The sequence below is a fragment of the Nocardia sp. NPDC004654 genome (assembly GCF_040609595.1).
Lineage (GTDB): Bacteria > Actinomycetota > Actinomycetes > Mycobacteriales > Mycobacteriaceae > Nocardia.
In genome coordinates this window covers 229,261-284,607 of record NZ_JBEXKI010000010.1, presented here as the reverse complement: position 1 = coordinate 284,607, position 55,347 = coordinate 229,261, and the positions used below count along the sequence as shown (strand labels likewise).

At 69.0% G+C, this 55,347-nt stretch carries 58 protein-coding genes and 3 pseudogenes (2 of these 61 cut by a window edge); 25 read left to right on the top strand and 36 right to left on the bottom strand.

Going from position 1 to position 55,347, the window contains the following annotated elements; translation table 11 throughout:
• Positions 1-944, top strand: the 3' portion of a protein-coding gene (locus tag ABZV58_RS30800; protein ID WP_355003689.1) for a saccharopine dehydrogenase. The gene continues 139 nt to the left of window position 1, outside the view; 944 of the gene's 1,083 nt are visible here — the last part of the coding sequence; its start codon lies off the left edge, out of view; the stop codon is at positions 942-944.
• Complete coding sequence (locus ABZV58_RS30795) at positions 941-1,534, top strand: TetR/AcrR family transcriptional regulator (RefSeq protein ID WP_355003688.1); 594 nt, start codon at positions 941-943, stop codon at positions 1,532-1,534. The genes ABZV58_RS30800 and ABZV58_RS30795 overlap by 4 nt, the downstream gene beginning before the upstream one ends.
• Positions 1,535-1,587: 53 nt before the next feature.
• On the opposite strand, the gene ABZV58_RS30790 is transcribed toward ABZV58_RS30795, so the two are convergent.
• The 7 genes from ABZV58_RS30790 to ABZV58_RS30760 form a co-directional block, all read right to left on the bottom strand.
• Positions 1,588-2,784 carry an FAD-dependent monooxygenase gene (locus ABZV58_RS30790; RefSeq protein ID WP_355003687.1) on the bottom strand — a complete coding sequence of 399 codons (1,197 nt, stop codon included), beginning with the start codon at positions 2,782-2,784 and terminating at the stop codon, positions 1,588-1,590.
• Between the two features lie 169 nt (positions 2,785-2,953).
• Positions 2,954-3,262, bottom strand: a complete 309-nt coding sequence (locus ABZV58_RS30785) for a hypothetical protein (RefSeq protein WP_355003686.1) — start codon at positions 3,260-3,262, stop codon at positions 2,954-2,956.
• Positions 3,263-3,419: 157 nt separating this feature from the next.
• Positions 3,420-3,767, bottom strand: a complete 348-nt coding sequence (locus tag ABZV58_RS30780) for a hypothetical protein (RefSeq protein ID WP_355003685.1) — start codon at positions 3,765-3,767, stop codon at positions 3,420-3,422.
• 73 nt (positions 3,768-3,840) lie between these two features.
• Entirely contained in the window at positions 3,841-5,082 is a 1,242-nt protein-coding gene (locus ABZV58_RS30775; protein ID WP_355003684.1) for an oxygenase MpaB family protein, read from the bottom strand.
• A 553-nt stretch (positions 5,083-5,635) separates the two neighbouring features.
• On the bottom strand, positions 5,636-6,607 hold the full coding sequence (locus ABZV58_RS30770) for an NAD(P)-dependent alcohol dehydrogenase (RefSeq protein WP_355003683.1): 972 nt from the start codon (positions 6,605-6,607) through the stop codon (positions 5,636-5,638).
• A gap of 299 nt (positions 6,608-6,906) precedes the next feature.
• Positions 6,907-7,689, bottom strand: a complete 783-nt coding sequence (locus tag ABZV58_RS30765) for a glucose 1-dehydrogenase (protein WP_355003682.1) — start codon at positions 7,687-7,689, stop codon at positions 6,907-6,909.
• A 76-nt stretch (positions 7,690-7,765) separates the two neighbouring features.
• The gene (locus ABZV58_RS30760) at positions 7,766-8,620 is read right to left on the bottom strand and encodes a helix-turn-helix transcriptional regulator (RefSeq protein WP_355003681.1); all 855 of its coding nucleotides are present in this window, start codon (positions 8,618-8,620) and stop codon (positions 7,766-7,768) included.
• Between the two features lie 527 nt (positions 8,621-9,147).
• Here ABZV58_RS30760 and ABZV58_RS30755 point away from each other — a divergent pair.
• Positions 9,148-9,768, top strand: coding sequence for a maleylpyruvate isomerase family mycothiol-dependent enzyme (locus tag ABZV58_RS30755; RefSeq protein WP_355003680.1), 621 nt, complete (start codon positions 9,148-9,150; stop codon positions 9,766-9,768).
• Positions 9,769-9,889: 121 nt separating this feature from the next.
• On the opposite strand, the gene ABZV58_RS30750 is transcribed toward ABZV58_RS30755, so the two are convergent.
• From ABZV58_RS30750 to ABZV58_RS30740, 3 genes and pseudogenes are all read right to left on the bottom strand, one after another.
• Positions 9,890-10,492: a hypothetical protein gene (locus ABZV58_RS30750; RefSeq protein ID WP_355003679.1), complete on the bottom strand. Its 603-nt coding sequence runs from the start codon at positions 10,490-10,492 to the stop codon at positions 9,890-9,892.
• 444 nt (positions 10,493-10,936) lie between these two features.
• Positions 10,937-11,356: pseudogene (locus ABZV58_RS30745) on the bottom strand (DDE-type integrase/transposase/recombinase); the annotation flags it as partial.
• A 245-nt stretch (positions 11,357-11,601) separates the two neighbouring features.
• Positions 11,602-11,778: a hypothetical protein gene (locus tag ABZV58_RS30740; RefSeq protein ID WP_355003739.1), complete on the bottom strand. Its 177-nt coding sequence runs from the start codon at positions 11,776-11,778 to the stop codon at positions 11,602-11,604.
• A 593-nt stretch (positions 11,779-12,371) separates the two neighbouring features.
• Between ABZV58_RS30740 and ABZV58_RS30735 the strand changes: the two genes are divergently transcribed.
• Positions 12,372-13,358 carry an ATP-binding cassette domain-containing protein gene (locus ABZV58_RS30735; protein WP_355003735.1) on the top strand — a complete coding sequence of 329 codons (987 nt, stop codon included), beginning with the start codon at positions 12,372-12,374 and terminating at the stop codon, positions 13,356-13,358.
• Positions 13,355-14,206 carry an ABC transporter permease gene (locus ABZV58_RS30730; RefSeq protein WP_355003678.1) on the top strand — a complete coding sequence of 284 codons (852 nt, stop codon included), beginning with the start codon at positions 13,355-13,357 and terminating at the stop codon, positions 14,204-14,206. The genes ABZV58_RS30735 and ABZV58_RS30730 overlap by 4 nt, the downstream gene beginning before the upstream one ends.
• 171 nt (positions 14,207-14,377) lie before the next feature.
• Here ABZV58_RS30730 and ABZV58_RS30725 read toward each other — a convergent pair.
• From ABZV58_RS30725 to ABZV58_RS30670, 12 genes and pseudogenes are all read right to left on the bottom strand, one after another.
• Positions 14,378-14,995 (bottom strand): annotated as a pseudogene (locus tag ABZV58_RS30725) (3-methyladenine DNA glycosylase); the annotation flags it as partial.
• Between the two features lie 417 nt (positions 14,996-15,412).
• Positions 15,413-15,655: pseudogene (locus ABZV58_RS30720) on the bottom strand (3-methyladenine DNA glycosylase); the annotation flags it as partial.
• Positions 15,656-15,959: 304 nt separating this feature from the next.
• A complete protein-coding gene (locus ABZV58_RS30715) occupies positions 15,960-17,024 on the bottom strand; it encodes a hemolysin family protein (protein WP_355003677.1) in 1,065 nt (354 codons plus the stop codon).
• Positions 17,017-18,405 carry a hemolysin family protein gene (locus ABZV58_RS30710; RefSeq protein ID WP_355003676.1) on the bottom strand — a complete coding sequence of 463 codons (1,389 nt, stop codon included), beginning with the start codon at positions 18,403-18,405 and terminating at the stop codon, positions 17,017-17,019. The genes ABZV58_RS30715 and ABZV58_RS30710 overlap by 8 nt, the downstream gene beginning before the upstream one ends.
• Positions 18,406-18,669: 264 nt before the next feature.
• A complete protein-coding gene (locus tag ABZV58_RS30705) occupies positions 18,670-20,106 on the bottom strand; it encodes a GuaB1 family IMP dehydrogenase-related protein (RefSeq protein ID WP_355003675.1) in 1,437 nt (478 codons plus the stop codon).
• Between the two features lie 168 nt (positions 20,107-20,274).
• Entirely contained in the window at positions 20,275-21,120 is an 846-nt protein-coding gene (locus ABZV58_RS30700; RefSeq protein ID WP_355003674.1) for a DMT family transporter, read from the bottom strand.
• A gap of 208 nt (positions 21,121-21,328) precedes the next feature.
• Positions 21,329-23,035: a DEAD/DEAH box helicase gene (locus tag ABZV58_RS30695; RefSeq protein ID WP_355003673.1), complete on the bottom strand. Its 1,707-nt coding sequence runs from the start codon at positions 23,033-23,035 to the stop codon at positions 21,329-21,331.
• A gap of 125 nt (positions 23,036-23,160) precedes the next feature.
• On the bottom strand, positions 23,161-24,099 hold the full coding sequence (locus ABZV58_RS30690) for a M56 family metallopeptidase (RefSeq protein ID WP_355003672.1): 939 nt from the start codon (positions 24,097-24,099) through the stop codon (positions 23,161-23,163).
• 77 nt (positions 24,100-24,176) lie between these two features.
• Positions 24,177-24,569, bottom strand: coding sequence for a BlaI/MecI/CopY family transcriptional regulator (locus tag ABZV58_RS30685; protein WP_355003671.1), 393 nt, complete (start codon positions 24,567-24,569; stop codon positions 24,177-24,179).
• Between the two features lie 100 nt (positions 24,570-24,669).
• Complete coding sequence (locus ABZV58_RS30680; RefSeq protein ID WP_355003670.1) at positions 24,670-25,503, bottom strand: ABC transporter ATP-binding protein; 834 nt, start codon at positions 25,501-25,503, stop codon at positions 24,670-24,672.
• A complete protein-coding gene (locus ABZV58_RS30675) occupies positions 25,500-26,609 on the bottom strand; it encodes an iron chelate uptake ABC transporter family permease subunit (protein WP_355003669.1) in 1,110 nt (369 codons plus the stop codon). Before ABZV58_RS30675 ends, ABZV58_RS30680 begins: the two co-directional genes overlap by 4 nt.
• Before the next feature lie 52 nt (positions 26,610-26,661).
• Positions 26,662-27,708 carry an iron ABC transporter permease gene (locus ABZV58_RS30670; protein ID WP_355003668.1) on the bottom strand — a complete coding sequence of 349 codons (1,047 nt, stop codon included), beginning with the start codon at positions 27,706-27,708 and terminating at the stop codon, positions 26,662-26,664.
• Between the two features lie 126 nt (positions 27,709-27,834).
• On the opposite strand from ABZV58_RS30670, the gene ABZV58_RS30665 reads away from it, so the two are divergent.
• The 4 genes from ABZV58_RS30665 to ABZV58_RS30650 all read left to right on the top strand — a co-directional run bounded on the left by ABZV58_RS30665 (position 27,835) and on the right by ABZV58_RS30650 (position 31,248).
• On the top strand, positions 27,835-28,545 hold the full coding sequence (locus tag ABZV58_RS30665) for a hypothetical protein (protein WP_355003667.1): 711 nt from the start codon (positions 27,835-27,837) through the stop codon (positions 28,543-28,545).
• 135 nt (positions 28,546-28,680) lie between these two features.
• Positions 28,681-29,385, top strand: coding sequence for a response regulator transcription factor (locus tag ABZV58_RS30660; protein ID WP_355003666.1), 705 nt, complete (start codon positions 28,681-28,683; stop codon positions 29,383-29,385).
• Complete coding sequence (locus ABZV58_RS30655; RefSeq protein WP_355003665.1) at positions 29,372-30,760, top strand: ATP-binding protein; 1,389 nt, start codon at positions 29,372-29,374, stop codon at positions 30,758-30,760. The genes ABZV58_RS30660 and ABZV58_RS30655 overlap by 14 nt, the downstream gene beginning before the upstream one ends.
• A gap of 284 nt (positions 30,761-31,044) precedes the next feature.
• Complete coding sequence (locus ABZV58_RS30650; RefSeq protein WP_355003664.1) at positions 31,045-31,248, top strand: hypothetical protein; 204 nt, start codon at positions 31,045-31,047, stop codon at positions 31,246-31,248.
• 118 nt (positions 31,249-31,366) lie between these two features.
• On the opposite strand, the gene ABZV58_RS30645 is transcribed toward ABZV58_RS30650, so the two are convergent.
• Both ABZV58_RS30645 and ABZV58_RS30640 read right to left on the bottom strand, forming a co-directional pair.
• Positions 31,367-32,041 (bottom strand): MspA family porin, encoded by a 675-nt coding sequence (locus ABZV58_RS30645; protein ID WP_355003663.1) that lies wholly within the window; start codon positions 32,039-32,041, stop codon positions 31,367-31,369.
• Positions 32,042-32,108: 67 nt separating this feature from the next.
• A complete protein-coding gene (locus ABZV58_RS30640; RefSeq protein WP_355003662.1) occupies positions 32,109-32,783 on the bottom strand; it encodes an MspA family porin in 675 nt (224 codons plus the stop codon).
• Between the two features lie 657 nt (positions 32,784-33,440).
• Here ABZV58_RS30640 and ABZV58_RS30635 point away from each other — a divergent pair.
• The 5 genes from ABZV58_RS30635 (at position 33,441) to ABZV58_RS30615 (ending at position 37,159) form a co-directional block, all read left to right on the top strand.
• Entirely contained in the window at positions 33,441-34,211 is a 771-nt protein-coding gene (locus tag ABZV58_RS30635) for a carbonic anhydrase family protein (RefSeq protein ID WP_355003661.1), read from the top strand.
• Between the two features lie 43 nt (positions 34,212-34,254).
• Complete coding sequence (locus ABZV58_RS30630) at positions 34,255-34,701, top strand: PaaI family thioesterase (protein ID WP_355003660.1); 447 nt, start codon at positions 34,255-34,257, stop codon at positions 34,699-34,701.
• A 92-nt stretch (positions 34,702-34,793) separates the two neighbouring features.
• A complete protein-coding gene (locus tag ABZV58_RS30625; protein WP_355003659.1) occupies positions 34,794-35,096 on the top strand; it encodes an urease subunit gamma in 303 nt (100 codons plus the stop codon).
• 9 nt (positions 35,097-35,105) lie between these two features.
• Positions 35,106-35,441, top strand: coding sequence for an urease subunit beta (locus ABZV58_RS30620; RefSeq protein ID WP_355003658.1), 336 nt, complete (start codon positions 35,106-35,108; stop codon positions 35,439-35,441).
• Entirely contained in the window at positions 35,438-37,159 is a 1,722-nt protein-coding gene (locus ABZV58_RS30615; protein WP_355003657.1) for an urease subunit alpha, read from the top strand. The genes ABZV58_RS30620 and ABZV58_RS30615 overlap by 4 nt, the downstream gene beginning before the upstream one ends.
• A 19-nt stretch (positions 37,160-37,178) precedes the next feature.
• Here ABZV58_RS30615 and ABZV58_RS30610 read toward each other — a convergent pair whose 3' ends face one another.
• Positions 37,179-37,958 carry a VOC family protein gene (locus ABZV58_RS30610; protein WP_355003656.1) on the bottom strand — a complete coding sequence of 260 codons (780 nt, stop codon included), beginning with the start codon at positions 37,956-37,958 and terminating at the stop codon, positions 37,179-37,181.
• A gap of 185 nt (positions 37,959-38,143) precedes the next feature.
• Here ABZV58_RS30610 and ABZV58_RS30605 point away from each other — a divergent pair, with 185 nt between their 5' ends.
• A complete protein-coding gene (locus ABZV58_RS30605) occupies positions 38,144-38,674 on the top strand; it encodes a YbaB/EbfC family nucleoid-associated protein (RefSeq protein WP_355003655.1) in 531 nt (176 codons plus the stop codon).
• A 133-nt stretch (positions 38,675-38,807) separates the two neighbouring features.
• Positions 38,808-39,389, top strand: coding sequence for a hypothetical protein (locus ABZV58_RS30600; RefSeq protein ID WP_355003654.1), 582 nt, complete (start codon positions 38,808-38,810; stop codon positions 39,387-39,389).
• A 13-nt stretch (positions 39,390-39,402) separates the two neighbouring features.
• On the opposite strand, the gene ABZV58_RS30595 is transcribed toward ABZV58_RS30600, so the two are convergent.
• Positions 39,403-40,260 carry an SGNH/GDSL hydrolase family protein gene (locus ABZV58_RS30595; RefSeq protein ID WP_355003653.1) on the bottom strand — a complete coding sequence of 286 codons (858 nt, stop codon included), beginning with the start codon at positions 40,258-40,260 and terminating at the stop codon, positions 39,403-39,405.
• Positions 40,261-40,389: 129 nt separating this feature from the next.
• Between ABZV58_RS30595 and ABZV58_RS30590 the strand changes: the two genes are divergently transcribed.
• A complete protein-coding gene (locus ABZV58_RS30590; RefSeq protein ID WP_355003652.1) occupies positions 40,390-41,055 on the top strand; it encodes an O-methyltransferase in 666 nt (221 codons plus the stop codon).
• Between the two features lie 7 nt (positions 41,056-41,062).
• Here ABZV58_RS30590 and ABZV58_RS30585 read toward each other — a convergent pair whose 3' ends face one another.
• Positions 41,063-41,506, bottom strand: coding sequence for a MarR family transcriptional regulator (locus ABZV58_RS30585; RefSeq protein ID WP_355003651.1), 444 nt, complete (start codon positions 41,504-41,506; stop codon positions 41,063-41,065).
• A gap of 66 nt (positions 41,507-41,572) precedes the next feature.
• Here ABZV58_RS30585 and ABZV58_RS30580 point away from each other — a divergent pair, with 66 nt between their 5' ends.
• Entirely contained in the window at positions 41,573-42,493 is a 921-nt protein-coding gene (locus ABZV58_RS30580; RefSeq protein WP_355003650.1) for a PHB depolymerase family esterase, read from the top strand.
• 137 nt (positions 42,494-42,630) lie between these two features.
• On the opposite strand, the gene ABZV58_RS30575 is transcribed toward ABZV58_RS30580, so the two are convergent.
• A complete protein-coding gene (locus tag ABZV58_RS30575; RefSeq protein ID WP_355003649.1) occupies positions 42,631-43,206 on the bottom strand; it encodes a 3'-5' exonuclease in 576 nt (191 codons plus the stop codon).
• 64 nt (positions 43,207-43,270) lie between these two features.
• Positions 43,271-44,023: a TetR/AcrR family transcriptional regulator gene (locus tag ABZV58_RS30570; protein WP_355003648.1), complete on the bottom strand. Its 753-nt coding sequence runs from the start codon at positions 44,021-44,023 to the stop codon at positions 43,271-43,273.
• A 109-nt stretch (positions 44,024-44,132) separates the two neighbouring features.
• Between ABZV58_RS30570 and ABZV58_RS30565 the strand changes: the two genes are divergently transcribed.
• Entirely contained in the window at positions 44,133-45,077 is a 945-nt protein-coding gene (locus ABZV58_RS30565; RefSeq protein WP_355003647.1) for an ATP-binding cassette domain-containing protein, read from the top strand.
• Positions 45,074-45,919, top strand: a complete 846-nt coding sequence (locus ABZV58_RS30560) for an ABC transporter permease (RefSeq protein WP_355003646.1) — start codon at positions 45,074-45,076, stop codon at positions 45,917-45,919. Before ABZV58_RS30565 ends, ABZV58_RS30560 begins: the two co-directional genes overlap by 4 nt.
• 67 nt (positions 45,920-45,986) lie before the next feature.
• On the opposite strand, the gene ABZV58_RS30555 is transcribed toward ABZV58_RS30560, so the two are convergent.
• The 4 genes from ABZV58_RS30555 to ABZV58_RS30540 form a co-directional block, all read right to left on the bottom strand.
• A complete protein-coding gene (locus tag ABZV58_RS30555; RefSeq protein ID WP_355003645.1) occupies positions 45,987-46,295 on the bottom strand; it encodes a CopG family transcriptional regulator in 309 nt (102 codons plus the stop codon).
• Positions 46,292-46,576, bottom strand: coding sequence for a hypothetical protein (locus tag ABZV58_RS30550; protein ID WP_355003644.1), 285 nt, complete (start codon positions 46,574-46,576; stop codon positions 46,292-46,294). Before ABZV58_RS30550 ends, ABZV58_RS30555 begins: the two co-directional genes overlap by 4 nt.
• 143 nt (positions 46,577-46,719) lie before the next feature.
• Positions 46,720-47,715, bottom strand: coding sequence for a zinc-binding dehydrogenase (locus ABZV58_RS30545; RefSeq protein WP_355003734.1), 996 nt, complete (start codon positions 47,713-47,715; stop codon positions 46,720-46,722).
• 34 nt (positions 47,716-47,749) lie between these two features.
• Positions 47,750-48,424, bottom strand: a complete 675-nt coding sequence (locus ABZV58_RS30540) for a helix-turn-helix domain-containing protein (protein ID WP_355003643.1) — start codon at positions 48,422-48,424, stop codon at positions 47,750-47,752.
• A gap of 91 nt (positions 48,425-48,515) precedes the next feature.
• On the opposite strand from ABZV58_RS30540, the gene ABZV58_RS30535 reads away from it, so the two are divergent.
• Positions 48,516-50,003 (top strand): MFS transporter, encoded by a 1,488-nt coding sequence (locus tag ABZV58_RS30535; protein WP_355003642.1) that lies wholly within the window; start codon positions 48,516-48,518, stop codon positions 50,001-50,003.
• A gap of 202 nt (positions 50,004-50,205) precedes the next feature.
• Here ABZV58_RS30535 and ABZV58_RS30530 read toward each other — a convergent pair whose 3' ends face one another.
• Complete coding sequence (locus ABZV58_RS30530) at positions 50,206-50,937, bottom strand: hypothetical protein (protein ID WP_355003641.1); 732 nt, start codon at positions 50,935-50,937, stop codon at positions 50,206-50,208.
• Between the two features lie 93 nt (positions 50,938-51,030).
• Here ABZV58_RS30530 and ABZV58_RS30525 point away from each other — a divergent pair, with 93 nt between their 5' ends.
• From ABZV58_RS30525 to ABZV58_RS30510, 4 genes are all read left to right on the top strand, one after another.
• Positions 51,031-51,906: an SDR family NAD(P)-dependent oxidoreductase gene (locus tag ABZV58_RS30525; RefSeq protein WP_355003640.1), complete on the top strand. Its 876-nt coding sequence runs from the start codon at positions 51,031-51,033 to the stop codon at positions 51,904-51,906.
• Between the two features lie 119 nt (positions 51,907-52,025).
• Positions 52,026-52,676 carry an urease accessory UreF family protein gene (locus ABZV58_RS30520; protein WP_355003639.1) on the top strand — a complete coding sequence of 217 codons (651 nt, stop codon included), beginning with the start codon at positions 52,026-52,028 and terminating at the stop codon, positions 52,674-52,676.
• Positions 52,677-52,705: 29 nt separating this feature from the next.
• The gene (gene ureG / locus ABZV58_RS30515) at positions 52,706-53,446 is read left to right on the top strand and encodes an urease accessory protein UreG (protein WP_355003638.1); all 741 of its coding nucleotides are present in this window, start codon (positions 52,706-52,708) and stop codon (positions 53,444-53,446) included.
• Positions 53,436-54,140, top strand: coding sequence for an urease accessory protein UreD (locus tag ABZV58_RS30510; protein ID WP_355003637.1), 705 nt, complete (start codon positions 53,436-53,438; stop codon positions 54,138-54,140). The genes ureG and ABZV58_RS30510 overlap by 11 nt, the downstream gene beginning before the upstream one ends.
• A gap of 161 nt (positions 54,141-54,301) precedes the next feature.
• On the opposite strand, the gene ABZV58_RS30505 is transcribed toward ABZV58_RS30510, so the two are convergent.
• Complete coding sequence (locus ABZV58_RS30505; protein ID WP_355003733.1) at positions 54,302-55,075, bottom strand: hypothetical protein; 774 nt, start codon at positions 55,073-55,075, stop codon at positions 54,302-54,304.
• 196 nt (positions 55,076-55,271) lie between these two features.
• Positions 55,272-55,347, bottom strand: partial view of an NAD(P)/FAD-dependent oxidoreductase gene (locus ABZV58_RS30500; RefSeq protein ID WP_355003636.1) — the final stretch only. The gene runs 1,358 nt beyond the window's last position; the window shows 76 of its 1,434 coding nt (coding positions 1,359-1,434); its start codon lies beyond the right edge, outside the window — the gene reads right to left on this strand; the stop codon is at positions 55,272-55,274.

The window sequence follows — 55,347 nt, the reverse complement described above, 5'->3', positions numbered from 1 at the left end:
GGGAAGTGGCCGCGGAAACTGGTGCCGCGCTGGAGGTGTGGGATCTGGCCGATCCGGTGCCATTCCGAGCCGATGTGCGAGCGGTGGTGGGCCTGGTCAACGATCCCGACGACCGTATTCTGCGGGCGGCGATCGCGGGTGGGGTGCCGTTCGTCGACATCACCCGGTGGACCGCCCGGTTGCAACGAGCCGCCACCGTGGCCGCGATGCTCGCCCCGGCCGCGCCTGTGCTGCTGTCCTCGGCATGGATGGGCGGTGTCACCAGTCTTGTCGCCGCCTGTCTCGCCCATGAGCTCGGCGGCGCCGACACGGTCGAGGTGGCGATCCGCTGGGATCTGCGAGATCGAGCGGGTGCGGACTCGATCGATTTCATGGACCGCTTCGGCTTGGACTACGAGGTGATCGAAAACGGGAAGCGGCGAAACGTCATGCCGCTGAGCGATACTCGCCGAATCCGCATGGGCGGCACGATCACCCGAGTCGCGCGCATCGACACTCCCGAACAGTTCACCCTGCCCTTGACGCTCGGCACAAGGACCGCGGCTACTCGCATCGGATTCGATTCGGCCGCGTCGACTTCGGCGTTGCTCGCTCTCGAGCGGCTTGGTTTCTTCCGCTGGGGCCGCGGCGACAACTTCACCGGTCTGCGACGGGCAATCCTGCGCGCGGGAGGAGAGGGCGGCATTGCGCGACTGCGCGTCGATGTCACGCACGGCGGGCTCGCTCGCAGTGCTGTGGTGACCGACCCGGCCGGGCAGGCTCACCTGACAGCGGTGGGCGCACTGCTCGGGCTTCAGCGGGTTCTCGGTCTGGACGGCGCACCGGTCTCCGCGGGCGTGACCTTCCCCGAACAGACACCCCTGCCTGCTGAGATTCCCGCGATGCTGGCTGCGCACGGCGTCGCTGTGGAGATCGAGTCCGCCACCACCGGCGTAGCCGCATGACCGGCCACCGTCCGCCGCGCACCGGCAAGGGAACGCAACGCCGCGCCGAACTCCTCGACATCGCCGAACGAATCCTCATCGAGTCAGGGCACGGGGAGCTCACTATGCGCGCGGTCGCCGCGGCGGCCGAGGTCCGGCTGGGCCACCTGCAGTACTACTTTCCGAACCGCGGCCAACTGATCGCCGCGGTCCTGCGCCGTACCCTCGAACGAACCCTGCAACGGCTCGCCCCACTGCTGGCCTCCGCCGATTCGACCGAGCCGGTCGCCGATATGGTCCGAATGCTACTGGTGGAGCAGGACGACTTCTGTCTTGTCCGCGTATACACCGAAATCTGGGCGCTGGCCGCGCGTGACGAGTCGACAGCCGAAGCGGTGCGCGACTTCTACCGCACCTACCAGGACCACGTCGTCGGCCTCATCCGGGCGCGCAATCCCGAAGCGCCCGAGGGCATCTGCCGAATACGCGCCCGCGTCTTCACCATGCTCATCGAAGGCGCGGCGTTGTTTCGCTCCGGGATCGCCGACCGAGCCGACTCGGCGACGGACGACACGCTGATCGCGACAGCTACAGCGCTGCTGGCCGTGTAAGTCGTCGCGTGTGGTGCGCTGCCCTGTGTCCCGGTGCCCGGCTCGGGCGGGGATCAGAAGATCGGCTGATCGGTCGGGATCGGTTCCGGTGGTCGTCGTGGTGAAGGCAGTGCCATCGCGATCTCCCCTCGTCGGGCGGCCCGCCACCGCCGCTGTCCGGAGTCGATGGCGCGCCGGATCTTGCGCACGGTGGATACCTGTGTGAGCAGGTGTTGCTGATATCGCCACGGCATTTGCAGCCCGTGCCGAGCCGCCATCGCATAGGCGAACTGCACGGCGCTGCGGTCGAGGTATCGGTCGGCGTGTTCGAACCAGATCATGCTGGCACGGGCGGAGGCCTGGATCGGGCGCAGCGCAGCGCGCCGCTGCGCATCGTAGTTCTTCAGCGCGTCGGCGACTTCGGCATGCTCGTACAGGTTTTGTGCCAGCACGACGGCGTCGACGATGGCCAGCCGGGTGCCCGAACCGATGGTGAAGTGCGTCGTGTGCGCCGCGTCGCCGAGCAGCACCACGTTGTCGTGATACCAACTCTTGTTGGTTACTTCGGGAAAACGGCTCCACTTCGCGAACTCGCCTCGTGTCTTGCTGATCAACGAGTGACCGTCGAGATGGCGCGCGAAGATGTTCTCCAGAGCGCGCAAGTTCTCCTGGTTGTCCAGGGAATCGAAGCCCAGTCCATGCCAAGTCCGCGGTTGGCACTCGACGATGCAGGTGCTGATTTTGTCGGCGACCGACGGGTAGGCGTGGAACCAGATCCATCCGGCCGAGGTGTGTTCGAAGGCGAAGGTGAATCGGGTGAAGACCTTGTCCGTGCCGAGCCAGACATACGGATTCTCGCCGAGTGCGACGGACGTGCCGAAACGATGATCGGCCAGTTGCCGTACTTGGCTGTTCGCGCCGTCGGAGGCGACGATGAGATCGGTGTCGTCGAAGCCCGACAGATCGTGGACCTCTCGCCCGTGCTGGACATCGACGCCCACGTCGCTCGCCCGTCGGGACAGCACATCGAGAAATGCCGCGCGCCCCATGCTGAACCCGTACCCCCCGAAATGCGCGGTTTCGTCGCGCACATGGATCGCCTGTTCCCGCCATAGGACCGACCCGGCACGCACCGCCTGGGCGCTGTCGGGGTCGTTCCGATACAGAATGTCGAGCAGGTCGTCCCAGTACACGACGCCCCAGCCATAGGTGGACCCCGGAGGATCGCGGTCGATCACCGTGATGTCATGGGCCGGGTCGCGCCGCTTCATCGAAATAGCGAAATACAACCCGGCAGGCCCGCCACCGATACACACGATCTTCATTCGTCACCAGCTCCAGCCTGGTCTGAATCCGGGCTTCACGGCATCGGTTACTCGATGCGGCTGAGCCCGGCACGCTGCGCGTGTCCGGGCTCAGTCACCGGCACTACAAGTCGACTCAGCGACCCCAGCTCCCCCAGCCGCCCCAACCCCAGCCGCCCCAGCCCCAACCCCAGCCGCCCCAGCCCCAACCCCAGCCGCCCCAACCCCAGCCGCGGCCCCAACCCCAGCCCCAACCAGGGCCGTGACCCCAACCGTGGCCACCGCCCCAACCAGGACTTTCGACGAATTGAGTTGCCGACGTGGGCGTTGCGTTCGCGGTAGGCGCTTGCGTGGCGGCGACGACCGGAATCGCGGCGACTGCGGCTATGCCGACGGCGGTCGCCAATCGAGCGAGCTTCGCGTGTGAATTCTTTCTCGTGATCATGATAGGACTCCGAAAATGCTGTCCCGACCTGCTGGAATTCTACGCGTTTTCGTCGGGCTCCAGAAGTCGCCGCGTCGACCAATTTAATAATGCCCGTCATTGCCCAATCCCGGGGATGCTCGCGTACCCGTGGCCGAGGGAGTCGTGAGCCGTGGTCCTAATTCGAGACAGGACTCGTCGCCGGGTATCGGGGAATCCCCGGTCTGCACGGATTCGGGAGTGCCGACAGCGTGGCCAGATCGCAGATGCCGCCGGTCAGCATCTGGAAGGGGGTGACGCCGAGCAGGACGATGATTCCGATGATGTCGCCGTGCTGGAGGAAATCGACGGCCGAGCGGGCCGCCGCCGATCCGGAGTCGACCGCTGACGAGCCGGTTCCGGGTTCGGGGGCGGCGACCGGCGCGAAGGCCGGGGCGGGGTTGGGTTCGGCTGTCGCACCCGCCGCGGTGCCGACGAGGCTCGCCGCCGCGACCGAGGCGGCGGCGAGGCGAAGGGTGGTACGCATCATCGCGCTCCTTTGTCAGTGAATGGGCTCGAAAGAAGAGACGGCAGAAGTCGTTTCAAAATCTGACCGTGATTCAGCGCGGCGGCACGCTCATATCGCGGTTCATCGTCGGGAGTTCGATGCTGATCGGCATCCGCAATTCGGCCAGATAGATCAGGGCGGCTTTGCGGAGAAATTCGTCGAGGAGCCAGTAGGCGTCCGCCGCGGGCGGGACAGCGGTGAGCAGGCCCTCGCGCACGGCGATGAAAGGGCCCCAGCTGAATCGGAGCAGCGGATCCCACACCGGTTCCCTCGGGATGGACAGTCCGTCGGCGATCTTGTCGCCGAGCAAGAAGCGGGTGAACGCGCCGAGTACCGGTTTGCTGAGGATCGCGAAGTCGATGTTGGCGCCCAGCCCGAGGAGCCGGTCGGCCAGCCTGGCGCCCTCGGGCGTCGCCGCGATGATGGGGTCGAGGACCTGCGCCGCTTGGGAATTGGCTTCGGCCCACGAATTGGGGATGTACTCGTCGCGGACGCCGAGCATGTGCGCGGCCACCTGCCAGGAGTGCAGGAATGCCTCCGATTCGTGCGGCGGGATCGGCACTTTCCAGGCGGTCAGGTGCTTCATGACGGTCGTGGGCAGGCTGTGCCAGGTGACCATGATGTCGTTCTGGCTGATCGGAACGTCTTCCTCGGCGGAGTGCACCCAATGCGGTGACTGCGGCAGCAGATGTCGCACCGCCGCGTGGACCAGCCGGGTTTTGACGCAGGTGACGACCATCTCCCCGTCGGGGCCGTAGGCATTGTTGCTGCCGATGTCGTACCCGAGTTTGGCGGTCTTGGAGATGCGGTCCTTGAGGTCTTGACCGCCTTTGGAGTAGTAGACCGCCCGCGCCTCCTTGGGAATGACGGTACTCATCATGCCGCTGGCGAAACCGTAGAGCACACCGAGATACAGTCCGCGCTTCTTGTTGAACTCGATCGCGGTACCCAGCTTGGCCCGATCGGTCCACTGCGGCAGCTGACGCGCGTACTCCATGAAATCGCGCAGCTCCGAGGGCAATCCGCCGGGTAGGGGTTGACCGTTCCTGGTCCAGGTCCGCAACAACTCGTTGACCCGGGGGACTTCGCCTCTATCGATCAATCCGGCGACCAACTGGTCGGCCTCGGGATCCCACACCGTCATCGGGTCGGCGCCGGAACCGGATCCGGCCACCGAGCCCTGCGGTGACCAGGTCCACGGCTCCGCCCGCGCGGGCGAAACGATCGCCAAGGCGCCGAGCGCCCCGAGGATCCCGCTGGCCTTCAACGCATCACGTCTGTTGAGTCCATCCATGACGTCACTCCTCATTGAGTACGAGCAGACCTCGATCCGGCGGCGAGCAACCCATGTCTACCGTCATGAATCGAGGAATAGTTATTAACTTAACAGCTCGCTGGAGTGCTGTCCGCGTTTTGCTCGACCCGGGTTTCGTGCGTTCCCGTTCGGTCCGTGGGGGATGCGCGACTGCCTTCGAGTCGCTGTTAGAGCAAGACCACGTGCATCTTTCGCGACCTTGCCGTGCCTCATGTCGACCCGACCGTGTCGCGAGTCGACGAACGGGGGCGGGTGTGCATCAGGGGTGTTGGTGGGTAATATCGAGTAACTTATTGCGACGAACCGGCAAGATTCAAGTGTGCGTAGCCGGTTTGCGGCGGCGTCGCGCCGAGATGGCTGTGTCACAGTGGCCCACAAGGAAATTCACTGATCGGAGCATCGGCGAGGTGTTTGTGGAGGTCCTCTGGAACCAGCGGACGACCGGCTGGTAAAGCGCACCTGCCGGGCTTGCTCGCCGACGCCCCGGGTGCCGTTACCGCTCGGCGCGTGCCTGCCGCGGCGGTCGTTGTCGTCAGACCGTGATGACGACCTTCGCGCGCGCGTGCTCGGTCTCCAGGTAGTGGATGGCCGAGGCGGCCTCGCCGAGCGGGTAGGTCCGGTCGATCACCGGTGTGAGTTTCCCGGCTTCGACCAGCTCGGCGAGCGCGGTCAGATTGTCGGCGCGCTGCTCCACCTGGAGGACGTCCACCCAGCGGGCGAAGCGCGCCAGCGCCATTCCCGTCACCATGAGCGCCATCGGTCCGACGATCGAGCCGCCCCGGTACACGCCGCCGCCGGACAGGACGAGCTTGCCGGCCGGTGTCAGTGCTCGCCGCGATTCGGACAGCGAGCGGTTGCCGACGAGATCGAAGATCAGGTCGTATCGCGTTGTTCCGGTGGCGAAGTCGTCCTTGGTGTAGTCGATGACGCGGTCCGCGCCGAGTGCCAGTGCCTGCTCGATCTTCTTGGTACTGCACACGCCGGTCACGTCCGCGCCGAAGGCCTTGGCGATCTGCACCGCGAACGTGCCGACGCCGCCAGACGCGCCGTTGATCAGAACTCGATGGCCCGGCTGGACCTGCCCGAGGTCCCGCAGCCCCATGAGTGCGGTGTTGCCCGCCAGCGGAATCGCGGCCGCCTGCTCGAATGTCAGGCGAGCCGGTTTGTGCGCGACCACTCCTTCCGGAGCGGCCACGTACTCGGCGAAGGCGCCGTCGGCCTCGCCGAACACCTCGTCACCGGCCTTCAACCGCGTCACGTTGCGCCCGACGGACTCGACCCGGCCCGAGAAATCGCGGCCGCGGATCTTCGCCCGCGGCCCGCGCAGACCCATCATCGGCCGGGCCAGGTACGGATCCCCGCGCATCACATGCCAATCCAGGGCGTTGACCGCGGCGGCGTGCACCCGGACGAGCACCTCGTCGTCGCCGGGAAGCGGTGGGTCGACGTCCCCGAACTCGAGGGTCTCCGGTGATCCGTACCGGTCTTGCATGATCGCCTTCATTAGGTTCTCCGTTCGTGCTACCCGCTATCGCCGAAACGGTAGATCGCCACCCCAGGGCCGGACATCGGGGAAACCCCTGAGACCAGCACTGATTCGAGTGTCACAGGGTTTCGGACAGCGTTTCGGTGGAGGATTCATGCTGACTTGTCCGGAATGGTTCGCGCGGCGCCGTGGGCGAATGCCGTCGAAGGCGGTTCGGAGTAACGCGGTGATCCGTTCGGGTTCGGCGTCGCGCAAGCCGTCCAGCCGGAGCAGGTGGCGCCCGATGACCGTGCCGATGGTGAGACTCGCTGCCGAGCTCAAAGGAGCTTGCCCGGGATCGAGGCGACCAGACCGCCGTCGATGATCAGATCCTGTCCGTTGACGTACGACGCCTCCGCGGACGCGAGGAACGCGACGGCGTCGGCGACGTCCTCGGCGGTGCCGACGCGTCCGGCGACCACCTCGCCGACGACGGCGGTCTGCGCCTCCGGGGACACTTCGGCGTGGAACATCGGGGTCTCGATATAGCCGGGGCTCACCGAGTTGACGCGGATTCGCCGCCGCGGGCCCAGCTCCGCGGCGAGGGTGTGCGCGAGGTTGTGCACCGCCGCCTTGGTCGCCGCATAGAGCGAAGCGCCCGGCATGCCGCGGTGCAGGGTCCACGAGGCGTTGACGACGATCGCGGCGCCGTCGGACAGCAGCGGAAGGGTCTTCTGGATCGTGAAGAACACGCCCTTGAAGTTGATGTCGACCACGCGGTCGAACTCGGCCTCGGTGACGTCGGCGTGCGGTTGGAACGAAGCGACACCGGCATTGGCGAAGACCACGTCCAGGTGTCCGAAGCGTTCCCGGATCGCGTCGGCCAATGCGTCGAGATCGGCGAGGCTGGACGCGTCACCGGGCATCGCGAGCAGGCGGTCACCGCCGCCGAGTTCCTGGACCGCGGCATCGAGCCGGGTCTTGTCCCGGCCGGTGATCACCACGGAGGCGCCCTCGGCCAGCAGTCGTCGCGCGGTCGCCAGGCCCATCCCGCTCGAGCCGCCGGTGACGAGCGCGATCTTGTCCTGGAATCGGAATGTGCCGGAAGTGTTGTGCGTCATGGCATTCAGCCTGCCGAGCCCGACGCGTGGCGAACAGTGCGTGGTCGACATGGGTCCGGCAACACCACCCTGGTGATCAGACCGAGGCGGCTACCGGGCTCCGCAAGAGCTGGGCGACCCGCTCCTCGGTCGCGGTGCCCGGCCGCGGGTGGTACAGCTCGAGGTGGTGATCGGGGCGGTCCGCGACCACCAAGGTCGTCACATCGAAGAACAGCTCGCCCGCCGCCGGATGGCGCACCGCTTTCACGCCCTGCGCGGGGACGCCGACGTCGTGCCGGGCCCACAACTCGGCGAATTCGGTACTCACCGCGGCGAGTTCGTCGATGACGCGGCGGAACTCCGGATCGTCGGGGGCTTGGTCGGCATCGGCGCGGAAGGCGGCGACGACCGCGGGCGCGATGGACGTCCACGGGTCGTGCATGCCGCGGTAGCGGGCGTTGGTGAAGAACGAGACGATGCAGTTGCGGTCGGTGTCGTCATAGCCGAAGACGATGCGCGTCGCCTCGTTGACGGCGAGCAGATTCCAATAGCGGTCGCGCAGGATCGCCGGACGCGGCGCCCACGCGTCGACCACCTGCCGAAGCTGCGGCGAGACCTCGGTGTCGCGCGCCGCACCCGCGCGGGGCGGATTGAGCCCGGCCAGCACGTAGAGGTGCGCGCGCTCGGGCTCGGTCAGGCGCAGTGCGCGGCCGACCGCGTCGAGCACCTCGGCCGACACGTTGATGTCGCGTCCCTGCTCGAGCCACGTGTACCAGGAGACGCCGACCCCGGCCAGCATCGCGACCTCCTCCCTGCGCAGCCCCGGCGTGCGCCGCTTGCCCGCGGCGATCAGGCCGACGTCACCGGGGGTGAGCCGGGCGCGGCGGGTGCGCAGGAAATCGCGGAGCTGCTCGCGGCGCAGGGTCGCCGCCACGGGGGATTCGCTGGGCATATTTCACGGTAACAACTGGGTCTGTGGCTCCAGTTGTGTCGTCACGACGAATCGCGATGCTGTGCTGTCGGGTCGGTGCCGAGCGTCGCGTTGTGCGCTGAGCCGTCGCGCTCCTACCTGGCGGCGTGGCGTAGTGCGGATAGGCACAGCTCGAAAGGGGTGACATGTTGGTTACACACTCCTCCTGCGCCGATGTAGGTTCCGGGCATCACCTGTCATTGCCGGGCGATTCGCTAACTCGTTGAACGGACAAGCCGACGTTTTCGATCCGTGTCAGAGGTTGACAGTGGACCTCGGCCACCGGTGACGAGTCGGCCTCAGGCTCCGCACTGCCCGTGTCTTGTGCCGGGTCTGTTCGAGAAAGACATCCGGATGCCGCATGTCGCGCTGACCGAACCGGCCAGCGCACCATCTCGGAAGATCAACGGGGCCAGGGCTTCTGACGCTGACCGAACGCACCATCATGCCGATGACCGTGCGTTGGTTGATTCTTCTCAGGGCATGACGGCGGTGGTGTACTGACCGGCATGAACATCAAAGGTCTGGCGAGGGCCGAGCGAGTCGAACTGGCGGAACTGGTCACTGGCTTGTCGGCCGAGCAGTGGGACGCCCCCAGCTTGTGCGCGACGTGGCGGGTGCGTGACGTCGCAGCACATGTTCACGCCTACGGGCAGTTGACGCCTGCACGCTTCGCAGCGCACGTCGCCCGTGGAGAACTTTTGGAGGATATCAACCGGATTGGTGTGGCCACGTACGCGGATCACCCGTCGTGGCAGCTGGCCGATCTGCTGCGTGCTCATTCCGAGCCAACGGGGCTGACCGCATGGTTCGGCGGGCGGGTTGCGCTGGTGGAAGCCATGATTCATCAGCAGGACATTCGGCGGGCTCTCGACCTGCCGCGGACGATCCCGGAGGACCGGTTGCGCATTGCTCTGGACTTCACCCGCTACGCGCCGCTGATTCGCGGCGCCTGGCGTACACGCGGCGTGCGTTTGGCCGCAACCGATTTCACCTGGGTGCACGGTTCCGGGCCGTTGGTCAATGGTCCCGGGGAAGCGCTGCTGATGGCGATGGCCGGACGTGCGGCAAGCCTTGCTGATCTGTCGGGTCCGGGATCGACCAAACTTTCCACCCGTATCACCTTCTAACGCGCGGTAATGCCGCGACCCGGGCGTTCTGCGCTGGCAACCGCACCCACGGCCGGACGCCCGCACATGCCGAGTTGAGTGTGTTCAGTTCGATCGGCCATCGGGTGGCCTTGGTAGTGCCTCAAAGCTTCCAGATGTAGGTGTCGGGTGCTGGTTCGACATGTTGCAACAGACCCCAATCGAAATGTGCCCAGTAGACACGATTGCGGCCGGAGTCGGGATCGATCGCCCGGAGGGCTACGACGTCTCCGATCCCGCCGAATCCATCGACAAAGTCCGTCGGTCCCAGGGTTGCATCGTGGAACTCGTTCCAGGTGCATGACCAGGGTGTCAGGTCTGCGATAGATTCCAACCGCGGCCGTGGACAGTCGGCGTGCCGGAGAAGCTGCCTGAACAGGCTGGGGTGATGCGGAATCTCCATCCATTCGATCTGCAGGCCGGGCCAGAACGGCAGATCCCACCCCGCATACCGAACCTCGCTATCGCCGTGGCGTTCAATCCGCTCTGAAGATGGTGCACCCCAAGCTGTTACGTACTCAGCGATCGACCTGAGGTTGTTCGTCGCAGCAGCGAAGAACCACCGCTCCTCGGCGATCGCGGTGTCGGCGCGAGATGCACCGATTCGATCGAGCAGATCCGCGGCCTGCGCAGGGGCGCTCTTGCACATCGGGTGAAGCATCGCCAATTGGTAGTCATACAGCGTCGTCACAGGTTCGCCGGTCATCCGTCCCTCCCCGTCGGCGAAATCCATATCGAACGTACCAGCGTGGCCGGAATACACTGACATGCCGCCTATGCGCGGTCGGACAGCCTGTCTGGCACTCGAAATGCCTCCTGGGCGCTGAATGGAATCGGCCGACCCGGTTGGTGGTGGAACTGTGAGAGGAATTCTGAGCTGTTCTTCGCGCTGCTCAGGCGACATGGAGTACGTAGTGCTCACATCTGGCCGGCGTGACATCTTCGTTACGCACTCTCTTGTGCGCCTATGTCAGCTTCCATGGAGCAGAGTTGCAGGATGTGGGGAAGCCGAATCCGGCACGATGAGAACCACCACCGGTGAAAACCCCCGGTGCCTGAGGGACTGACGCCGGGGGTTTGGCGGTTGCCGAAGATGTCACCGTCGATCACGTGATGGTGGGACTGCTGCACGGTCAGGTGACAGCTTTGGTCACGCGGCCTGACTGGCCGGTGAGGTCATGATTGTCTCGTATTCGACCGGCGTCAACCGGCCGAGGGCGGTCTGCCGCCGCCGACGGTGGTAGGTCCGCTCGATCCAGGTGACGATCGCGATGCGCAATTCCTCACGGCCGCATCAGGATCGGCGGTCGAGAACATTCCTTTGCAGCAGCGCGAAGAAACTCTCCATGGCGGCGTTGTCACCGGCCGCGCCGACTCGGCCCATCGACCCGACCATGCCGTGACGAGTCGAGGCGCGCACGAACTTTCGGCTTCGAAATTGCGACCCACGGTCGGTGTGCAGAATGCAGCCGGCCACGTCCCCGCGGCGAGCCACCGCGTTGTTGAGCGCGCGCACGGCCAGCGCGGACTTCATCCGCGAGTCGATGGAATAGCCCACGATCCGGTTGGAGCCACGAGGGCCGCTTCACATTCGGGTTCCATGCCGATCGCCCGTCATCGACATGCACCTCTCCCACGGTCGCGCCCAGGTCCTGGACCCGCGCCGTGCAGTCATCGACCTGCCCACCGGTGGGCCGGTGCCGCTCATCACCCACCCGCGACACCCGCGCATAGATATCCAACTCCGACGAGGAACCGGCCGAAACCTGCGGTTTCGCCATGGCAATCACTCCCAAACGGGTAGGGGGCCACCAATCACATGCTAGCCCCGGCCAGCATCGCGACCTCCTCCCTGCGCGGCCCCGGTGTGCGCCGCTTGCCCGCGGCGATCAGGCCGACGTCACCGGGGGTGAGCCGGGCGCGGCGGGTGCGAAGGAAGTCGCGGAGCTGCTCGCGACGCAGAGTCGCCGCTACCGGGGATTCGCTGGGCATATTTCACGGTAACAATCCGGCGCGGTGGGCCGAGGATGTTGGCTGCTGGATCTCGCCGACTTCGCGGTGCCGCATGTCACGGTCGAGTTGTGCGGGATCTACCTGGCGAGGTGATCAGCACTCGCCGCGAGCAGGTGTTCGCAGGCGTCGAGCAAGGTCGACCTGGGGCACGCCGTGCAGTTTCTGTCCTACGCGAGCAGATCCAGCGGGTACTGGCTGAGCCGTCGTTCACCGAAAGCGCGGAACGTATCCGCCAGGAAATGCTGGCCGAGTCGACTCCCAACGAGCTCGTTCCGTTGCTGGTGCAGCTGACAAACAAGCATCGGTCGGCTATATCCACAGTCGAATAGCGCTATTAAACAGACCTATTAGTCGGATAATATTGCAATAGGGGCTGCCGCTATAGGGCGCGTATTCCAGCGCAGCTCAGAGGCTGTTTGTTATAAGTTCGTGACACTCATAGGCGGTCGGAAAGCATCTCGTGTAGCCTCCTGATCGGGGCAGCGCGCTCCACCCGATCCGTGGGCCCGATCAATGGATTCAACGGTAAGAACGCATTCGTCCACGGAGTGGGTCAACTATTCTCTGGGGAGCTGAAAGTGAATTCCTCTCTTGCCTTGGAGGCCAATGGCCTCGTCAAGGTTTTCGGAGAAACTCGTGCGGTGGACGGTCTCGAACTTGCCGTGCAGAGCGGACATGTTTACGGCGTTCTCGGCCCAAACGGGGCCGGGAAGACCACCGCGCTCAGGATGTTCGCCACGCTGCTACAACCGGACGGCGGTACGGCACGGGTTTTCGGTCACGATGTCGTGGCCGAAGCCGAGTCGGTGCGCAAACTGGTCAGTCTGACGGGCCAGTTCGCTTCCGTCGACGAGGATCTCACCGGCCGCCAGAACTTGGTGCTCCTGGCGAGATTGCTCGGGTACCCGCGCGCCACGGCCAAACAGAAGGCCGACGACCTCTTGGACGCGTTCGGCCTCGCCGATGCGGCCGACCGAAAGGCCTCGACCTACTCCGGCGGCATGCGCCGCAGGCTGGACATCGCGGCGAGCGTCGTCAGCACCCCACGGCTCATCTTCCTCGACGAGCCGACCACCGGTCTGGATCCGCGCAGCCGCAACCAGGTCTGGGATCTCGTCCGCGGGGTGGTCGCCCGGGGGACCACGGTGGTGCTCACTACCCAATACCTCGACGAGGCCGACCAACTCGCCGACCGAATCGCGGTGATCGACCACGGCAAGGTCGTCGCCGAGGGCACCCCCAGCGAGCTCAAGGCTTCTGTCGGCTCGGGCGCGCTGCACGTCCGGGTGCGCGACCCGCAGCAGCGGGGCGAAGCCGAATCCATTCTGGCCGAGTTGCTCGGCGTCTCGGTGCACCTCGGATCCGATCCGGCCACGCTCTCGGCCGCCGTCTCCGATACCGGACGGGTCGCGCACGCGCTCGGCGTGCTCGCACAGTCCGGGGTCGACATCGTCAGTTACGCGCTCGGCCAGCCGAGCCTCGATGAGGTGTTCCTGGAACTGACCGGTCATCCCGCCGAAGACAACACCGCCATCGAGAACGAGGAGGATGCGGCGTGAGCACCCCGAACATGACAGTTTCCCCGCGAGCGGGCATCGACGACCACCTGGATTCGGTGCTGCTGGCCAACGAGTCACCGCCGCGGTCCAATCCCTTCACGGCCACGTTCGCCCTGGCTGAGCGGGCGCTGCTGAAAATGAAGAACTCGGCGGTCGAAGTCCTCTTCGACATCATGCTGATGCCGATCATCTTCCTGCTGGTATTCCAATACTTGTTCGGCGGTGCGTTCGCCGGATCGACGGACGACTACCTGCAGTACTTTCTGCCGGGCGTGCTGGTCGTCGGCGCGGTGACGCAGACGGCGAGCACCGGCATCGCGGTGAATTCCGACATCGTCAAGGGCATCTTCGACCGGTTCCGGACCATGCCGTTCTGGCAGCCGGCCGTTCTGGTCGGCACCATGGTCGCCGACTTGGGCCGGTACCTGTTCGCGCTGGTGTTCACCGCCGGTCTCGGGATGCTGCTCGGCTACCGGCCGGAGGCGGGCGCGATCGGTCTGATCCTCGCCATCCTGCTGCTGCTGGTGTTCTCGTTCTCGTTCGCGTGGATCTTCACCGTGATCGGCGTGCTCGCCAAGAAGACGGAAACACTGCTCACCTGCAGCATGTTGTTGATGGTGCTGGCCTTCCTCAGCAACGTCTTCGTCGACTCGGCGACCATGCCCCGCTGGATGCAGTTCATCGTCGACATCAATCCGGTCAGTCACGCGGCGACTGCCGCCCGTGGCCTGATGAAGGGTGACGTGACCGCGGGGCAGTTGCTGCTCGTGCTGTTGTCCTCGGCCGTGCTCGTGGTGATCTTCTTCCCGTTGACCATGTACTTCTACAACAAGCGCAGGCGCGGCTAGGTCCGCGTAGGCAACCCGGGGGTGGCATCGCTGCGCGGTGCCACCCCCAGCCCACCTCTCAGCTCAGGCGGACTTGCCGGAATGTGAAGGCGAATGGGGACCGGTGAAATGACCTGGGTCCGGGGTCTGCGGCGCGCCGGTTGAGACTTCTCGATGCTTTCGGCGGCCTGATCACCTGGCGACGTGATCGGCACTCGCCGCGAGCAGGTGTTCGCAGGCGTCGAGCAAGGTAGTGCGCAAGGTTGCGGCTCGCTCGGCGATCTCGGCCTGGCGGCGGACGTACTCCGCACGCCCGGACGGGGTTTCGATGGGGATCGGGGTGTAGCCGAAGTCGGTGAGGTCGTAGGGGCTGGCGCGCATATCGAGTTCGCGTGCGTCGCAGGCCAATTCGAAGCAGTCCAAGACCAGCCGGGAGGGGACCAGCGGAACGAGTTTGAAGCTCCACTTGTAGAGATCCATGTTCGCGTGCAGGCAACCCGGTTGTTCCCTGGCGACCTGGTCGGCGCGGGTGAGCGGCTGGGCGTTGCGGCCGACGGCCTCCGGCGTGAAGAAGCGGAACGCGTCGAAGTGGGTGCAGCGCAACGACATCGCTTCGACCACCGCATCAGTGCCCACGGATCCCAGCCGCAGTGGCACCTGCCGGTGGCGGACGTCGTCGGTGCGGTAGACCATCGCCCACTCGTGCAGTCCGAAACAGGACAGCTGCGCGGGCCGGGAGGCCGTGGCGCGCAACAGGTTCGCGACGAATTCGAGGGTGTCGCGGCGGCGCGCGAGATATGCGGGATCCGCCGCGTACACGACCCCCGGGCCCCGCCCGGCCGTGCGTTCGCCGGTCAGCTCGTCCGCTGCTACCCGGCCGGTTCCGTCGGGCAGCGCGGCCGGGCCGGTCTGCTCGCTCGCTGCGACTTGGTTGGAGTACTCGGGTGCCGCGGTACGGCCGGATCGCTTGGAGGCCGCGGCCGGGCCGGTCTGCTCGCTCGCTGCGACCTGGTTGGAGAACTCGGGTGCCGCGGTGCGGCCGGATCGCTCGGGTGCCGCGGCCGGGCTGGACTGCTCCGGCGCCGCGGCGAGGTCTGGCCGCTCGCGTATCGCGACTTGGTGGCGGCGCTCAGCAGCACCCGCCGGGCCGGACCGCTCGGCTGTGGCGACTTGCGGGGACAGCTCGTGCGCCCCGAGCTGGCCGGACCACTCGGCCTCCGAGACCCGGCGGTAGCCCCGGGCCCCTTCGTACTCGCGTGCCCCGGCCAACGCGACACCGAACCCGGGATGCCACCGGCGCAACTGGGCGGGCTTGTTGCCGTAATAGGTGAACAAGAAGTCGACCACCGGATGCGTGTTACCGGCGGCCCGTCGCTCCAGATACGGTCCGACGAGCTCGTCCAACCGCGCCCGATACGCGGCGGCGCGCTCGCGCCACTCCGATTCCGCCAGCACCCTGTCGACCGTCACGCCGACTCCTTGCGCGACTCGTGACGATCGGGCGAGATACGCAGGCCGTCCGCGAACCGCCGCCGTACCAACGACGCCGTCACCGAGCGTCGCGCGGGCTGGACGAGTGAAGGCGATCCGGGTGCGAAGTCCGCCGGGCGGAGTGCGGGTGAGCCACCCGGCGCGCATTCGCGGGCGATGACCAGCGGCAGTACCCCACCGTCGCCCATGACGACGGGCGCTGCCGAACCGCCAATCGGGAACCCGCACGGCGCCACCGCGCGGCGCGGTTGGATACCGCGCCGGACCACGGTGACGCCCCACATCATTCGGCGATCCGGTGGGTGGTGTCGCGAACCGTGCCGACGAACTCCTCGACCAGATCCTCCAGCGCGACGATGCCCACGGTGTTGCCGCGGGTGTCGACGACGCGACCCAAGTGGCTGCTGGTGCGGCGCAGACGGGCCAGTGCCTCGAAGAGCGTGGTGCCCGTGCCGACCGTCGGCAGCGGGCGGATGTCGGTGCGCGGGATCGGAGTGTTCGGGCCCGCCGACTCGTCGGCGACCTTGTCCAGCACGTCCTTCACGTGCAGGTAGCCGACCAGCGAACCGTCGCTCGCGCGCACTGGGTAGCGGGAGAAGCCGGTCTCCGTGACCGCGGTCTCGATGTCGCCGAGCGTGGTTCCGTTGCCGCGCAACGGCACCGACCGGGTCGTGGCCAGCGGCACCATCACGTCGGCGACGATCCGATCGGACGTGCCGAGCGCCTGGGTCAGGCGGCGGTGCTCCTCCTCGTCGAGCAGACCCTCCGAACGGGACTCGCCGATCATCTCGGCGAGTTCCACGCTGGACACGGTGGCCTCGAGCTCGTCCTTGGGCTCGATGCGCAGCAGCCGCAGCGAGAGATTCGCCGCCAGGTTGTAGATCGCGATCAGCGGACGAGCGATCCGCAACCACACCAGGTGCATCGGAACGAGCAGCAGCGCACTGCGTTCCGGTCCGGCCAGCGCGATGTTCTTCGGGATCATCTCGCCGAAGAGGATGTGCAGGATCACCACGATGGTCAGCGCGATGGCGAAGGCCACCGGATGCAGCAGCTGGTCGGGCAGGCCGAGCAGCTCGAACGGCCCCTCCAGCAGGTGCGCGACGGCCGGTTCGCCGACGCGGCCGAGCAGGATCGAACAGATCGTGATGCCGAGTTGCGCGGCGGCCAGCATCATCGACAGGTTCTCACCGGCCCGAATGACCGTGGTGGCGTTGCGCTTGCCCTGGGCGGCCAGCGCCTCGAGGCGGTCCCGCCTCGCGGAGATCAGCGCGAATTCGGCGGCGACGAAGAAGGCGTTGCCCGCGAGCAGCACCACCGTGAGCAGGACACCGAACAGATCACCCATGGCTGTGCTCCTGCGACGTGTGGGCGATCAGCGCCTCCGGCGTGACGGGGATCAGGCGGACGCGGTCGATGCGGCGGCCGTCCATGCGTTCGACCTTGGCGATCCAGCCGCCCTGGTCGGTTTCGTACGAGTGTCGGTGGTTGGCGTTCGAATTCGGCAGCACCACCTCGTCGCCGACTACGGGGATGCGGCCGAGACCGGTCAGCACCAGGCCTCCGAGTGTTTCGTATTCGCCCTCGGGCGCGTCGTAGCCGGTGGCGCGGGAGACCTCGTCGATGCGCAGCAGGCCCGAGCAGTCCCAGCCGTCGGAGACCCGCCGCACGTCGCGCTCCTCTTCGTCGTGCTCGTCGCGCACGTCGCCGAGGATCTCCTCGATCAGGTCTTCCATGGTGACCATGCCCGCGGTGCCGCCGTACTCGTCGACGACCAGCGCGACCTGCATGCCGTCGGCGCGGACGCGTTCGAGCACCTCGTCACCGTCGAGGCTGGCGGGCACCACCGGAACGGGACGCGCCAGCAGCTGCAGCGGGATGGTGCGCCGCGCGTTCGCGGGATGGGTGAACGCCTGCTTGACGTGCACCACGCCGAGGGTGTTGTCGAGATCGCCGTCGATCACCGGGAACCGCGAGTAGCCGGTGCGGCTGGCGGCGGCGATCAGGTCGGCGATGGTGTCGGACTTGTCCAGCGACTCCACCTTCACCCGCGGCGTCATCAGCTCCTCGGCGCTGCGCTCGCCGAACTGCAGCGAGCGGTCCATCACCAGCGCGGTGCGTTGATCGAGCGCGCCGCGCTGCGCCGAGGTGCGCACCAGCGAGCCGAGCTCCTGCGGCGAACGCGCCGAGCGCAACTCCTCCGCGGGCTCCACGCCGAGGCGGCGCACCACCCAGTTCGCGGTGCTGTTCAGGAAGTGGATCATCCACTTGAACACCACCGAGAAGCCGACCATCGGGCCCGCGGTCATCCGCGCGGTCGCCATCGGCTTGGCGATGGCGATGTTCTTGGGCACCAGCTCGCCGTAGATCATCGACAGCGAGGTGGCCAGCACCAGGGCGAGCGCTAGTGAGACGCCGTTGGCCGCACTCGAGTTCAAGCCGATCGTGGTGAACACCGGCGCGAGCAGTCGCGCGATCACCGGCTCGGCGATGTAACCCGTGATCAGCGTGGTGATGGTGATGCCGAGCTGGGCGCCGGACAGCTGGAACGACAGCGTGCGGTGCGCCTGCCGGACCATCCGCGAGCGCACGTCACCGGTGCGGGCGTGCGCCTCGACGGTGCTGCGTTCCAGGGCGGTGAGAGAGAATTCGGCCGCGACGAACAGCGCGGTGCCTGCGGTGAGTGCGACGAACCCGACCAGGCTGAGAATCGTGAGGACGGTGGACACGATCAACACCGCCCGCGGAGCGCGGAATCACGGGACGCGCGGGGACGAGCTGGTTCGGGCTGGCTTGCTGCGAGAAGGAGAGCGCCGGGTTTGTCACCCGGCTCGGTAGAGGAGCCCTCCTGTGCGGCGCCCTCGGACGCGGGTGACAACTTGTTCCTTTCGGCATGCGGAATCGTGGCGCCGGGCGGACCCGGCAACCACCATGTTACCGGCCGACGCGGTGAAGCGCGTCGGCCGGTAACGGCGCTGTTCGCGTGTCGGTGCTCACCATCCGCTGGGCAGCGGACGTCCTTCCGCGAAACCCGCCGCGGACTGCACGCCGAGCACGGCCTTGTCGTGGAACTCGGTGAGGGTGCGGGCGCCCGCGTAGGTGCAGGCGCTGCGCACGCCGGAGCAGATGTGGTCGATCAGGTCCTCCACGCCGGGGCGCTCGGGGTCCAGTCGCATACGCGAGCTGGAGATGCCCTCCTCGAACAGTGCCTTGCGCGCCCGATCGAAGCCGCTGTCGGTGGCGGTGCGCGCGGCGACGGCGCGCTTGGAGGCCATGCCGAAGCTCTCCTTGTAGGCGTTGCCGTCGCGGTCCACCCGGAGATCGCCGGGGGACTCGTAGGTGCCCGCGAACCAGGAACCGATCATCACGTTGGACGCGCCCGCGGCCAGCGCCAGCGCCACGTCGCGCGGGTGCCGGACACCGCCGTCGGCCCAGATGTGCACGCCGAGTTCCTTTGCGGCGGTGGCGCATTCGGCCACGGCCGAGAACTGCGGGCGACCAACGCCGGTCATCATCCTCGTGGTGCACATGGCGCCGGGTCCGACACCGACCTTGACGATGTCCGCGCCCGCCGCGGCGAGATCGCGGGTGCCCTCCGCCGAGACCACATTGCCCGCGACCAGCGGCACGCCGAGGCCGAGATCGGCGACTGCGCGCAACGTTTCGAGCATCTTCGCTTGGTGGCCGTGCGCGGTGTCGATGACGAGCAGGTCGGCGCCCGAGTCGACCAGCGCCTTGGCCTTCGCGGCCACGTCGCCGTTGATGCCGACCGCGGCCGCGACGCGCAGCTGGTCGTTGCCGTCGACGTTGGGCTGGTAGATGCCCGCGCGGATGGCGCCGGTGCGGGTCATCACGCCGGTCAGCGAGCCGTCCTCGGCGGTGAGCACGGCAAGGTGCGCGTGCTCGGACTCGAGCAGGTCGAACAGTTCGCGAGGGGAGGTGCTGGCGGGCGCTTGCACGAAATCGGTGACGGCCACCTCGCGCAGCCGGGCGAAACGGTCCACATCGGTGCAGGAGCCCTCGGTGACCACGCCGACCGGCTTGCCGCCCTCGACCACGACCAAAGCTCCGTGCGCACGCTTGTGCATCAGCGCCACGGCCTCGGAGACCGACCGATCCGGGTCCAGCGTGACCGGGGTGTCGGCGGTGAGCGAGCGGCTCTTGACGAACGCGATGGTGTCGGCGGCCGCGCTGATCGGCAGGTCCTGCGGTAGGACGACGATGCCGCCGCGCCGCGCGACCGTCTCGGCCATGCGGCGGCCCGCGACCGCGGTCATGTTCGCCACGACGATGGGGATGGTGGTGCCGGAACCGTCGACGGTCGACAGGTCCACGTCGAATCGGGACGCGACGTCGGTCCGGTTCGGGACGAGGAAGATGTCGTCGTAGGTGAGGTCGTACGGCGGCTGGTGTCCAGGGAGAAACTGCACTTGACCCATACTAACCGTGAGCTCGGGGTTGCGCGGCGATTCTCCGGCGCACCGGGGCGCCGGTCCCAACTGGCGGGACTGGGCGTCCGTGTGTCGGACTCGTCGCCGGTGCTTCGAGCGGACAACGCCGCCAGGGGATCGGCACCGGCCCGTGTGCGACTCGAGTCGTCAGGCGGCGGCTTGTGCGCGGGAGAGTTGGATTGTGGTGGCGCACATGACGACTACGGCGAGCGCGGTGATCAGCACTCCGAAATCGTTGGTGCGCAGGTTTTCGTCGAGCACGGTGAGGCCGAGGAAGGCGGCGGCCAGCGGTTCGGCGATGGTGACGGCGGGGAGGGACGCGGTGAGCGAACCGGCTTGGAACGCGCGCTGTTGGAAGTAGACGCCGACCAGGCCGGAGGCGACCAGCGCCCACGTCTGCCAGCTGCCGAGGACGTGGCCGATGCCGTGCTCGAACAGATCGGTGACGTAGGAGGTCAGCGCGGCGGCCAGCCCGTACAGCGCGCCGCCCGCCGCGCCGAACAGCAACGCGCGGCGGCCGCGGTCGGCACTGCCGAGCGCGACGGCGACCGCGGCGGCGATCGCGCCGAGCAGGATCGTCAGCGGGATGACCCAATCCCGTAGTGGCGCAGTCGAATCGCCTTCGGAAGGATTGCCGACGAGGAGGAAGCAGGCCAGCGCCGCGACGAGCGCCGACGCGGCCGCCCAGTTGCGCGCCCCGACCCGCCGTCGATTGAGCCGCGCCGACAGCGGCAGCGCGAACACCAGCGAACTGACCAGAATCGGCTGCACCAGCAGCACCGGCCCCAGCGCGAGCGCCGCGACCTGCATCCCGTACCCGCCCACGTCCCCGCCGACACCGGCCCACCACCGCGGACTGCGCACGAGCGCCCCGACCAGCGACTGCTCCTCCGGCACCGCCGCCGCGGCCCGCTGCTGCGCCACCGCCGCCACCGCGAACAACAACGCGGCGACGAGCGCGCAAACCACGGCCCCCAACGGATGATGCGGCACCAAAGCAGTTTGCCCCGAATTAGCGGACCTGCCGATACGCGGGCACCCATTCGGCGCGTCGCCCATGCATCCCGGGCGTGTCGCGCCTGCCATCCACCAGCTACCGGCCGAACAGCCGCAGTGCTCGCGCGAGGCGTGCGAGAGGTGTGCGGGACACGCCGAGCCGGGACCGTGTGTCGGTGAGCGAGACCCAGTGCGCGCGAGGTGGTCAGCTGCTGCGGCGGCGCTGGCCGCCGGTGCCGCGGCGACGGGGCTGGCCCGTGGTGTCGCGGGTCGGCGTGGGGTCGGCGGAGCGGCGGCCGGAGCGAGTGCGGGGGGCCGGAGCGGAGCCGTCGGAGCGGGGCGCGATGCGGTCGCGGGTGTCGGTGCGGCGGCGGTTCGGAGCCGACGTGCCGTCCGCGGTCGATCGGCGCGCGGGTTCGACTGCGTGGCCGCGGCTTTCGGTCGAACGAACACCGTCGGCACGTACAGCAGCGGTGCGTCCATCGGACTTCGTCGCCACGGCGGCTCGAGGTCCGCCGAGCTTCGCGCCTGCGGCAGCCCCACGGCGGCTGGACTTTCCGCCTGTGGCAGCCCGGTTCCCGGTGGTATCCGCACCCGCGGCAGTCCGGTTCCTGGTGGACTTCGCACTCGAGGACGCCCGGCGTCCGTTGGACTTCGCTGCCCCGCGTTCGCCTGCCCCTTCGGACTTCACCACTGCGGCGCCGGGCAGGATGATCGGAACTCCCGACGGCCTCCGCGCACCCGTGATCGCGGCCAGCTGGCGATCCCCGGGTGCGACCTCGAGACCCTCGATATCCACCCCCGCCTTGCGGGTCATCTTCTCCACGTCGGTCCGCTCCACCTCGGTGACCAAGGTGACGACGACGCCGTCCTCGCCGGCGCGGGCAGTGCGGCCCGCCCGGTGCAGATAGGCCTTGGGCTCAGCGGGCGGGTCGACGTGCACGACGAGGGAGATACCGTCGACGTGGATGCCGCGCGCGGCGACGTCGGTGGTGACGAGCACCGGGACGCTGCCGTCGGCGAAGGCCGCGAGCGTCCGCGTCCGGTTGTTCTGCGCCTTGCCGCCGTGCAACGCGCCCGCCGCCACACCGGCCGCGCGCAGCTGCTTGGCCAGCCGGTCCGCCCCGTGCTTGGTGCGCACGAACAGGATGGTGAGCCCGTCGCGGGACGCGATCTCGGCGACGACGTCGCGTTTGTCGTTCTTGCGCACGTACAGCAGGTGGTGCGACATGGTGGCGACAGCGGCCGACGGCGGCGCGGTGGAGTGCGTCACCGGCGAGCGCAGGTATCGCTTGACCAGCTTGTCGACCTCGCCGTCCAGGGTCGCGGAGAACAGCAGGCGCTGACCGTCCTTCGGCGTCCGGTCGAGCAACTTGGTGACCTGCGGAAGGAAGCCCATGTCGGCCATGTGGTCGGCCTCGTCCAGCGCGGTGATCAGCACGTCGGACAGGTCGGCCGAGCCTTGCAGGATCAGGTCCTGCAACCGGCCGGGGGTGGCGATGAGCAGGTCGACGCCGCGCGCCAACCGATCGGCCTGGCGCTTGATCGGCGAGCCGCCCACCACCGAGGCGATGCGCAGGCCGAGCGCGAGCGCGGGCTCGTCGAGCGCGCGCTCGATCTGCGCGGCCAGCTCCCTGGTCGGCACCAGCACCAGTCCCCGCGGCCGTCCCGGTTTGGCGGCGCCGCCCGCGAGCCGCGCCAGCATGGGTAGCCCGAAGGCGAGGGTCTTGCCGGATCCGGTCGGGCCGCGGCCGAGGACGTCCTTGCCCGCCAGCGTGTCCGGGACCGTCGCGGCCTGGATGGGGAAGGGCGCCTCGATGCCGTCGCGGCGTAGCGCCTGGACGAGCGGAACGGGCAGGCCCAGATCAGCGAAGGTGACGCTGGGCGCCGCGGCGGCGGGCGAGGGAGTCAAAGGGTGGGGGCCTTTCGTGTTTCGACGTGCGCGGCGACTGCTCGGCACGCGAACGGGCGCGGCGGACCGCGACGTCCTGAACGGGGTGAAGCGAGGCGACCGGCGCGACCGCCGGATCGAGGAGGTCAGTGGCGGAACAACCGACTGAGTTCGACCAGCCAGGGTACCGCGACGGCCAACGTGGGAACGACGAGGATGGCGACCGAGCCGAGATACGCGGCCGAGGCGATCCGGAAATCGCCGATCCGCCCGCTCAGCCGCTGGATGCGGATCAGCGTGGTCGGACCGCCCGCGGCGAGCGCGCCCTGCGGCGCGGTCGACTTCGCGCACGCCACCAGTGCCCGCGCGAGCGGTTTGGGACCGGTGACCTTGACGGCGGAGTCGTCGGCGAGCAACTCGATGAGCAGCTTGACCGAGCCGAGCGCGGCCTTGCTGCGCACCACTCGCGGAAACGCCTCGTGCACCGCGGTGAACGCCTCGAGCACCAGATCGTGCCTGGCCCGCAGGTGCGAGCGCTCGTGGCTGACGATCGCCTTGACCTCGGAGTGATCCAGGTTGGTCAGCGTGCCCGCGCTGAGCACGACCCGCTGGCGCAGACCGGGCAGGCAGTAGGCGATGGGTTCGGGCGCGGCGAGCACCCGGATGTCGTGCGCGGGCCGGTGTGGACCGCTCTGGTCGAGCAGGTCGACCAGCATCCGGTGCCGTGCCCGGCGCCTGCGGGTGTGCACCCCGACGCGGATCACCGAGAAGATCAGCCGCGCGCCGATCAACAGGGTCAGCGCGAAGACGGTGACGTAGGCCAGCCACAGTGGCAGGCCCAGCGCGTCGATCTCGCGGGTGGGGGAGGTGGTGGGCCGTCCGTCGGGACCGGGCACCAGCAGTTCGGCGGCGATGGCGAGACCGGAACCGAAGGCGCTGAGCACGGCGGCGAGCGCGATGGCCTGCCACAACACCAGTGCCGCGCGGGGTGTCCGATACGGCCAGGTCGCGCGGCTGAGCAGCGCAGGGGCGGGCCCCGCGAGAAGCAAGGCGAGACCGGCGAAGACCGGCGCGGTTGCGTTCATCGACTCAGCTCACTGCGTTGTGGGGCCTGGCGCTCACGGCTTTGTGAGGCCCGGGGGCCGTGCGGCCATCCCCGATACTACTTGGGCGGTGGTTGGTTGCCGTCGGATGCTTCGAGCTTAGCGAGTGCCTCGCGGAGCGCATCCGCTTCGTCACGTCCGACCTGCTCCACGAAATGCACCAGCGCGGCGGCGCGGCTGCCCGCGGCGTCGGCCTGTTGCAGCGCGTCCACCATGAGCGAGGCGACCAGTTCGTCGCGGGTGTGCACGGGCGCGTACCGATGCGCGCGGTCGTCACGCCGCTGGACCACCAAGTTCTTCTTGGCGAGTCGCTGCAACACGGTCATCACCGTGGTGTACGCGAGTTCGCGGCGCGCGGCCAGTGCCTCGTGCACCTGCCGGACGGTCTGCGGTTCGTCGCTCGACCACAACTGGTCCATGACCGCTTTCTCGAGTTCACCGAGTCCTGCCATTCCCCAAGTTTACGGACCCAACGACACGAATGCGTACTACACCCTGTCGTAACTGTCCGGTAGCTGTGTGGTATTGGTCATACCTCGCGAATCGGCTGGATCAATCCGCGGTCGCGCTGGGCAGCACGTGCCGGGTGCCGATCGGGACGATCATCGGCCTGCCGGACACCGGGTCCTCGAGCACCGAGGCGTCCAACCCGAAGACCTCTTTCAGCAGTGCGGCGGTGACGATGTCGCCGGGGGCGCCCTGCGCGACGATCCGTCCGGCGTGCATGACGACGAGCTGATCGCTGTACCGGATGGCCAGGTTCAGGTCGTGCAGCACCATCACCACGGTGCGGCCGAGATCGTCGTGCAGCCGGTCGACCAGATCGAGGACCTCGAGCGAATGCGCGAGATCGAGGTAGGTCGTCGGCTCGTCGAGCAACAGGATGTCGGTGCCCTGCGCCAGCGCCATGGAGATCCAGGCGCGCTGGCGCTGGCCGCCGGAGAGCTCGTCGAGCGCGCGGTCGGCCAGGTCGGCGATGCCGGTCTGCTCGAGCGCGGTCATCACCTCCGTCTCGTCGGCCGCCGACCACTGCCGGATCCAGGACTGGTGCGGATGACGCCCGCGCGCGACCAGGTCGGCGACCGTCAATCCCTCCGGCGCGACCGGCGTCTGCGGCAGCATGCCGACCACCCGCGCGACGTCCTTGGTCTTCATCGAGGAAATGGCCTTGCCGTCCAACAGGATCCGGCCCTCGCGCGGCCGCAGCAACCGGCCGAGCGAGCGCAGCAGGGTGGACTTGCCGCAGCCGTTGGGGCCGATGACGGTGGTGATCACGCCTGGGGTGATGTCGAGGGTGAGTCCGTCGACGATGACGCGGTCGCCGTAGCCGAGGCTGATGTCCGCTGCGGCCAGCTGGTGTGCGGTGGCGGTGGTGGTGACGGTCATGACAGGGTCGCCTTCCGGTTCAGACGCACGAGCAGGTACAGCAGGAACGGTCCGCCGAACCCGGCGGTCACGATGCCGACGGGCAGGTCGATCGGGAACAGCGTGCGCGCGGCCGCGTCCGCTCCGACCACCAGGATCGCACCGATCAGCGCCGAACCGATCAACGGTTCGCCGGGCGTGCGCAGCAGCCGCCGCGCGATCTGTGGCCCGGCCAGCGCGACGAACGCGATCGGACCGGCGGCCGCGGTCGCGACCGAGGCGGCCACCACCGACGAGCCGATCAGGATGGCCTGCTGGGTCTGAATTCGCACACCGAGCGCACGGGTGGTCTCGGTGCCGAGCCGCAGCGCCGCCAGCGTGCGCGCCGAACCCACGGCGACGAGCGCGACGAAAGCCAGCGCCAGCGTCGCGGGCACCAGCTGGTTCGTGGTGGAACCGTTGAGCGATCCGGTCAGCCACAGCTGTGCGCGGGAGGCGTCCTGCCAGGTCCCTAGGGTGAGCACCCAGCTGATGCCCGCCATGAGCAGCGCGTTGACGCCGATGCCGATGAGCACCAGCCGCAGACCGGTCGCGCCGAATTCGCCGGTAGCCGTACGCCCGAGCGCGAGCGCGTAGATCACGGCGGCGGTGAGCAATCCGCCGAGCAGCGCGGCCAGCGGCGCGCCGAGGGTGGCCGCGAAACCTGTCGTGGCGCCGCCGGTGGCGACGAGCACCGACACCGCGCCGAGACTGGCGCCGGTGGTGATGCCGAGCATGTCCGGGCTGGCCAGCGGATTGTGCAGGATCGATTGCGTGATCGCGCCCGCCAGCCCGAGCGCCGCGCCCACGACCAGGGCGGTGAGTGCCCGCGGCAGCCGCGAGTCCAGCACGATGTAGCGCTGCGATCGGCTGCCGCCGCCGGAGAGCACGTCGAGCACCCGCCCGATCGGAATGTGCGTGTCGCCCACGGCGATGTCCACGCAGAACAGCGCGAAGGCGAGCGCGGCGAGCGCCAGCACGGTCGCGACCATCACCGGTCGCAGCACCAGTGAGACCGGACCGATCCGCAAGGCGGGCCGCACCTTCCGCAGGCCTGCCGAATCGGGCTGCGCGTCCGTGGTTCTCACGTCGACGTTCACCGTGTCCTCCCGGTGGTCGCGGTGCCGGAGCGTTCGAGTCTCACAGGTTCACCAGCTTTCGGCGGCGCACGAGCGCGATGAAGAACGGCGCGCCGACGAGGGCGAGCATCACACCGGCCTGAAGCTCGCCGGGCCGCGCGACGAGCCTGCCCGCGACGTCGGCGACCAGCAGCAGCAGCGCGCCGAGCAAGCCCGAATAGGGGATGAGCCAGCGGAAGTCGGGTCCGGTGAACATCCGCGCGGCGTGCGGGACGATGAGTCCGAGAAAGGCGATCGGCCCGACGGCCGCGGTCGCGCCGCCGCACAGCAGCACCACCGCGGTGAGCCCGAGCGCGCGGCTGCGGCCGACGTGCACGCCGAGTCCGCGCGCGACCTCGTCGCCGAGGGTGAGCAGATTGAGACCGGGCGCTGCCACGACGGCGAGCACCAAACCTATTGCCAAGAAAGGCAGCACCTGCCAGAACACCTCCGCGTCCCGCCCAGCGACCGCGCCGACCACCCAGAAGCGATAGGTGTCCAGCGCCGCGGGGTCCAGCAGCACAATGGCGTTCGTCATGGCCTGTAGGAACGCGGTGAGCGCGGCGCCCGCGAGCACGAGGCTGAGCGGGCTGGCCTTGCCGCCGCCGATGGACGAGAAACCGAAGACGGCGAGTCCGGTCAGCAGTGCTCCGGCGAACGCGAACCAGATGTACTGCTCCGGCATGGTGAAGCCGAATACGTACATGCTCAGCGCGGCGAGAAACGCGGCGCCGGAATTCAATCCGAGCAGGCTCGCGTCCGCCAGCGGGTTGCGGGTGTAGCCCTGGACCAGCGCGCCGGTGACGCCGAGCGCGATGCCGGCGAGCACCGCGAGCGCCGTGCGCGGCAACCGCAGCGACCGCACGATCTGGTCCTCGGCGGTCTGCGCCGGGCAGCTGAAGGGGCCGCCCGGGCAGGTCAACGCGTCGCGCACGGTGTCGAAGACGGTGCCGGGCGCGAGCGAGCGGGAACCGAGCGCGATGCTGGCCACCGCGGCCAGGAACAACAGCGCGAACAGGAGGACAAGGCCGGTCAGGCGACGCCGCCTCACGGTGCCAAGGGGTGTCACGGCGACGTAGTGCTCCTGACTCGTTGTGGTGCTGAACCGATGTTGTGCCCCGGGGTTGCCAGGTTGGGTAAGCCTAACCTATCTTCCGAACTCGACTCTATGAGGAGCCGATCCCGAGGAGGTTCGATGCTCGAGCCAATGACAACCCGTCAGGTCCGCGACGCCGAGGTGGCGTTCGGTCGTGCCTGCACCCGGCTGCGGGCCTTGCAACCGGAGCATCCGCGAGTGTATGCCGTTGCCGCCATGGGTGATCAGGGCAAACGCCGGTGGTGGAAGCTTTCCGAAGGCCTGCGCGAAGGTCGCATCGAGCTGATGTACCGCCGCCACGCCGCCGAGATGATCAGCGCCGACACCGCCGCCGAAGTGGTCGCGACCGCGCTGATCCACGCGGTGATCGGGCGGGTTGCCGCGCTGCTCGTCGCCGAGGGCAAAGCATGGGATCCCGGCCTGGAGAACCTCTGGGTGCACCACGACAACGACGGCGGCATCGACTGGGCGGGTGTGGAGGACATCACCATTCGCGCGATCGACGGCGAACGATCCAGCGGGGAGCCCGGTGTGGTGACGCTGCCCTGCGAGCGCGCCATGTTCGTTTGGCTGGCGCATCGCTGCGAACCGTCGCTGACCCTGATCCAGCACGGCCTCGCCCGTTGTGCCGGTCTGAGCGCGCGGCGGTTCTGGTCGCTGGTCGGCGAATCCCTCGTCGGCGCCGCGACTTACGTGCCGGATCTGGCCCGCACGAACGCCGAGGACGGCGCCCGGCGCGGACAAGGACTGCTGCTCGCGCTGGAGGAGCGCGGACTGCCGGTCCGCCGCGCCGCCTGCCTGGTTCGCTGAGTTCACCCGCGTTCGCCGCGGAGGCGTTTCGCCGTCATCTGGGTTGGGTATTCTGCGCGCCGGTGAACCGCGGCCGATGCTGACGCGGCGCGTCGGTGTCTCGGGAGGCTCTGATTGTCAGCGCGAGGAGTGGCGATGAGTACGCAGCTGATGATTGTCGAGGACGACGACCGGGTACGGACCGCGTTGCGGCTGGCGATGGAGGACGAGGGCTACGACGTCGCCGAGGCCGAAGCGGCCGAGACAGCGCTGGATCATCTGCGCGACAACGGCGCACCGGACGTGATGATCATCGATCTGATGCTCGGCGGCATGGACGGGTTCACCTGCATCCGGGAGATCCGGCGCGAGCACCAGGTGCCGATCATCGTGGTCAGCGCCCGCGACGACACCCACGACGTCGTGGCCGCCCTGGAGGCGGGTGCGGACGATTTCGTCACCAAGCCGTTCGAGGTCAAGGAGATCACCGCCCGCATGCGTGCGCTGCGCAGGCGCGCGGGTCTGACCGCCGAACGCGACGCGCCCCAGGACATCGTGCTGGACGGCGCTCGCCGCCTTGTGCTTTCGCCGCAGCGCGGCACGGTTCGCTGCGGCGGGGACGACCTGCACCTCACGCTCACCGAATTCCGGCTGCTGTGTGAACTGGCCGAGAACCCCGGCTTCGTGTTGAGTCGTCCCGTGCTGCTGGACCGGGTCTGGGACCGCGGCTTCTTCGGTGACGAACGGATCGTCGACGTGCACCTGCGGCGGCTGCGCACCAAGATCGAGCGCGACCCGTCCGATCCTCGCCTCATCGTCACCGTGCGCGGCCTCGGCTATCGCCTCGATGTCCAGGACTGACCGCCGCTGCGCGCTGGTTCCGCTGCGGAGTCTGCGCGGGCGTGTGGTCTTCGCCTTCGCGTCCAGCGCGAGCCTGGTGGCGTTGGTTCTCGTCGCGTCCGTCTTCATGATCGGCCGCGATTACATGGAATCCCAGCGCGTCCGGGTGGTGGAGCGGGGTGCGGAGGCGCACGCCGAAATGCTGCGCGCCCTGCTCGACGACCCCGGCGCGAGCGGCGCCACCGCGCTGAGCGCGTTGAACCCGCCGCCCGACACCGTGCTGCTGCTGCGGTGGAACTCCGAATGGTTCAGCAGCGACCCGGATTTCGATTCCGATCCCGCGGTCGTGCTGCCGCAGGGCCACGGCAGGCGCGGGCCGGGACCTACCGAACGCGTCACCCTCGACGGGCAGTCGTTCCTGCGGACCGGGGTCGTACTGGGCGAAAAGGGCGGTGTGCTCTACGAATTCGCGCCGTTGACCGAACTGGAGGCCACCCTGCGCATGCTGCGCAACGTGCTGATCGTCTGCGGACTCGCCGCGGTCGCGATCGGCGCGGCGCTCGGCGTGTGGGCGAGCCACCACGCGCTGAAGCCGCTGCGCCAAGTCGCCAGGACCGCCGCCCGAATCGCCGCGGGGGAGCACGAGATCCGGCTGCCGATCTCCCGCGACCGGGACCTCTCGACCACGGTGGACGCGTTCAACGCGATGGTCGACGCGCTGCAGCGGCGCATCGAGCGCGAGCGCAGGCTGGTCTCCGACATCGGCCACGAGCTGCGCACCCCGCTGACGACGCTGACCACCGGCGTCGCCGTGATGAACAGGCACACCGAGGAACTGCCCGAGCGGCCGCGCCAGGCACTCGGCCTGGTGAACGCCGAACTCGACCACCTGCGCCGCCTGCTGGAGGATCTGCTCGCGCTGGCCAGGGCGGAGGCGGGCATCCACCGCTCGGATCTGGAGCCGCTCTCGCTCGGCGAGCTGCTGGCCAACACCCTCGCGGCGCGCAACTACGACACCGCGCTGCTGAACGTCGAGGCGGACGTCGTCGTCGAGGGCCGCAAGATCGAGCTGGAGCGCGCGGTGGCGAACCTGCTGGAGAACGCCGACCGGCACGGGGACGGCGTCGTGGGGGTGCGGGTCGGCAGGGAAGGACAGCGCGCCGTGCTGGCCGTCGACGACGCGGGTCCCGGCGTCCCGGAGCCCGACCGCGAGCGCATCTTCGAGCGTTTCGCGACGGTCCGCACGAGCAGGAGGTCCACGGCGGGCACCGGCATCGGACTCGCCCTCGTCGCGGAGACGGTGGCCGCGCACCGCGGCGCCATCGCATGCGTCGAACGGCCCGGGGGCGGTGCGCGTTTCGTGGTGGTCCTGCCCGCGGTCGCGGGTTCGTCATGAGATCGCAAACTGATCGATCGAATCGTCGCAATGAAGCTCGGTCACCATGATCACCGTGAGGCAGCCCCGGTCGTGGAGTCGTGCGCGGTTCCCGCGATCGCAGTGTTGCGCACCCAACCGGACACCGGAATCCCCGGCCGGACACCGTAGTTCGTCACGGAGGAGGACGCAGTGCCTCGGCGGATCGACCGCCCGATGAGCCGAGCGCGCGACCGGCGAACCCAGCGGTGTGCCACCGGAGGTTCCGGTGCCCCAACGGGCGTGCGCGCCCGTCGAGCGGGGTCATGACGGCCGACGAGTCCGCGGACGAGGTCCGCGTGCGGCTGCGTTTCCCCGAGGGGGGAGCCGTCCTCGAATATCGCGCCTCCGCGGCCGTAGCGCACAGGTTGTCCGTCGAACTGGGCCGCTACGGGGTGAGCGTCACCGTCGACGACCAGGTGCACGCGGAGCTGGCCTCGCTGCCGAACACCGAACTCTGGTCCCGCTGAGCGCCTTTCGGCTACGAGCCGAGTCCGTTTCGGAACGCCTGGCAGCGCGGGTGTTTCGATGGAAAACGACCGGGGCCCGGCGTGTCGACGCCGGGCCCCGATGACTCTGGTGGCGAGATCAGCCGATGCTGAAGGGCTTGCCCCACAGCGTGATCACCGACATCACGTTGGTGGTCTCGACTTTCACCTTGACGAACGAGCGCGCCTGCGCGTACCCACCGCAGCCGGACAGGCCGATGGTGGTGTCGGCCCAGGTGACGCTGCCGCTGGTGCCCTTGAACTTGTTGCGCTTCTCGTGCGACTCGTTGCCGAAGTCGTCGGCCTCCTCGATGTCGAGGACGTAGAACGACTTGGCCTGGCCGGGGCCGAGCGACAGCTCGCCGCCGCTCTCGGCGCCGACGTTCGGCTCCACCTGGTCTCCGCTCCAGTCCAGCTCGCCGCTGACGCCGCCCTCGACGCCGCCGCCGTCGATGTTGACCTGGCAGCCGACGACGTAACCCGGGTAGATCTTGCCGCCCTTGGCGTTCGGACCGGACAGCTCGACCTGCGCGCTGGCCGATACCCAGGCGTTGCGGTGCACCGGGGTCGAACCGAGCGACGGGCTGATGGTGGCGGACTCGCCGACCAGGCGCACCGTGACGACGGTGCCGTCGGACAGGGTCTTGGTGATCTCGCCGCCGGGCAGCGGGACGAAGGTGTCGGCGTGCGCGGCGCCGGTGGAGAACAGGCCCACCGCGACGGTGGCCGCGGCGCCGAGCCCCGCCGCCCGTGCGATGCTCTTGCGATCGATCATGGTTGTATTGCCCCTCGAGGGTTGAAGTCGCTTCAGCGCGAGTGTGTTTCGTGGACCACTGACGACGTCAGCCGATGCTGAACGGCGCGCCGTAGAGGGTGGTCTTGGAGTAGTGGTCGCCGATGATCTCGACGACGGTGTAGGCGCGCGCCTGGGCGTAGCCCGCGCAGCCCTGGATCTCGATCTCCACGTCCTGGTACTCGACCGAGTACACACCCGGCTTCAGGATGTCCTTGTAGTCGATCTGGACGAACTTGACCTGGCCGGGGCCGAGCTCGAGGCCGATCGAGCCGCCGATGCTGCCGCCGCTGAGGTCGATGCCGCCGGAGAGGCCCGCGCTGATCGCGTCGTCGCCGATGCTCACCTGGCAGCCGACGATGTAGCCGGTGTTCAGCTGGGAGGCGCCGTGCGTCGAGGAGTTGTTGGTGCCCGCTCCGTTGGCGGGGCCGTTGTTGGGGCCGACCTCGCCCTCCGGGGTGACCGTGACGTCGGCGACGACGGTACCCGAGACCCAGGCGACGCGGCCCGCGCCGTTGGCGGCCAGCGAGGGCGAGATCACCGCGCGCTCACCGGTCCTGGCGATCGTGACGCCCGGTCCGACCCGCTCCCCGTTCGGCAGTGGCACAAAGGTGTCCGCGTCGGCCGCGCCGGTGGACAGCAGGCCCATGGCAACGGCCGCGGCGGCGCCGACGCCCGCGACGCGGCCGCCGCTTCGCAGACCGCTGGAGCGATTCATGCTCATACTTCCCCTCATCAGGTTGGAACGTTGCGCCTCGCGGGTGGAGACGGAAAGCCTCCGCGAGGCGCACCCGAGCTTGATCACTCGCGTTGTCCACCCGATGAACCGCCGTCGCCCGCGGCGATGAACGCTCCGGGACGGTCGTGTGTCCAGTTCTTTGCGATCGTGTGTCGACGGCCGACACGAACTCGACATGTACTGTCGCGGTGCGATGTTCGCGCGCGCGAGGAAGCTGGAAACAAGGCGTCGAAAGTAAGAGCGGCGGGCCCCACGTGGTGACGTGGAGCCCGCCGCGGCAGTGGATCGGGGTCACCGCAGCCCTCGGGACTCTCTCGATCCTGACGCCGAGATGAGTATAGGTCAGGCTTACCTAACTTGGCAACAAGTCGTTTCTCGGCGCCTGTCGTGTGACATTTTTCGCCGCCCGCGCCCCTGGCGTGTCGCGCCGGAGCGGTCCTACTCTGTCGGCCGACACGAACCGCGAGATCCCCTGACTCAAAGGGATTTTCGCCGCAAACCGTACAGACCGGCGCGTCGACCACCGCCGAGTACCGGCCCGTTCGGGGCACGTGTCGGGACCCCGTGTGCCGATGCCGAGGAGCTGTATCCGCTTTGTCCGTTAGAGCGTTTCGTTCGCGTCCGCTTGCCGCCCTGCTGGCCGTGACCGCAGTGTTCGCCGCGATCTCGTGCGGCGCGGAACAGTCGACCTCGAGCGACCACGTCGAGAGTCCGCCCGCGCACATGCCCGCGCACTGGGACTACGACGCCGAGGGGCCCGACCACTGGGCCGACCTGGACCGCGACTTCCTGACCTGCCGCAGCGGCCACGAACAGTCGCCGATCGACCTGTCCGGATCTGCCCGGCTCGACCCCGCCGACCACATCGACGTCGACTACCGGCCGATCCCAGGGGTCCGGTTGGTCAACAACGGCCACACCGTTCAGGCCGAGGTGCCCGCGGGCAGCGGCAACCGCATCCTCGTCGCGGGCGAACCCTACGAGCTGCTCCAGTTCCACTTCCATCTGCCCAGCGAGCACACCGTCGACGGGCACGGCGCCGCGATGGAGTTGCACCTCGTGCACAAGAACGCCGACGGGCGAGTCGCCGTGCTCGGGGTGCTGATGGAGGCAGGCCAGGGCTCCTCGGTGTTCGGACCGGTGCTGGCCGCCGCGCCGAGAACCGCGGAAGCGGCGGTCGCCTTCGACGGACCGCTGGATCCGTCGGCGTTCCTGCCCGCGGTGCGCGATCAGTTCCGCTACCGCGGTTCGCTCACGACGCCGCCGTGCAGCGAGGGCGTGTCCTGGACGGTGTTGAGCGAACCGGTCGCGGTCGCGCCGGAGGAGATCGAGCTGTACCACTCGCTGTTCGCGCACAGCAACCGGCCGACCCAGCCGCTCAACGGCCGGACCATCACCCTGGCCGGGAACTGAACCCGCCGCGTTCGACGGTTTCGTGTGGTGTAAAGCTGGGTTCATGACGCAACAGGAGTTCGGGGCCGTTCGCTCGCTGGCCGATGTCACGCCGGAGCTGATGAACAAGGTCAGCGAGGGCACCTTCGCGGACCTGATCGGTCTGCGCTACACCGAGCTGCGGCCGGACCTGGTGCGCGGCGAGTGGGTCGTCAAGCCGCACCTCTACCAACCCGCGGGCATCCAGAACGGTGGCGTGTACTGCACCGTCATCGAGACGCTCGCCAGCATCGGCGGCGGCGTCTGGTACGGCGAGCGCGGCACCGTCGTCGGCGTCAACAACAACACCGACTTCCTGCGCGCCGTACGCGAGGGCACTCTCTACGGCGAGGCGACCCCGCTGCACCAGGGTCGCACCCAGCAGTTGTGGCAGGTCGTGATCACCGACGAGGAACAGCGCGTGGTGGCCCGCGGTCAGGTCCGGCTGCAGAACCTGCCCAAGCGCGACTGACCCGAGCGTCGACTGCGCGCCGTCGACCGGCGCGACGGGAACGGGCGTGCCAGAATGACCGTCACCCGTCCGTCGACCGGTGAGGAGTCCGGATGCGACTGTCGCCGCACGAGCAGGAGCGCCTGCTGCTGAGCTACGCCGCCGAGCTGGCCCGGCGCAGACAGGCCCGCGGACTGAAGCTCAACCATCCGGAGGCGGTCGCCCTCATCACCGATCACGTGCTCGAGGGCGCGCGCGACGGGCGCACCGTCGCCGAGCTGATGTCGTCCGGGCGTACCGTGCTCGCGCGCGGCGACGTGATGGCGGGCGTGCCCGAGATGATCCACGACGTCCAGGTGGAGGCGACCTTCCCGGACGGCACCAAACTCGTCACGGTCCACCATCCGATCGCCTAGGGCGTACACATGATTCCTGGCGAATACTTCTGCGCCGAGGGCGTGATCGAGCTGAACGCGGGTCGCGATCGCGTCGAGCTGGACGTGGTGAACACCGGCGACCGTCCCGTGCAGGTCGGCAGCCACGTGCACTTCCCGCAGGCCAACCCCGCGCTCGACTTCGATCGCGCCGCCGCGCACGGACGTCGGCTCGATATACCGGCGGGTACCGCGGTGCGATTCGAACCCGGCCTCGGCCAACGGGTTTCGCTGGTGCCGCTGGCCGGGACCCGCGAGGTGCACGGCATCGGCCTGTCGCCGCCCGGAACGCTGGACGCGCCACGGACCGCGGAAGGGCAGCGATGACCGAACTGAGCAGGGCCCGCTACGCCGAACTGTTCGGGCCGACCGTGGGCGACCGAATCCGCTTGGCCGACACCGATCTGCTGATCGAGATCACCGAGGACCGCTGCGGCGGACCGGGTCTCGCGGGCGACGAGGCGGTCTTCGGCGGTGGCAAAGTGCTGCGCGAATCCATGGGCCAGTCCCGCGCCACCCGCGCCGAGGGCGCGCCGGACACCGTGATCACCGGGGCGGTGATCATCGACCACTGGGGAATCGTCAAGGCCGACATCGGTATTCGCGACGGCCGCGTCTGCGGCATTGGCAAGGCGGGCAACCCCGAGACCATGTCGGGCGTGCACCCGGCCCTCGTGGTCGGCCCGTCCACCGAGATCATCGCGGGCAACGGCCGCATCGTCACCGCGGGCGCCATCGACTGCCACGTGCACTTCATCTGCCCGCAGCTGATGGAGGAGGCGCTCGGCGGCGGGATCACCACCCTCGTCGGCGGCGGCACGGGCCCCGCGGAGGGTTCCAAGGCGACCACCGTGACACCGGGTGCCTGGCACCTGGCCAGGATGCTGGAGGCCACCGATCACTGGCCGCTGAACATCGTGCTGCTCGGCAAGGGCAACACCGTCAGCGAAGAGGCAATGTGGGAGCAATTGCGCGCCGGTGCATCGGGTTTCAAGCTGCACGAGGACTGGGGCTCGACTCCGGCGGCGATCGATGCCTGCCTGCGGGTCGCGGACGCCTCCGGCGTGCAGGTCGCGCTGCACTCGGACACGTTGAACGAGGCCGGTTTCGTCGAGGACACTCTCGCCGCTATCGCCGGACGCGGCATCCACGCCTATCACACCGAGGGGGCGGGCGGCGGGCACGCGCCCGACATCATCACCGTCGCCTCGCATCCCAACGTGCTGCCGAGTTCGACGAACCCCACCCGACCGCACACGGTCAACACCCTCGACGAGCACCTGGACATGCTCATGGTCTGCCACCACCTGAGCCCGTCCATTCCGGAGGATCTCGCCTTCGCGGAGAGCCGGATTCGCCCGTCCACCATCGCCGCCGAGGACCTGCTGCACGATCTGGGCGCCATCTCCATGATCGGCAGCGATTCTCAGGCGATGGGCCGGATCGGCGAGGTGGTGCTGCGTACCTGGCAGACCGCGCACGTCATGAAGCGCCGCCGAGGCGCGCTGCCCGGTGACGGCGCCGCCGACAACGCCAGGGTGCGCCGCTACATCGCCAAATACACCATCTGCCCCGCCATCGCGCACGGCCTCGACCACGAGATCGGCTCGGTGGAGGTCGGCAAACTCGCCGACCTCGTGCTGTGGGAACCGGCGTTCTTCGGCGTTCGCCCGCACGCCGTACTCAAGGGCGGCGCGATCGCGTGGGCGGCCATGGGCGACGCCAACGCCTCCATTCCCACCCCGCAACCGGTGCTGCCGCGCCCGATGTTCGGCGCGGCGGCGCCGGTCGCGGCGGCCACCTCGCTGCACTTCGTGTCCGAGCAGGCCGTCGAAGCCGGACTGGCGGACCGCCTCGCCGTGCGCCGAAAGCTGGTGCCGGTCAAGAACGTTCGCCGTCTGACGAAGTCCGACATGCCGCTCAACGACGCGTTGCCGCGCATCGAGGTGGAGCCCGACACCTTCACCGTCCGGGTCGACGGCGAGGTGTGGGCCGAGCAGCCCGCGACGGAACTGCCCATGGCCCAACGGTATTTCCTCTTCTGAGCAACGCCCGGCGACGGTCTCAGGCGCCGAACGACATGATCGCGAACGCGGCGCCCGCCGGATCGGCGAGCGCGGCGACGCGCGAGGGCCCCGGCATGTCCTGCGGTTCGGCGAGCAGCTTGCCGCCCAGTTCCGCGGCGCGGGCGACCACGGCGTCCACATCGGCGACGCGGATGGTCGTCGACCAGGAGGGCGCGGGCTCACCCGGCTGGGCGTGGTGGGCGCCGCCGAACTCGTGTCCACCGGAACCGGGAGAGAGTGCCTGGTAGGGGTTTTCGGCCGCGGTCTCCCAGGCGGCGTCGGTGTGCTTCCAACCGAGAACCTTCGCGTAGTGCGCCATGGCGTCGGCGGGGACGCCGGGCGCGGCGTACTCCACCCAGCACGGCCCGTTGACGGCGCCCCAGTTCTGGGTGCCGGGGTGCGTGATCAGTTGGGCGATCGCGTAGTCCGCGCCCGCCGGATCGACGAGGACCGCGAAGGTCAGCTGCCCGAAGACGTCCATCGGTTCGCAGAAAACGGACGCGCCCGCGTCCCGCGCCGCGGCGACGGTGGCGGCGGCGTCGGCCACCGAGAAATACGGCGTCCATGCCGCCGGGAAGGCGCTGCCGTCCGGCGCGGCGGCCGGAGCGATTCCCGCCACCTGGGCGTCGCCCTGGCGCAGGATGGTGTAGTGGCCCGCCTCGGCGCCCTGATCCTCGGCGGTCCAGCCGAACAGGGCGGAGTAGAACTCGGCGGAGGCCGGAATGTCCGGAGCCGTGACATCGAACCAGCAGGGTGCTCCCGCGGCGAATGCTTGCATGGTGTTCTCCTCGACGTGTCGTTGTCGTACACCGATACCGACGGCGTTCGCCCCGAAAAATCATCGCGGCCCGTAACGCGCCCGCCGCGCGGCCTCGGTAAGGTCCTGCGAGCAAACTCCCGGGGGCGGATCTCGTTCGCGCTCGGGCCGACATGGTTGTCAGTGCGTGGAAGGGGACGCGAGTGTTGAGCGATCCGAATCAGGCCGCCGACGAAATGGACCGCTGGGCGGAGAATCTGCAACGCACGGCGCAGAAGTACCAAGACCTGCACGGCCGGATGGAAGCCTTGTCGGTGACGGAGAGTTCGGCGGACAACCGGATCAGCGTGACGGTCGACGCCAACGGCGTCACCACCGGCATCACGCTCGCCGCGGCGACCCGCGGCATGGATCCCGCCGCCGTCGCGGCCGAACTCATGGCATGCACCCGCCGCGCCCAGGCCCGGCTGCGCGACCAGGTCACCGATCTGGTGCACAGCGTGGTCGGCGACGACAGGGCAGGACAGGCCATCGTCGGCCAGTACACCGAGCGTTTTCCCGATCCGGCGCCTACCGCCCCACCGACCCCGCCGGAGCCGGTCTCCACCCCGCCCACTGCCTACACCCCGCCGCAGCCACCGCAGGGCCCACGCAAGCCCGACCGCGACCGGACCGTCACGCCGGACGAGCCGGACGAGGACGACATGTACTACCGCCGCAAGTCCTGGCTGGAGTGAGCCCGCCGCGGCTTTCGGACGGAACCGAAAGTGCCCTGGCCGCGTCATAGTCGGTGGGTCGTCACCTGCCTTCGAGATCGCCGACGATATCGCCAAGGGCATCACTCTCGCGAAGTTCGACCCCTTCGACTATGTGGGATCGATGCTGATGGGCTGGATGCTCGAGCACGTCGAACCGATGCGGAAAGCGTTGGATTCGCTTGCGGGCAGCAAGGATATGGTCGCCGCGTACTCCGCTTCCTGGCAGGCGACGTCGACAAAGCTCGCCGAGGTCGCGGACACCTGGAAGAAGGAGATCGCCGAAGGCGCCGCGGGCTGGGTCGGCGCGACGGCGGACGCCTACCGCACCAAGGCGGACGCGGTGATCGCCGAGATCGTCGGGCAAGCCGCGCTCGCCGACCTGTTGAACAAGGTGAACGAGAAGATGTCGAAGATCGTGGAAGGCGTCCGCGGCATCATCACCGAGGTGCTCGGCTCGCTGGCCGGAATGTTGCTGGAGATCGCCGCCATCCTCATCGCGAGCGCCGGAACGGCGTCCCCGGCGCTCGTCGCCCGTGCCGTCTTCGGGATCTCCACCGCCACCATGACCGTCTCCCGAATGCTGATGAAGATGGCGAGCTCCTTGATCGGCTTGGGGGCGCTGGTGCGCAACCTGACGCAGGTCGTCGCGGCGGTCGTGGGCATCGAGAACGAGCTGGCCGAGGCCGGGGTGTAGCCGGAAACCGTTCTCAGCCAGCGAATCCCGATGCGCGCACCGCCGCCACGATGACGTCGGCGACGCCGCGCATGCCCGTGAGCGTCGGGTGGTACGGCACCAGGGTCTCGGTGGCCACCAGCGGATCGAACCAGCGGACGCCCTCCGGCGCGCACATGTCGTGACCCTCGGCCGGGGTGCGGGTGTCGATATAGGTTGCCCCGTATTCCGCTGCCGCGCTGGCGACTACGGAGTTCAGGCGGTCGAAGGCACGCTGCACGGTGGCCGCGTCCTGGGGCCGCAGGCCGACCAGTTCGGGGCAGCCGCCGTCGCGGACGTAGAGCGGCCAACCGTCCACGAACACCTTCGCGTTCGGGGCGAGCGCCGTAATACGTTGCAGTGCGGCGGAGTACGCGCCGGAGATGGCGTCGATCGCGGAATCCCACGCCGGGTCGGCGCACGTGCCGCCGCGCAGCCCGGCCAGGTGACAGGCGACCACGAACCTGGTCATCTCGGTGTCGTTCGCGCCGATGTGCACGGTGACCAGCCGGGTGTTCGGGCCGAGTCCGTCGAATTGCGGTGCGATGCCGGGTCCTTGGCTGGTGGTCAGGTGCGGGATCCGGGCCGAGCTGCACGTGCGGTCGTCGAGCCGCAGACCGAGATCGGCGGCGACCAGCTTGGGGGTGTTCGCGGTGGAGCGCGCGCACTGCGGTGGGGCACTCGTGTCGAAGCGTTGCACGCCCGTGGTCGCCGCGCCGGAATCGCCGAGCGCCACATATTCGGCGCCGCCGTCGGCGGGGGCGGCCGATGCCGGGGCGTGCATGGTCGCCGCGAACAGGGTGAGCATGCCCGCGGCGGCGATGGCGCGGGAGCGGTTCCGGACGGTCGTCATGGCGGTGTGGCACTCCGGGTGGTCGCAGGTTCAAAGTGAGACGCGCTGGTCTCTGTTTGTGGCCGAGACTACTGCGGCGCGGACCAGGCGAGACCGGTTTTCGGCAACTTCCGGTGGCAGACTGCAGGGATGACGACTTCTGGCTGGGCCGACGTGGACACCTACCTCGTGGACAATCTGGTGCGAGATCCGGAGACCGAAGCGGCGTTGGCGGCGAACGCCGAGGCCGGGTTGCCCGCCATCGATGTGTCGGCGGCGCAAGGGAAGTTCCTCTCGCTGCTCGCCCGCTCGACCGGGGCGCGCCGGGTGCTCGAGATCGGCACGCTGGGCGGATTCAGCACGATCTGGCTGGCGCGCGCGGTGGGGAAGGCAGGCCGCGTGATCACGCTCGAATTCGACCCGCGACACGCGGAGGTGGCGCGCGCGAACGTCGACAAGGCGGGCGTCGGCGATCGGGTGGACATTCGGGTGGGCGCGGCGCTGGAAATCCTGCCGGTGCTCGAGGCCGAGGCGCCCGAGCCGTTCGATCTGGTGTTCATCGACGCCGACAAGGTGAACAACTCGAACTACGTGCGCTGGGCACTGCGGTTGACCCGGCCCGGTTCGACGATCATCGTCGACAACGTGGTGCGCGGGGGAGCGGTGGCGGACGGCGAGTCGGAGGATCCGGCGGTGCGGGCGAGTCGCGAGCTGGTCGAAATGCTCGCTGCCGAACCGCGTTTGGACGCGACGGTGCTGCAAACGGTCGGCGCGAAGGGTTGGGACGGTTTCGCCTACGCGGTCGTGAACGACTAGACAGGGCCTAGGTCTGTTCGCCGCTTTCGAGATCGAGCACGGCGATCAGCAGGCGGCGCAGACGGTCCAGGTCGTCTTCGCCGAGTGCCTGGCCCCATCGCTGTTCGACCTGTTCGCCTGCGGCTCGCGTCACCCGCAGCGCGTACCGGCCGCGGTCGGTGAGGCACAGCAGTTTGGCGCGGGCGTCGGCGGGGTCGCTCACGCGCGACATATACCCGGCGCGCTCGAGCGTCACCGCGACTTGCGCGACCGCCTGGGGGGACACCCCGATGTCGGTGGCCAAATCCACCGCACGCCGACCGCCACCGAGAAGCCTGGCCAATACCAGCACGTGCGCAGGACGCAACCCGTCCAGACCCTCGTCGGCGAACACCCCCCGCAAGGTACGGGTGTTCGCCTCGGCCAGGGCTTGGACCAGACCGGGAACGGTGCGGTGCGAGCGGATGGTCATGACCAGCACTCTGGCAGGCCACTCTGCCCCTCGACAAATAGACAAGACCCTTGTCTATAATCGCGTATGTCTCCGACTCGACCGCTGCTGGCCGTCCTCACCGCCGCAGCACTCCTGCTCACCGCCGCAGGTTGCACCGCCCGCCCCGGCGACGCGGCCGCCCAGCCCACCGGATCGACCGAGCACTCGCTGGAAAGCGGGGGAATCTCGCGCGACTACCGCGTCTACCGGCCCGCCGGTGCGCGCGCCGGCGCTGCGCTGGTGGTCGTCCTGCACGGCGGATACGGTTCCGGCGCGCAGGCCGAACGCGCCTATGGCTGGAACGAACAAGCGGACTCCGACGGTTTCGTGGTCGCCTACCCCGACGGCCTGGCACGCGCATGGAACACCGAAGGCGGCGACTGCTGCGGGCCCGCTGAGCGCCGATCCGTCGACGACGTCGCGTTCGTCTCCGCGATGGTCGCCGCTATCATCAACGACCACGGAATCGATCCCTTCCGGGTGTATCTCACCGGCATGAGCAACGGCGGAATCATGGCCTACACCCTCGCCTGCCGCACCGCGCTCTTCGCCGCCGTCGCCCCGGTAGCCGCGACACAGCTCGCCGAGTGTCCCACTCCCGCACCGATTTCGGTACTGCACATCCACGGCACCGCCGACGAGGCCGTGCGCTACGACGGCGGCCCCGGCGACAACACCAGCACCGTCATCGACGGACCACCCGTGCCCGACCTGCACATCGAATGGCGCCGCCACAACGGATGCCCCGATCCGGAGACGACCACCGCGGGCCCGGTCAGCACCTCCCGCGCCACCTGCCCCACCGGCCGGGAAGTCGCCTTGATCACCATCGACGGCGCCGGCCACCAGTGGCCGGGAGCCGACCCCACCCCGATGCGCGAACGCCTCCTGGGCGCCGACCCGCCCAGCCCGGCCCTGAACGCGACCGCCACCATCGCGCAGTTCTTCACCCGCCACCATCGATGACGGTCGGCGCCAACGCTTCTGAGACCTCCGGGCCGTACGAACGAGCGGTGTCGCGCCGCGGTCCCGGGAGGGCCTGTGACCAGAGATCATGCGCGGTCTGGTGACGGATTGCCGTCCGACAGCGTCGTCTCAGGCGGTCAGTAGGTCGTCGAGGTGAGGCGCCACGCGTCGCGCTCGACCATGTCGAGCACCAGCGCGGCGATGTTCCACGCGTCGTCCTCGCCTCGGTGGTGGCGACCCTCCAAGGGCAGACCCGCGATTCGCAGGGCCTCCGCCATGCCCTGGCGACGCTGGAGTTCGTAGGCCTCCGAAAACACCAGCTTCGCGTTGGTGTGCCGTTGCCCGAAGGGATACGCGACACCGGTCATGGCGCACTGGCTGGCGAATTGCTTGCGGTCGTAATCGCCCCAGCTCGCCCAGGCGCGGGCTCCGGCATCGTGCTCGGCGGCGAGGATTCGGCAGGCCTCGGCGAACGAGACGCCGGTGTCCACCTCGTCCTGGGTCAGTCCGGTCAGTTCGGTGCAGAATTCGCTGACCGACGAGCGCTCGGGCCGAACCAGGATGCGGTGCTTGCCGATTCGTTCGCGCGCCGCGAGATCCGCCACGGTCAGGCCGATCTCGATGATCTCGCTCACCGCGCCCGCCGGAGCGCGGCCCGACCAGCACGTCGCCTCGACATCGACGACGTTGAGCAGTGCCGCGTTGTCCTTCATTCCGCCGACATTAGGCCCAGCGAGGGCAACGGCTCCACCGAATTTCGGCTGCCCACAAGGTGGTTCACCGGGCGTCGACGAACTGTCCCAGGCCGTCGAGCAAGCGGTGCAGCCCGAATTCGAAGGCGCGGTCGGGATCGTATGCGGCGCCGTATTCCGCGCCCGCGGCGCCGCCCACGCGAACGGCGGTGGGAAACCGGGCCGGATCGATGACGTCCGCGAGCGCGGGCTGGTAGGCGTCCCACCACTGCTGGTCGGTGCGGCCGGTCTCGGCTTCGGCGCGGGCGGCGTCGACGGCGGTGCGGGCCGCGCCGCGCACGTAGTCGTTGACCAGGGTGACGACGAGGTCCATCTCGGTGTCGGACAGGCCGAGATCGTCGACCGCGCGCAGTTCGTAGTCGTACTTGGCGGTCAAGTTGGGTCCGGGGATGGGCCTGCTCGCGGCGATCTGCAGCAGCCACGAATGCGTCAGGTACATAGTCCGATTCGCGCGAGCGATCCCGTCGAGCCGCGCTCGCCAACCGGACGGCGCGTCGTCGGGCATCGGATAGTCGCGGTAGACACGGTCCGCGATCAGATCCAGCAGTTCGGCCTTGCTCGGGACGTATCCGTACAGCGACATCGCGGTGACACCGAGCTCCTCGGCCACGCGGCGCAGAGTGACCGCGGCGAGCCCGTCCGAGTCGGCGAGCCGGATCGCCGTCTCCGCGATGTCGTCGACGGTCAGCTTGGGTTTCGGGCCACGCTTCGGCCGCGGCGGCAGCCCCCACAGCAGCTCGATCGTGCGCTGGGGATCGCCGCTTCCGCTGTAGTCCATGCCCACATCATCTCCGACGGTCCGCGACCCGACACTTCGACCCTTGCGAATTCTCTACAACGTATCCTAATCTCGAATTACTTACTGCGTAGAGAGTTTGGAGTCGAAGATGGGCGACGCGATCGTCTGCGACCAGGTGCGCAAGCGTTACGGCGGCACCGCGGCGTTGGACGGGTTCGATCTGGCGGTGCCGCAAGGGATGGTCTACGGGCTGCTCGGGCCGAACGGTGCGGGCAAGACGACCGCGGTGCGGATCATGACCACCCTCACGCGGCCGGACTCCGGGGCGGTGCGGGTGGCCGGGCTCGACGTCGTGGGGGACGCGGCGCGAGCGCGACACCGTATCGGGCTGGTCGGTCAACAGGCGGCGGTGGACGAGGTGTTGTCGGGGCGGCAGAACCTCGAAATGTTCGGCCACCTCTATCATCTCGGCGCCGCCCGCGCCCGCGATCGCGCCGCGGAGTTGCTGGAGTGGTTCGGCTTGGCCGACGCCGGTGACAAGCCGGTCGAGCGGTACTCCGGCGGAATGCGGCGGCGGCTCGATCTGGCCGTGGGGTTCCTCGTCGCGCCCACGGTGCTCTTCCTGGACGAGCCGACCACCGGTCTGGACCCGCACAACCGCAACCAGGTGTGGGAAGCGGTCCGCGGTCTGGTCGCCGCCGGGACGACCGTCTTGCTGACGACGCAATATCTGGAAGAGGCCGACCAACTCGCGGCCCGGATCTCGGTGGTGAACCGCGGGCGCGTCATCGCGACCGGAAGTCCGCGAGAACTGAAGTCCCAGCTGGGTGGCGACCGGATCGATGTCGTCACACGGGACACCAGCGATCTGGGCGCGGCGGTCGATTTGCTGCGGACGCGGTTGCGCACCGCGCCGACGGTCGACCCCGACGCCCGCCGCGTCAGCGCCCCGGTCGACGACGCCGTCGCCGGGCTCACCGATATCGCCCAAGCCCTCCGGGACGCGCGCATTCCGGTCGAGGACCTCGCCGTTCGCCGTCCCACCCTCGACGAAGTCTTCCTGCACCTGACCACCGAGGAGTCCCGAGCATGACCATCTCCACCGCGCGAATCACCCCGTCTGGCAAGCCTTCCCGGCTCCGCGCACTGGGGTGGGTGCTGTCCGACGCCGGCACGATCGCCCGCCGCGACCTCGCGCACTGGCGGCGCAAGCCGGGCGCTGTCGTGACCAACGCCCTGGTGTTCCCGATCATGATCGTGCTCATGTTCGGGTATCTGCTCGGCGGCGCCATGACCGTCCCCGGCGGCGGCAGCTACCGCGAATTCCTGCTACCGGGCATGTTCGCCATGACCATGGTTTTCGGCATCGGCGCCACCATGGTCGCGGTCGGGTCGGACGCCGCACGCGGCATCACCGACCGATTCCGTTCCATGCCCGTGTCGTCGTCGGCCGTGGTGCTCGGCCGCGCGTGTGCCGACATGCTCGAGTCCACGGTCGCGCTTGCCGTGCTGCTCGGCTGCGGGCTGGCCATTGGGTGGCATCCACGCAACGGGCTCGCCGACGCCGCCGCGGCCGTCGGACTGCTGTTGCTGCTGCGGTTCGCGTTCCTGTGGATCGGCGTCTATCTCGGATTGCTGTGCTACGGCAATCCGGAAGCCGTCACCGCCGTGCGCACCCTCGAATTCCCGATCGGCTTCCTCGCCAACCCGTTCGTCGCGATCGCCACCATGCCCGCGTGGCTCGGCGCCATCGCCGCATGGAATCCGCTGTCTTCCACTACGACCGCCGCGCGTGAACTGTTCGGCAATCCCACCGGAAACGACCACACCTGGATCGCCGAGCACGCGATCCTCATGGCCGTCGTGTGGCCGCTGGTGCTGATCGCGATCTTCCTGCCGTTGTCCGTCCACCGCTTCCGGCGCCTGAGCAGCTGACTGCCTGTCGATCGGCAACCTGGAAGGCGCGGGACAACAGGCAGCGCCGCCGGTGCTGGCCGAGGATTCAGGCGGATTTCGGCAGCCCGGCCAGGGCGCGGATGGCGTCCGTGAGCGAGATCGGGTGGTCGTGTTCGATGGCGGCCAGCCCGGTCTCCAGGAGTTGGCGCATCAGCATGGATTGGGTGATGCCGCGATCGGCGGCCGCGGCCTTGATCCGGGCGTCGAGGTCGATCGGCATCTTCAGGGACCGCGACACCATGATGCCTTCGGGGCCGGGCGTCGGGGGCAGCTCGACCGGTTCGTCGGTGTACTCCAGACGTGCGGCGAGAGCGGCCATCTCTTCGGGGGTGTCGGGCCATTCGGTGCTGCTCATCGCGTCTTCTCCCACTTGCTGAATTCCTGGAGTTGATTCGAGGTCATCGGCTGGGCGGCGACGATCTGATGATCGAAGCCGTCCGACGCCCGCAGGGTGACGATCAGCGGCCGCCCGTCGTCGGTGCGCCCCCAGATCGTCAGCGCCGTCAACCCGGTAGTCGGATCGACGCCACGTCGCGGCCAACGACGATCGGCATAGAGCACCTCGATCACCTCGTGGCGCTCGATCCCGGCCAACGCCAGAACCGTGACAATGCCGTACCACCACTCGTAGGCCACCTCTCGATCCTACCGCGCCGGTACCACGCGCGTGGTACCTCCTGTTCGAACCCTGGATTCAGCGGTCTGCGGCGGGCCGGTGATCACCGAGGCAGGACAGCTGCCGAACGTGGTCGGATTGGCCCGCTGAGGCCAGCCACTAGTCAGGGGATGAGCACGACTTTGCCCATGGTGGCGCGGGTTTCGATGGCGCGGTGTGCGCCCGCCGCGTCCGCGAGGTCGAAGCGGTGCAGCGCGGGGCGCAGGCGCCCGGCGGCCGCCTCCGCCATGGCACGGTCCTCGAGGACGCGGATGTCGCCGCCGACTCGCCGCAGCATCGGCGGCCCGAGCACGACCTGCGAGGTGATGCCCCGCTCGGCCAGTTCGTTCTCGGTGAAGGTCAGTGCCGTGCCGTCGTTCGGTCCTTTTCCGGCGAAACCGTAAACCAGGTGGCTGCCGCCCTTGGCGAGGAGATCGACGGCGGCCCTTGCGGTTTCGCCGCCGACGGCGTCGAAGACGAGGGTCGCGGCACGGTCGCCGAGCTGGGTGCGCACCCGTTCGGGCCAGTCCGGCAGCAGGTAGTCGACGGCGATGTCGGCGCCGTTGCCGGTCACCCGAGTTGCCTTCTGCGGACCGCCCGCGAGCCCGACCACGGTGGCGCCCACCGCTTTCAGATATTGCACCAGCAGGGTTCCGATGCCGCCCGCGGCCGCGGTCACCACCGCGACGCTGTCCGGACCGACGTCGGCGAACTGCAGGATGCCCATCGTGGTCCGCCCGGTGCCGATCATCGCGACCGCCTCGGCGGGGCCAAGATTCTCCGGAATCCGGTGCAGGCGAGCCACGTCCACGACCGTGAGCTCGGCATACCCGCCGGGCGCCGAACCGAGATGCGCGACCACCGGCTTCCCGAGCCAGTTCGGGTCGACGCCCGCGCCGACCCGATCGACCGTGCCCGCGACCTCCCGGCCGGGCACGGTCGGCAACTCCGGTGCCGGATAGGGTCCCGGCATACCGCGGCGCAGCGCGGTGTCGACGACGTGTACCCCGGCCGCGGCGACCGCGATGCGGACCTGGCCGGGCCCCGGTTCGGGATCGGGGAGGGTGTCGTAGCGGAGATTCTCGGCGGGCCCGAAGGCGTGCAATCGGATCGCGTGCATGATGCTCACCCTGCAACCTCGAGCGAGGTTGGGGTCAAGCCGTGCGGTGCCGGACCCGCGCGGCGAATCCGTCGCACAGCGCGTCGAGACCGGAGAACAACAGGTCCTCGGAGGTGAGATCGCTGACACCCGCGCCTTGCAGCTCGGCGAGGGCGGCGGGGACTGGTCCGTTCGGCGTGCCCTCCAGCAGCGCGCGCAGCCCGTTGTCGCCGTCGGTCTCGATGCCCTTTCGAGTCATCAGCGCCGAACTGACCTGCGGCAGGGTCGCGCCCGAGATGTAGTTCCACACCGAGAACGCCATCTGCATGGCCTCGCGCGGAGTGACGTCCAGCTCACGGAAGCCCTCGACCAGCCAGGCGAGGCAGGCCATGCTGTGCGGGCCGAAGCTGTAGCGGGGCATCGCGAAGGTCAGGATGACCCAGGGGTGGCGCTGGTAGAGCTCCCAGTCGATCTCGGCTGCGATGTGGACGCGGTCGCGCCAAGTCCAACCCTGCCCTTCGGTCGACGGATAAGGGTGGCGGCGGGTGACTTCGTCGGTCATCGCCGCGATGAGTTCGTCCTTGTTGGCGACGTGGCGGTACAGCGACATCGCGCCGACGCCCATTCGATCGGCGATGCGGCGCATGGACACCGCGTCGAGTCCCTCGTCGTCCGCGAGGGCGATCGCGGTGTCGACGATGGCGACGCGGTTCAGCTTCGGCTCGGTCATCCCATGACTCGCTTTCGGCTCCGGGCCAGGATGCGTACACTGTACCCGGACTCATGCGTACGGCGTACGCGACACGGGAGAGGAAATCGGGATGACAGACCTGGAGACAGTGCGGCCTGCGCACGGGTCGTCCGTCGCTGTCGGCTCACGGCGCGCCTGGCTCGGGCTCGCGGTGCTGCTGCTGCCGGTGCTGCTGGTGTCGATGGACATCTCGGTGCTGTTCCTGGCCATGCCCACGCTCACCGTCGACCTCGACCCGTCCGCGGCGCAGCAGTTGTGGATTCTCGACATCTACGGCTTCCTCATCGCAGGCCTGCTGATCACCATGGGCAATCTCGGCGACCGGATCGGACGGCGCAACATCCTGCTGATCGGCGCCACCGTGTTCGGCATCGCCTCGGTGCTAGCGGCTTTCGCGCCCACCGCGGGCGTGCTGATCGCGGCGAGGGCGCTGATGGGCATCGGCGGCGCGACGCTGCTGCCGTCCAGCCTCGCGCTGATCTCGAGTCTCTTCCCCGACGCGCGCGAGCGGGCCGCCGCGATCGGCGTGTGGACGGCGTTCTTCGCGGGCGGCTCCGCGGTCGGCCCGATCATCGGCGGACTGCTGCTGCACCACTTCTGGTGGGGCGCGGTCTTTCTCATCAACCTTCCGGTGCTGCTGGTCCTGCTGGCGTTCGGGCCGTTCCTACTGCCCGAGCACCGCTCGGGAGCGCTCGGCCCACTGGATCTGCCGAGCGTCGCGCTGTCCATCGGCGGCATCCTGCCGGTGGTCTACGCCGTCAAGCACGCCGCCTCGGAAGGCATCGACGCGGCGGGCATCGTCATCGGATTGGTCGGCGTCGCGGTGCTGATCGTCTTCGTGCGCAGACAGCGCACCCTCGCCGAACCGCTGCTCGACCTGCGGCTCTTCCGGCGTGCGCAGTTCTCCGTCGCCATCGGCTCCAGTCTGGTGGGCATGATGTCACTGGCGGCGCTGAGCTATCTGACCAGCGTCTACCTGCAATCGGTCACCGGCCGCGACCCGCTCGCCGCCGCCATGCTCGGCATCCCGATGGCGGTCGCGGTGTTCATCTGCTCGATGGGCGGCGCGCGCGTCGGACAGCGGATCGGCGTCCGAGCCACCTTCGTGCTCGCACTGCTCGCCTCCGCGCTGGGCAACCTGATGTTGCTCGGTGTCGGTGTGGACGGCGGTGTCGGCTGGTACGTGGGCTCGACCATCGCGGGTGTCGGTTACGGCCTGGCGTTCACCCTGGTCTCCGATGTCGCCGTGTCGTCGGTGCCGCCGGAGCGGGCGGGCTCCGCGGTCGGCATCTCGGAGACGAGCTTCGAACTCGGCAACGCGCTCGGCCTCGCGCTGCTCGGCTCGCTCGCGGCGCTGGTCTTCCGTTCCGGCGGCGACTACGACTCGACGCTGGGCGAGACGATCCAGCACGCGGGCGCCGACGAGGAACTGGTGCACAGCGCGGCCGCCTCGTTCGTCGACGGCATGCACGTCGCGACGACCGCGGGCGCGGTTCTGCTGGTGCTGATGGCGATCGTGGCGTGGGTGGCGACCCGGCGGCCGACGCGCGCCGGGTAAGGCATACCTCCGCTCCGGCCGTGCGCGGGCTCGTCCGGACTCGGTCCGGCGGTGCTGTTTCGGCGCACTCCCGCCTTCGCTCCGGCCATGCGCGGGCTCGTCACGGACTCGGTCCGGCGGTGCTGTTTCGGCGCACCTCCGCCGTGCGCGGCTGTCGACGGATCGCGTCCGGCGGCGCTGTCGTCGGCTGTCTCGGCCGGTGTCAGCGGCCGAACACTCCGGTCAGTATCTCCGCGGCCCACCGGTTGACCGGCGTGATCACATTGCCGTGCACCCAGCGCAACGGACGCACGACCACGACGACCCAGACCGCGGCCAGGGCGAGCAGCAGCGGACGCAGCACGGTGCGGTGCACGAAACGGCACGGCGCCACGACCAGCACCCCGACGATGACGGTCGCCACCCGCCACGCGTAGCTCAGCACCGCGCGCGTCAGCATCCACAGGGGACGCAGCACCCAGCGCCCCAGCTGCACCAGCGGCCAGACCACGCACCACTTGCCGAGCCAGTACACCGTCGCGAGCAGCAGGCCGATCAGCGGTTCCAGCACCGCCCGCCACAGCCACGCCAGCGCGGGCCGCAACAGCGCGCGCCACAGCCAGCGCTCGATGGCCTGGCGCAGCGGACGCAGGAAATAGTCGAGCAGCAGCGCGACCAATGGCGTCAGCACCAGACCCCACAGCACGTGCTGCAGCACCCAGCCCCAGAGAAAGTCCTTGACGAACAGCCAGATCGGACGGATCACCCAGTACCAGACGAATCGGGCCACGGGCGCGAGCAGGCGGGTGACGAAGTAGTAGCAGGCCGCGGCGAGCAGTCGCCCGAGCAGGCGCACGCCTTCCCAGAGCAGGCGAATGGGAACGAGCAGCACGATGGCGATCACCCTGGCGATCCAGGCGCCGATTCCCGCCGGACGGGAAGGTTGTGACGACATCGTCGAATCTTCCCGCACCGGCAGCGCCCGGCGCCGCCGGGTTTCTACGCCTAGTACCGGGTAGAAACCCCCAGCGCGCCATACATTGGTGGAGTGTCCGAGACCGAGCCCACCCGCGGGCGACCGCTCGCCGAACGGGTGGCCGCCAAGCTGCTCTACCCGCACTCGCGTCCGTCCGGCGAAGACCTGCGCGCCGCGGTCGCCGGACGCAACGTGCTGATCACCGGCGCCTCGCACGGGATCGGCAAAGCCAGCACGCGCAAGCTCGCCGCGGCGGGCGCGACCGTGCTGCTGGTCGCCCGGTCCGCCGCCGAACTCGAACGGCTGGCCGCCGAGATCGCCGCCGCGGGCGGCGTCGCGCACGTCTATCCGACCGACATGACCGACATGGAGGCGGTGGACCGCCTCGCCGCAGAGCTGCTCGCCGCGCACGACCACATCGACGTGCTGATCAACAACGCGGGCAAGTCGATTCGCCGTCCGATCGACGAATCCTACGACCGTTTCCACGATTTCACCCGGACCATCGACGTGAACTATCTCGGTCCGGTCCGCCTGCTGCTGTCCCTGTTGCCCGCCATGCGATCTCGGGGCAGCGGGCACATCGTCAACATGTCCACCTGGGGTGTCCTGATGCCGCCCGCCCCGCGGTGGGCCGCCTATGGCGCGTCGAAAGCGGCCTTCGACGTGTGGCTGCGCAGCGTCGCCGCCGAGATCGCCATCGACGGACTGACCACCACGTCGATCTACATGCCGCTCGTGCACACGAGGATGAGCGCGCCCACCGACTTCAGCCGGGTGCCCGGGCTCACCGTCGACGAGGCGTCGGACCTCGTCTGCCACGCCGTCACCGCCAAACCGTCCGACATCGCGCCGTGGTGGTCGGCGCCCGTTCAGGCCTGGACCGACCTCACCAGGGGCCAGGCCAGGCGTTTCTGGGCCCGCGCCTACCGTCGCGGCGACGCGTGAGCCCGGCATCCCGCGTAGAGCGAAGGCGAAGGTATTCGGAGAATGCGCGGCTGAACGTAGTCGGTCGGCAAAATCGCGTACGGCTGGAGCGGAGGCGAAGGTGCGCATAGGGTCGAGCGATGCGGCAGACAGGTGCGACGAGCCCGGCGACGCTGTTCGCCTTGGCCGACTCGCGGCTGCCGATCGGCGGGCACGTGCACTCGGGCGGCGTCGAAGAAGCCGTCGCCGCCGGACTGGTGCGCGACGTCGCGACCGTCGAGGCGTATCTGCGCCGCCGCGTGCGGACCTCCGGCCTGGTCGCCGCCTCGCTGGCCGCGGCGGTCTGCGCGGGCGATCTCGATCCGCGCCGCGCGGACGCGGAGGCCGACGCCCGCACACCGTCGCCCGCGGCGCGGTCCGCCTCCCGCGCACAGGGTCGCGGGCTGTTGCGGCTGGCCAAACAGGTGTGGCCACAACATGATTGGAACGAGCTCGCGGCACGCCCGCACCTGTCCACGGTATTCGGCGCGGTCGGTCGCGCCTGCGCGGTGACCCCGCGCGAGACGGCCGATGTCGTCGTCTACACCACGCTCACCGGCGCCGCCACCGCCGCCCAGCGATTGCTCGCGCTCGATCCCGCGGCCGTGGCCGCCTGCACCGTCCGGCTGGCCGAGCTCTGCGACCGCACCGCCGCCGAGGCGGCCGAAGGTCTCGCCGCCCTGTCGGATCCACTGCAGGACGCGCTCGCCGAACTGCACCGGCACCGCGCCATGCCGCTGTTCGCCAGCTGACCGACGTTCCCGAGACAAGGAGATGCCGCATGCCACCGCACCTGATCGACGGTGAACCGCACCATCATTCGCACGACCGGCCGAAGCGGGCGCGGACGGCGGGGGAGCCGCTGCGCATCGGGATCGGCGGCCCGGTCGGCTCGGGCAAGACGGCGCTGGTCGCGGCGCTGTGCAGGCAGCTGCGCGGGGAACTGTCGCTCGCCGTGCTGACCAACGACATCTACACCACCGAGGACGCGGACTTCCTGCGCCGCCACGCGGTGCTGCCGGACGAGCGCATCACCGCCGTGCAGACCGGCGGCTGCCCGCACACCGCCATCCGCGACGACATCACCGCCAACCTGGACGCCATCGACGACCTGATCGCGGCCAACCCGCCGCTGGATCTGATCCTGGTGGAATCCGGCGGCGACAACCTCACGGCGACGTTCTCCTCCGGCCTGATCGACGTGCAGATCTTCGTCGTCGACGTGGCGGGCGGCGACAAGGTGCCGCGCAAGGGCGGCCCCGGCGTCACCTTCTCGGATCTGTTGGTGGTCAACAAGACCGACCTCGCCCCGCTGGTCGGCGCGGACCTCGGCGTGATGGAGCGCGACGCGGCGAAGGTGCGCGAGGGCAGGCCGACCGCACTGCTCTCGCTGACGGAGGACCCGGCCGCGACCCCGGTGCTGGCCTGGGTGCGCGAACAACTCGCCGCAGCCGCGCGACACGATGCCGCGCCGAGGGAACCGGACCGCGGCGCGGGAGACGCGGCGACCGTTGCGCACTGACCTCAGGATCGTCGCGACGACGGACGCGCTCCCGGAAATCCACGCGTCCGGCGGACTCGCCGCGCGCCGAACCGGTCCGCATACCGTGCACCTGGTCGGCACCGCCGCCACCCCGCTGGGCGGCGACGAACTGCACATCTCGGTCACGGTGGGCCAGGGAGCCCGGCTCGCCGTGCGCTCGGTCGCGGCGACCATCGCGCTGCCCGCCGCCACGACCCGAATCTCGTGCGCGCGCTGGCTTTTCGAAGTCGCCGAAGGCGGCGAGCTGGACGTCGAGACGGAACCGCTCATCGTGGCGGGCGGCGCGGACCACCGGGCGGTCACCACCGTTCGGCTCGCGGCCGACGCCCGTCTCCGGTTACGCGAACGGGTGCAGATCGGACGTGCCGGGGAGGACCGAGGTGCCTGGCGCGGCGACCTGATCGCCGACCTGGACGGCCTTCCGCTGCTGCGCCACCGTCTCGAACTCGGCTGCGCCGCCGCCACAGACGATGCCCTCTCGGCTTCGCGCGCCCTGGACAGCGAACTCGTCTACCCCGATGATCGGCCGGTCGAAACCTTCGGACTCCATGCGACGCGCCTGCCGCTCGCGGCGGGCGGAAGCCTGTTCACGGCGGTGGGCGCGCGGCTGAGCGCCACGACGAGCCCGCGAACCCTGAGCGACGCGGCGGTTTCGGCGCCCGCCACCGCGTGACCCTCTCGCGTAACGCGAGAAGCCGCAGTGCTCTTCAGTGCCTGAGGACCCGGTCGCTTGCGAAATCGAAAGGGCGGGGCTCCGACCTGATGTCGAAACCCCGCCCTGTGCTCTGACTTCCGGCAAACCTTTCGTGGTGGCCGGAAGCGCCTTCCGCGCGTTCAGTCGCCGACGACCCGCGAAGGGGCGTTGAAGGCGGAGACCGCGCCGACAGCGGCACCGGCGGCCGCGCCGAGGGCGGCTGCCGGAATGGTGATCGCCGCGGCGCCGACCGCCGCACCGAGCGCCGGACCCGCGACGAGGCCGACCGGCATCAACGCGAGACCGGCCACCAGACCGACCGCTGCGCCGGTCATCGCCGAGGTGAGCGCCAACGGCACCGCCGCGCCGGCACCCGCCACCGCGCCCATGGCCGCGGTGCCGACGGTCTGACTGGCGATGCGGTCGGACCGGCTGCGCTCCATGCCGATCGAGTCGAGGAACGTCGCGAGATTCGCCTCGACCATGGCGGAGTTGTCGTTGATCTGGATCGCCTGTTCGGTGTTGATCCAGTCGGGTGTGGGAACCGTGACGTCACCGAAGCGGAACTGACCCGGCGGCGGTGCGATCGGCGGAACCGGTGCCACCGGGACCGGCGCGTGCAGCACACCGACCGGCGCGAGGTAGCTTCGATCCGGCGCGGGCCGCGACCACTGCAGCGAACTGAGGGTGTTGTCGGGAATATCGAGACCCTCGTACGGAATGGTGTTGGGCGCGTCGGCCGCGGGCCACTGCGCCGGCTGATCGGGCTGGGTGACCGGATTCGCCTCCGCGGGCGCGGCATTGGCGGTTCCGGTGCCGACGAGCGCCAACACCAGGGGGACAGCACCCGCCGCGACCATCGAGCCCACCTTCTGCCGCTGCGGGTTGGGAGCTCTGTGCTTGCCTGTGGCCATACTCACCTTTCTTCGTAGCTGACATGCTCGACGTTCCACATTCGGACCCGCGGGCCGCACGGATTGGTGGAAACGCGCACACGACAGGCGAGTTGGCGTTGCTTGATGATTGCTGGACACGCGAAAACCCCGCCATTCGACCGCTGATCGAATGGCGGGGAGATGTCATCCCCGCTGGACAGGAACTCCGGGAAAGTTAGGAGACCGCGCGGTCTGTCGCCGCTTTGCCCGGCGCGCGACCGTTGCTCGCGGGCGGCGCGCCGAGCGCGGCC

Bases quoted from the DNA above. Each gene is read 5' to 3' on its own strand.
- ABZV58_RS30620 (WP_355003658.1), top strand. From the start codon at position 35,106: ATGATTCCTGGCGAATACTTCTGCGCCGAGGGCGTGATCGAGCTGAAC.
- ABZV58_RS30755 (WP_355003680.1), top strand. From the start codon at position 9,148: ATGAACATCAAAGGTCTGGCGAGGGCCGAGCGAGTCGAACTGGCGGAA.
- ABZV58_RS30565 (WP_355003647.1), top strand. From the start codon at position 44,133: ATGGGCGACGCGATCGTCTGCGACCAGGTGCGCAAGCGTTACGGCGGC.
- ABZV58_RS30775 (WP_355003684.1), bottom strand. From the start codon at position 5,082: ATGGATGGACTCAACAGACGTGATGCGTTGAAGGCCAGCGGGATCCTC.
- ABZV58_RS30685 (WP_355003671.1), bottom strand. From the start codon at position 24,569: ATGGCAGGACTCGGTGAACTCGAGAAAGCGGTCATGGACCAGTTGTGG.
- ABZV58_RS30570 (WP_355003648.1), bottom strand. From the start codon at position 44,023: ATGGACTACAGCGGAAGCGGCGATCCCCAGCGCACGATCGAGCTGCTG.
- ureG (WP_355003638.1), top strand. From the start codon at position 52,706: ATGCCACCGCACCTGATCGACGGTGAACCGCACCATCATTCGCACGAC.
- ABZV58_RS30660 (WP_355003666.1), top strand. From the start codon at position 28,681: ATGAGTACGCAGCTGATGATTGTCGAGGACGACGACCGGGTACGGACC.
- ABZV58_RS30505 (WP_355003733.1), bottom strand. From the start codon at position 55,075: ATGGCCACAGGCAAGCACAGAGCTCCCAACCCGCAGCGGCAGAAGGTG.
- ABZV58_RS30750 (WP_355003679.1), bottom strand. From the start codon at position 10,492: ATGACCGGCGAACCTGTGACGACGCTGTATGACTACCAATTGGCGATG.
- ABZV58_RS30555 (WP_355003645.1), bottom strand. From the start codon at position 46,295: ATGAGCAGCACCGAATGGCCCGACACCCCCGAAGAGATGGCCGCTCTC.
- ABZV58_RS30530 (WP_355003641.1), bottom strand. From the start codon at position 50,937: ATGTCGTCACAACCTTCCCGTCCGGCGGGAATCGGCGCCTGGATCGCC.
- ABZV58_RS30640 (WP_355003662.1), bottom strand. From the start codon at position 32,783: ATGAGCATGAATCGCTCCAGCGGTCTGCGAAGCGGCGGCCGCGTCGCG.
- ABZV58_RS30615 (WP_355003657.1), top strand. From the start codon at position 35,438: ATGACCGAACTGAGCAGGGCCCGCTACGCCGAACTGTTCGGGCCGACC.
- ABZV58_RS30575 (WP_355003649.1), bottom strand. From the start codon at position 43,206: ATGAAGGACAACGCGGCACTGCTCAACGTCGTCGATGTCGAGGCGACG.
- ABZV58_RS30645 (WP_355003663.1), bottom strand. From the start codon at position 32,041: ATGATCGATCGCAAGAGCATCGCACGGGCGGCGGGGCTCGGCGCCGCG.
- ABZV58_RS30655 (WP_355003665.1), top strand. From the start codon at position 29,372: ATGTCCAGGACTGACCGCCGCTGCGCGCTGGTTCCGCTGCGGAGTCTG.
- ABZV58_RS30520 (WP_355003639.1), top strand. From the start codon at position 52,026: ATGCGGCAGACAGGTGCGACGAGCCCGGCGACGCTGTTCGCCTTGGCC.
- ABZV58_RS30740 (WP_355003739.1), bottom strand. From the start codon at position 11,778: ATGCCCAGCGAATCCCCGGTAGCGGCGACTCTGCGTCGCGAGCAGCTC.
- ABZV58_RS30595 (WP_355003653.1), bottom strand. From the start codon at position 40,260: ATGACGACCGTCCGGAACCGCTCCCGCGCCATCGCCGCCGCGGGCATG.
- ABZV58_RS30630 (WP_355003660.1), top strand. From the start codon at position 34,255: ATGACGCAACAGGAGTTCGGGGCCGTTCGCTCGCTGGCCGATGTCACG.
- ABZV58_RS30765 (WP_355003682.1), bottom strand. From the start codon at position 7,689: ATGACGCACAACACTTCCGGCACATTCCGATTCCAGGACAAGATCGCG.
- ABZV58_RS30795 (WP_355003688.1), top strand. From the start codon at position 941: ATGACCGGCCACCGTCCGCCGCGCACCGGCAAGGGAACGCAACGCCGC.
- ABZV58_RS30785 (WP_355003686.1), bottom strand. From the start codon at position 3,262: ATGATCACGAGAAAGAATTCACACGCGAAGCTCGCTCGATTGGCGACC.
- ABZV58_RS30780 (WP_355003685.1), bottom strand. From the start codon at position 3,767: ATGCGTACCACCCTTCGCCTCGCCGCCGCCTCGGTCGCGGCGGCGAGC.
- ABZV58_RS30625 (WP_355003659.1), top strand. From the start codon at position 34,794: ATGCGACTGTCGCCGCACGAGCAGGAGCGCCTGCTGCTGAGCTACGCC.
- ABZV58_RS30715 (WP_355003677.1), bottom strand. From the start codon at position 17,024: ATGGGTGATCTGTTCGGTGTCCTGCTCACGGTGGTGCTGCTCGCGGGC.
- ABZV58_RS30665 (WP_355003667.1), top strand. From the start codon at position 27,835: ATGCTCGAGCCAATGACAACCCGTCAGGTCCGCGACGCCGAGGTGGCG.
- ABZV58_RS30770 (WP_355003683.1), bottom strand. From the start codon at position 6,607: ATGAAGGCGATCATGCAAGACCGGTACGGATCACCGGAGACCCTCGAG.
- ABZV58_RS30690 (WP_355003672.1), bottom strand. From the start codon at position 24,099: ATGAACGCAACCGCGCCGGTCTTCGCCGGTCTCGCCTTGCTTCTCGCG.
- ABZV58_RS30650 (WP_355003664.1), top strand. From the start codon at position 31,045: ATGACGGCCGACGAGTCCGCGGACGAGGTCCGCGTGCGGCTGCGTTTC.
- ABZV58_RS30540 (WP_355003643.1), bottom strand. From the start codon at position 48,424: ATGACCGAGCCGAAGCTGAACCGCGTCGCCATCGTCGACACCGCGATC.
- ABZV58_RS30560 (WP_355003646.1), top strand. From the start codon at position 45,074: ATGACCATCTCCACCGCGCGAATCACCCCGTCTGGCAAGCCTTCCCGG.
- ABZV58_RS30610 (WP_355003656.1), bottom strand. From the start codon at position 37,958: ATGCAAGCATTCGCCGCGGGAGCACCCTGCTGGTTCGATGTCACGGCT.
- ABZV58_RS30535 (WP_355003642.1), top strand. From the start codon at position 48,516: ATGACAGACCTGGAGACAGTGCGGCCTGCGCACGGGTCGTCCGTCGCT.
- ABZV58_RS30590 (WP_355003652.1), top strand. From the start codon at position 40,390: ATGACGACTTCTGGCTGGGCCGACGTGGACACCTACCTCGTGGACAAT.
- ABZV58_RS30585 (WP_355003651.1), bottom strand. From the start codon at position 41,506: ATGACCATCCGCTCGCACCGCACCGTTCCCGGTCTGGTCCAAGCCCTG.
- ABZV58_RS30580 (WP_355003650.1), top strand. From the start codon at position 41,573: ATGTCTCCGACTCGACCGCTGCTGGCCGTCCTCACCGCCGCAGCACTC.
- ABZV58_RS30760 (WP_355003681.1), bottom strand. From the start codon at position 8,620: ATGCCCAGCGAATCCCCCGTGGCGGCGACCCTGCGCCGCGAGCAGCTC.
- ABZV58_RS30545 (WP_355003734.1), bottom strand. From the start codon at position 47,715: ATGCACGCGATCCGATTGCACGCCTTCGGGCCCGCCGAGAATCTCCGC.
- ABZV58_RS30790 (WP_355003687.1), bottom strand. From the start codon at position 2,784: ATGAAGCGGCGCGACCCGGCCCATGACATCACGGTGATCGACCGCGAT.
- ABZV58_RS30680 (WP_355003670.1), bottom strand. From the start codon at position 25,503: ATGACCGTCACCACCACCGCCACCGCACACCAGCTGGCCGCAGCGGAC.